At 58.4% G+C, this 57,671-nt stretch carries 50 protein-coding genes (2 of these 50 running past the window's edge); 13 read left to right on the top strand and 37 right to left on the bottom strand.

Annotation, left to right across the window (positions count from 1 at the left end):
* On the top strand, nt 1-913 hold the 3' portion of the coding sequence (locus tag H4684_RS04325) for a 4Fe-4S dicluster domain-containing protein (protein ID WP_192622941.1). 371 nt of this gene lie to the left of the window's left edge; the window shows 913 of its 1,284 coding nt (coding positions 372-1,284); its start codon lies off the left edge, out of view; the stop codon is at nt 911-913.
* A gap of 9 nt (nt 914-922) precedes the next feature.
* Here the strand turns inward: H4684_RS04325 and H4684_RS04320 are convergent, their stop codons facing one another.
* Nucleotides 923-1,294 (bottom strand): YidH family protein, encoded by a 372-nt coding sequence (locus tag H4684_RS04320; protein ID WP_192622940.1) that lies wholly within the window; start codon nt 1,292-1,294, stop codon nt 923-925.
* A 27-nt stretch (nt 1,295-1,321) separates the two neighbouring features.
* Nucleotides 1,322-2,425: a 6-phosphofructokinase gene (locus tag H4684_RS04315; protein WP_192622939.1), complete on the bottom strand. Its 1,104-nt coding sequence runs from the start codon at nt 2,423-2,425 to the stop codon at nt 1,322-1,324.
* A gap of 388 nt (nt 2,426-2,813) precedes the next feature.
* Here H4684_RS04315 and rhuM point away from each other — a divergent pair, with 388 nt between their 5' ends.
* Entirely contained in the window at nt 2,814-3,776 is a 963-nt protein-coding gene (rhuM, locus tag H4684_RS04310) for a virulence protein RhuM/Fic/DOC family protein (protein WP_192622938.1), read from the top strand.
* Nucleotides 3,777-3,885: 109 nt separating this feature from the next.
* On the opposite strand, the gene H4684_RS04305 is transcribed toward rhuM, so the two are convergent.
* Entirely contained in the window at nt 3,886-4,347 is a 462-nt protein-coding gene (locus tag H4684_RS04305; RefSeq protein WP_192622937.1) for a hypothetical protein, read from the bottom strand.
* Nucleotides 4,348-4,681: 334 nt separating this feature from the next.
* On the opposite strand from H4684_RS04305, the gene H4684_RS04300 reads away from it, so the two are divergent.
* From H4684_RS04300 to H4684_RS04275, 6 genes are all read left to right on the top strand, one after another.
* Nucleotides 4,682-5,467: a DeoR/GlpR family DNA-binding transcription regulator gene (locus H4684_RS04300; protein WP_192622936.1), complete on the top strand. Its 786-nt coding sequence runs from the start codon at nt 4,682-4,684 to the stop codon at nt 5,465-5,467.
* Between the two features lie 13 nt (nt 5,468-5,480).
* Nucleotides 5,481-6,803 (top strand): four-carbon acid sugar kinase family protein, encoded by a 1,323-nt coding sequence (locus tag H4684_RS04295; RefSeq protein WP_192622935.1) that lies wholly within the window; start codon nt 5,481-5,483, stop codon nt 6,801-6,803.
* A 10-nt stretch (nt 6,804-6,813) separates the two neighbouring features.
* Nucleotides 6,814-7,818 (top strand): 4-hydroxythreonine-4-phosphate dehydrogenase PdxA, encoded by a 1,005-nt coding sequence (gene pdxA / locus H4684_RS04290; protein ID WP_192622934.1) that lies wholly within the window; start codon nt 6,814-6,816, stop codon nt 7,816-7,818.
* Between the two features lie 84 nt (nt 7,819-7,902).
* On the top strand, nt 7,903-8,886 hold the full coding sequence (locus H4684_RS04285) for a TRAP transporter substrate-binding protein (protein ID WP_192622933.1): 984 nt from the start codon (nt 7,903-7,905) through the stop codon (nt 8,884-8,886).
* A gap of 56 nt (nt 8,887-8,942) precedes the next feature.
* A complete protein-coding gene (locus H4684_RS04280) occupies nt 8,943-9,419 on the top strand; it encodes a TRAP transporter small permease (protein WP_192622932.1) in 477 nt (158 codons plus the stop codon).
* Nucleotides 9,420-10,706, top strand: a complete 1,287-nt coding sequence (locus H4684_RS04275) for a TRAP transporter large permease (RefSeq protein WP_192622931.1) — start codon at nt 9,420-9,422, stop codon at nt 10,704-10,706.
* A gap of 94 nt (nt 10,707-10,800) precedes the next feature.
* Here H4684_RS04275 and H4684_RS04270 read toward each other — a convergent pair whose 3' ends face one another.
* From H4684_RS04270 to metX, 4 genes are all read right to left on the bottom strand, one after another.
* Nucleotides 10,801-11,076 (bottom strand): DUF4242 domain-containing protein, encoded by a 276-nt coding sequence (locus H4684_RS04270; protein WP_092188588.1) that lies wholly within the window; start codon nt 11,074-11,076, stop codon nt 10,801-10,803.
* Nucleotides 11,077-11,395: 319 nt separating this feature from the next.
* On the bottom strand, nt 11,396-12,664 hold the full coding sequence (locus H4684_RS04265; protein ID WP_092188590.1) for an O-acetylhomoserine aminocarboxypropyltransferase/cysteine synthase family protein: 1,269 nt from the start codon (nt 12,662-12,664) through the stop codon (nt 11,396-11,398).
* 37 nt (nt 12,665-12,701) lie between these two features.
* Complete coding sequence (metW, locus tag H4684_RS04260) at nt 12,702-13,331, bottom strand: methionine biosynthesis protein MetW (RefSeq protein ID WP_225940236.1); 630 nt, start codon at nt 13,329-13,331, stop codon at nt 12,702-12,704.
* The gene (metX, locus tag H4684_RS04255; RefSeq protein ID WP_192622930.1) at nt 13,321-14,454 is read right to left on the bottom strand and encodes a homoserine O-acetyltransferase MetX; all 1,134 of its coding nucleotides are present in this window, start codon (nt 14,452-14,454) and stop codon (nt 13,321-13,323) included. The genes metW and metX overlap by 11 nt, the downstream gene beginning before the upstream one ends.
* A gap of 148 nt (nt 14,455-14,602) precedes the next feature.
* On the opposite strand from metX, the gene H4684_RS04250 reads away from it, so the two are divergent.
* Nucleotides 14,603-16,162 carry a glycerol-3-phosphate dehydrogenase/oxidase gene (locus tag H4684_RS04250; protein WP_192622929.1) on the top strand — a complete coding sequence of 520 codons (1,560 nt, stop codon included), beginning with the start codon at nt 14,603-14,605 and terminating at the stop codon, nt 16,160-16,162.
* A 62-nt stretch (nt 16,163-16,224) separates the two neighbouring features.
* Here H4684_RS04250 and H4684_RS04245 read toward each other — a convergent pair whose 3' ends face one another.
* From H4684_RS04245 to H4684_RS04100, 30 genes are all read right to left on the bottom strand, one after another.
* Nucleotides 16,225-16,884, bottom strand: coding sequence for an HAD family hydrolase (locus H4684_RS04245; protein ID WP_092188596.1), 660 nt, complete (start codon nt 16,882-16,884; stop codon nt 16,225-16,227).
* Nucleotides 16,881-17,741 (bottom strand): glycerophosphodiester phosphodiesterase, encoded by an 861-nt coding sequence (locus H4684_RS04240; RefSeq protein WP_192622928.1) that lies wholly within the window; start codon nt 17,739-17,741, stop codon nt 16,881-16,883. The genes H4684_RS04245 and H4684_RS04240 overlap by 4 nt, the downstream gene beginning before the upstream one ends.
* Before the next feature lie 57 nt (nt 17,742-17,798).
* Nucleotides 17,799-19,610, bottom strand: a complete 1,812-nt coding sequence (locus tag H4684_RS04235; protein ID WP_225940235.1) for an HD domain-containing phosphohydrolase — start codon at nt 19,608-19,610, stop codon at nt 17,799-17,801.
* 439 nt (nt 19,611-20,049) lie between these two features.
* Complete coding sequence (locus tag H4684_RS04230) at nt 20,050-20,691, bottom strand: response regulator (RefSeq protein ID WP_092188600.1); 642 nt, start codon at nt 20,689-20,691, stop codon at nt 20,050-20,052.
* A gap of 33 nt (nt 20,692-20,724) precedes the next feature.
* Entirely contained in the window at nt 20,725-22,443 is a 1,719-nt protein-coding gene (locus H4684_RS04225) for a sigma-54 dependent transcriptional regulator (protein ID WP_192622927.1), read from the bottom strand.
* On the bottom strand, nt 22,443-24,215 hold the full coding sequence (locus H4684_RS04220) for a PAS domain-containing sensor histidine kinase (RefSeq protein ID WP_192622926.1): 1,773 nt from the start codon (nt 24,213-24,215) through the stop codon (nt 22,443-22,445). The genes H4684_RS04225 and H4684_RS04220 overlap by 1 nt, the downstream gene beginning before the upstream one ends.
* 301 nt (nt 24,216-24,516) lie before the next feature.
* Nucleotides 24,517-25,887, bottom strand: a complete 1,371-nt coding sequence (prsR, locus tag H4684_RS04215; RefSeq protein ID WP_092188604.1) for a PEP-CTERM-box response regulator transcription factor — start codon at nt 25,885-25,887, stop codon at nt 24,517-24,519.
* A gap of 126 nt (nt 25,888-26,013) precedes the next feature.
* Entirely contained in the window at nt 26,014-28,068 is a 2,055-nt protein-coding gene (gene prsK / locus H4684_RS04210) for an XrtA/PEP-CTERM system histidine kinase PrsK (RefSeq protein WP_192622925.1), read from the bottom strand.
* 14 nt (nt 28,069-28,082) lie between these two features.
* Nucleotides 28,083-30,182: a hypothetical protein gene (locus H4684_RS04205; RefSeq protein WP_192622924.1), complete on the bottom strand. Its 2,100-nt coding sequence runs from the start codon at nt 30,180-30,182 to the stop codon at nt 28,083-28,085.
* A gap of 17 nt (nt 30,183-30,199) precedes the next feature.
* Nucleotides 30,200-30,832 carry an exosortase C-terminal domain/associated protein EpsI gene (locus H4684_RS04200; RefSeq protein WP_192622923.1) on the bottom strand — a complete coding sequence of 211 codons (633 nt, stop codon included), beginning with the start codon at nt 30,830-30,832 and terminating at the stop codon, nt 30,200-30,202.
* A complete protein-coding gene (gene xrtA / locus H4684_RS04195; protein WP_192622922.1) occupies nt 30,829-31,662 on the bottom strand; it encodes an exosortase A in 834 nt (277 codons plus the stop codon). The genes H4684_RS04200 and xrtA overlap by 4 nt, the downstream gene beginning before the upstream one ends.
* Nucleotides 31,663-31,703: 41 nt before the next feature.
* Nucleotides 31,704-32,876: a carboxylate--amine ligase gene (locus tag H4684_RS04190; protein WP_161949004.1), complete on the bottom strand. Its 1,173-nt coding sequence runs from the start codon at nt 32,874-32,876 to the stop codon at nt 31,704-31,706.
* A gap of 44 nt (nt 32,877-32,920) precedes the next feature.
* Nucleotides 32,921-33,715 (bottom strand): hypothetical protein, encoded by a 795-nt coding sequence (locus H4684_RS04185; RefSeq protein ID WP_192622921.1) that lies wholly within the window; start codon nt 33,713-33,715, stop codon nt 32,921-32,923.
* A 41-nt stretch (nt 33,716-33,756) separates the two neighbouring features.
* Nucleotides 33,757-35,532, bottom strand: coding sequence for an asparagine synthetase B family protein (locus H4684_RS04180; RefSeq protein WP_192622920.1), 1,776 nt, complete (start codon nt 35,530-35,532; stop codon nt 33,757-33,759).
* A 113-nt stretch (nt 35,533-35,645) separates the two neighbouring features.
* Nucleotides 35,646-37,931, bottom strand: a complete 2,286-nt coding sequence (locus H4684_RS04175) for a sialidase family protein (protein ID WP_192622919.1) — start codon at nt 37,929-37,931, stop codon at nt 35,646-35,648.
* On the bottom strand, nt 37,919-39,127 hold the full coding sequence (locus H4684_RS04170) for a polysaccharide deacetylase family protein (RefSeq protein WP_161949005.1): 1,209 nt from the start codon (nt 39,125-39,127) through the stop codon (nt 37,919-37,921). Before H4684_RS04170 ends, H4684_RS04175 begins: the two co-directional genes overlap by 13 nt.
* A complete protein-coding gene (locus H4684_RS04165) occupies nt 39,127-40,446 on the bottom strand; it encodes a phenylacetate--CoA ligase family protein (RefSeq protein ID WP_192622918.1) in 1,320 nt (439 codons plus the stop codon). The genes H4684_RS04170 and H4684_RS04165 overlap by 1 nt, the downstream gene beginning before the upstream one ends.
* Complete coding sequence (locus H4684_RS04160) at nt 40,443-41,558, bottom strand: glycosyltransferase (protein WP_192622917.1); 1,116 nt, start codon at nt 41,556-41,558, stop codon at nt 40,443-40,445. Before H4684_RS04160 ends, H4684_RS04165 begins: the two co-directional genes overlap by 4 nt.
* Entirely contained in the window at nt 41,555-41,947 is a 393-nt protein-coding gene (locus H4684_RS04155; protein ID WP_225940233.1) for an acyltransferase, read from the bottom strand. The genes H4684_RS04160 and H4684_RS04155 overlap by 4 nt, the downstream gene beginning before the upstream one ends.
* Nucleotides 41,948-42,186: 239 nt before the next feature.
* Nucleotides 42,187-42,825, bottom strand: a complete 639-nt coding sequence (locus H4684_RS04150) for an acyltransferase (RefSeq protein ID WP_225940232.1) — start codon at nt 42,823-42,825, stop codon at nt 42,187-42,189.
* Between the two features lie 151 nt (nt 42,826-42,976).
* The gene (locus H4684_RS04145; protein ID WP_318779612.1) at nt 42,977-44,104 is read right to left on the bottom strand and encodes a glycosyltransferase family 4 protein; all 1,128 of its coding nucleotides are present in this window, start codon (nt 44,102-44,104) and stop codon (nt 42,977-42,979) included.
* Between the two features lie 8 nt (nt 44,105-44,112).
* Nucleotides 44,113-45,291, bottom strand: coding sequence for a glycosyltransferase (locus H4684_RS04140; protein WP_192622915.1), 1,179 nt, complete (start codon nt 45,289-45,291; stop codon nt 44,113-44,115).
* Nucleotides 45,292-45,346: 55 nt separating this feature from the next.
* The gene (locus H4684_RS04135; protein WP_192622914.1) at nt 45,347-46,834 is read right to left on the bottom strand and encodes a lipopolysaccharide biosynthesis protein; all 1,488 of its coding nucleotides are present in this window, start codon (nt 46,832-46,834) and stop codon (nt 45,347-45,349) included.
* A gap of 2 nt (nt 46,835-46,836) precedes the next feature.
* Nucleotides 46,837-47,763: an O-antigen ligase family protein gene (locus tag H4684_RS04130; RefSeq protein WP_192622913.1), complete on the bottom strand. Its 927-nt coding sequence runs from the start codon at nt 47,761-47,763 to the stop codon at nt 46,837-46,839.
* Between the two features lie 370 nt (nt 47,764-48,133).
* A complete protein-coding gene (locus H4684_RS04125) occupies nt 48,134-49,312 on the bottom strand; it encodes a DUF1624 domain-containing protein (protein WP_192622912.1) in 1,179 nt (392 codons plus the stop codon).
* Between the two features lies 1 nt (nt 49,313).
* On the bottom strand, nt 49,314-50,426 hold the full coding sequence (locus H4684_RS04120; RefSeq protein ID WP_092188638.1) for a glycosyltransferase family 2 protein: 1,113 nt from the start codon (nt 50,424-50,426) through the stop codon (nt 49,314-49,316).
* A complete protein-coding gene (locus H4684_RS04115; RefSeq protein WP_192622911.1) occupies nt 50,423-51,661 on the bottom strand; it encodes a DegT/DnrJ/EryC1/StrS family aminotransferase in 1,239 nt (412 codons plus the stop codon). The genes H4684_RS04120 and H4684_RS04115 overlap by 4 nt, the downstream gene beginning before the upstream one ends.
* Nucleotides 51,658-52,686, bottom strand: coding sequence for a FemAB family XrtA/PEP-CTERM system-associated protein (locus tag H4684_RS04110; protein ID WP_092188642.1), 1,029 nt, complete (start codon nt 52,684-52,686; stop codon nt 51,658-51,660). Before H4684_RS04110 ends, H4684_RS04115 begins: the two co-directional genes overlap by 4 nt.
* The gene (locus H4684_RS04105; RefSeq protein ID WP_092188644.1) at nt 52,683-53,579 is read right to left on the bottom strand and encodes an XrtA system polysaccharide deacetylase; all 897 of its coding nucleotides are present in this window, start codon (nt 53,577-53,579) and stop codon (nt 52,683-52,685) included. Before H4684_RS04105 ends, H4684_RS04110 begins: the two co-directional genes overlap by 4 nt.
* A gap of 77 nt (nt 53,580-53,656) precedes the next feature.
* Complete coding sequence (locus H4684_RS04100) at nt 53,657-54,793, bottom strand: TIGR03016 family PEP-CTERM system-associated outer membrane protein (RefSeq protein WP_318779611.1); 1,137 nt, start codon at nt 54,791-54,793, stop codon at nt 53,657-53,659.
* Here H4684_RS04100 and H4684_RS04095 point away from each other — a divergent pair.
* The 4 genes from H4684_RS04095 to H4684_RS04080 all read left to right on the top strand — a co-directional run.
* The gene (locus H4684_RS04095; RefSeq protein ID WP_192622972.1) at nt 54,771-55,157 is read left to right on the top strand and encodes a hypothetical protein; all 387 of its coding nucleotides are present in this window, start codon (nt 54,771-54,773) and stop codon (nt 55,155-55,157) included. The genes H4684_RS04100 and H4684_RS04095 overlap by 23 nt on opposite strands.
* 9 nt (nt 55,158-55,166) lie before the next feature.
* Nucleotides 55,167-56,249, top strand: a complete 1,083-nt coding sequence (gene sctE, locus H4684_RS04090; protein ID WP_225940231.1) for a type III secretion system translocon subunit SctE — start codon at nt 55,167-55,169, stop codon at nt 56,247-56,249.
* 66 nt (nt 56,250-56,315) lie between these two features.
* A complete protein-coding gene (sctB, locus tag H4684_RS04085) occupies nt 56,316-57,095 on the top strand; it encodes a type III secretion system translocon subunit SctB (RefSeq protein WP_092188763.1) in 780 nt (259 codons plus the stop codon).
* Between the two features lie 156 nt (nt 57,096-57,251).
* Nucleotides 57,252-57,671, top strand: the 5' portion of a protein-coding gene (locus H4684_RS04080; protein WP_092188765.1) for a CesT family type III secretion system chaperone. It continues 54 nt past the right edge of the window; the window shows 420 of its 474 coding nt (coding positions 1-420); its start codon is at nt 57,252-57,254; its stop codon lies beyond the right edge, outside the window.

The following is a 57,671-nucleotide window of genomic DNA, read 5'->3' as shown; positions in this document are numbered from 1 at the left end:
CTTCTACCAGTACCTGAACGTGGAGGAAGACTTCATCAAGGCCCTGTTCGTGGACGGCGAGACCCAGCTTGGCCGCGTCTTCGTGCAGGAACCCATGCTCTCACGCGAGAACGCCGTGCACGTGCTGGATTACGAGCGGGCCAGCGAGGTCATCCGCACGGCCAGCCACCGGGCCATCAGCACCTGCTACTGCAGGCACAAGATGGAGCATGTAGGCCGCGACTGCGAAGCCCCCAAGGACATCTGCATGACCTTCAACACCTCGGCCGCCGCCCTGGCCCGTCACGGCCACGCCCGGCCCGTGGACACTGCCGAGTGCCTGGACCTCCTGGACCAGGCCCAGGAGCACGGGCTGGTTCAGTTCGGGGAGAACGTGCGCGAGCGGGTCAACTTCATCTGCAACTGCTGCGGGTGCTGCTGCGAGGCCATGATCGCGGCCCGCAAGTTCGGCAACCTCCACCCCGTGCATACCACCAACTTCCTGCCCGTTGTGGACGAGAGCGCCTGCAACGGCTGCGGCAAGTGCGCGGCCGCCTGTCCGGTCGAAGCCATGAGCATCGTCTCGGCCAACGACCCGAAGCAGCCGAAACGCAAAAAAGCCCGCGTGGACGAAAACATCTGTCTGGGCTGCGGCGTCTGCGTACGCGCCTGTCCGGAAAATGCCCTGCTGCTCAAATCCAGGGAGAAGCGGGTCATCACCCCACTCAATTCCGTGCACCGCACCGTGGTCATGGCCCTGGAGCGCGGCAAGCTCCAGCACCTCTTCTTCGACAATCGCGTACTCTGGAACCACCGCGCCCTGGCCGCCGTGCTGGGCGTCATCCTGAAACTGCCGCCCGTGAAGCAGATCATGGCCACGGATCAGGTCAAATCGCGGTTCATGGAATACCTGGTGCGCAAATTCCCGGTTTAGGAGACCACTTCAGAGCACACCGAGCACGAGATACAGACACAGCATGACACCCATGAACCCCACCACGGCGTTGATGGCCATGGCGGCCTTGGTGTTGTAGCCAGCGGGGATGTCCATCTCGTGCAGCGTGTCCAGGAAGTGCCTGTGCTGCAGCACCGAATAGATCTCGATGAAGGCGCCCAGGAGAATGAACCCGATGCCGCCGACGAAGGACAGGTGACGCTGGGCCCCGAGCACGCCCTGCACGCCGAGGAGTTGCATGTAGAGGCCGAAGCGCTCGACCACGAAGCCGAAGGCCATGAGGGAGATGCCTGTCCGGTTCCAGGCGAAGAGGGTACGTTCCGCAGCGAAAAGGACACGGGGGTCTGTCTTGCCGGTCATGATGTCCTCCTTGTCGGCGATGGCCCGCTACATGGCCCCGCGCCCCAGGTTTACGCCCGTGGCCTCGGCCGCGCGGAGGAGCTGATGGTCCACGGGCACGGTGCGGCACAATCCGGCCAGTTCCGAGAGGGGCACCAGCACGATGTCCGGGGTTTTGAGGGCCACCATGGTGCCGAAATCCCCGCGCGCGGCCGCGTCCACCGCCGCCGCGCCCAGCCGAGTGCCCAGCACCCGGTCGAAGGCCGTGGGAGAGCCGCCGCGCTGGATATGGCCCAGCACCGTGGTGCGTACTTCCAGCGGAATGCGTTCGCGAATCTGGTTGGCCAGATGGAATCCGATGCCGCCCAGCTGCTCCACGCCCTGCAGTCTGGTCCCGGCCGTGCCCTGGGTGATGCGTTCGCCGCCCTCCTCCCTGGCGCCCTCGGCCACCATGATGATGCTGAACGGGCTCTTGCCGCGAATGCGATGCCGGATCTTGGTCACGACATTGTCCAGGTTGTAGGGAATCTCCGGAATGAGGATGATGTGCGCTCCCCCGGCAAGGCCCGCCTCCAGGGCAATCCATCCTGCATTGCGGCCCATGACTTCAAGGATCATGACCCGGTCGTGGCTGCGGCCCGTGGTGTGCAGCCGGTCCATGGCGTCGCAGGCCACCTGCACGGCGGTCTGGAAGCCGAAGGTGTAGTCCGTGCCGAAAAGGTCGTTGTCTATGGTCTTCGGTATGCCGACCACGGGCATGCCCATCTGCTGGAACTTGTATCCCAGCTCCAGGGTACCCTCGCCGCCGACCACGAAGAGACAGTCCAACTCCAGGGAGCGGAAGGTCGCCATGGCCTGGGCCGAGAGGTCACGGACCACGATCTCACCCCTGTCGTCGAACTCGCGGTAGGCGAAGGGGTTGCCCTTGTTGGTGGTCCCGAGGATCGTTCCGCCCAGGGTCAGGATGTCCTTGGTGCTTCTGGTGGTCAGTGGCATGGTCCGATTGAAGACAAGACCGTCGAAGCCGTCCTCCAGGCCCACCACCTCGGCCCCGTACTGGATGATGGCTGTCCGGGTCACGGCCCGGATCACGGCGTTGAGCCCGGAGCAGTCTCCCCCGCCGGTCAGAATTCCCACACGTTTCAAAGCCATGTTTCCCCCTGAAATGATCTGTGATTTCATTAAATAGTCCTACATGTGGCCGCGCCGCGCGTCCATCCCCGCCAGGGGGAAATGGAGATGGCGGGATGGAGGTGGGAGAAAGCGTAGCGCTGTTTGTACTCTGGTAGTGATCTGCACGTATCCACCTTGCTTACCAGGCTGTATTGAGGATCACGTTACGCCATGATACCAAGCCATTATGACACTTCAGAGGGCCTGGCACTTCAGCACGAGGAATTGGATTCCAAATTCCAGCCGGTCCACGCCATGACTCCGAAAACTTGCAGCACGCCACGGCAGCACGCGGAACTTCTCAAAACAATTCAGCGATCTAAAATTCGAACGTCACCCCATGACTACCTTACACGGAGATTGGCCCATGACAGAAATCATCATTTACGAAGACCCTGAAGCGACCACGGCGGTGCAGGTCACGCTGGACGGAGAGACCGTGTGGCTGACCCAGGCCCAGATGGCGGAACTTTTTGGCCGGGAACGGTCCGTCATCACCCGACATGTCCGCAACGTTTTCCAGGACGGAGAGCTGGACAGACAAGCAGTATGTGCACTTTTTGCACAAACTGCGGCAGATGGAAAAAAATACCAAACCGAGCATTACAATCTTGATGTCATCATTTCCGTCGGATACCGGGTCAAATCCCCTCAAGGCGTGCGCTTCCGGCAATGGGCCTCGTCCGTGCTCAAGGACCATCTGCTCAAAGGGTATTCCCTGAACCGCCAGCGGCTTGGCGAACGCGGGCTGGAAGAGGCGCAGGCCGCCCTCGACCTCATGTCGCGGACCCTTGCGGCCAACGCGCTGGTGGACGACACCGGCCAGGCCGTGGTCGCCCTGATCGCGCGATATGCCAAGACCTGGCGGCTGCTCCTGCAATACGATGAAGACCGGGTGCCCATGCCCGAGGGATGCAGCCCTGCCCGGGGCGTTCTGGAGTGCGACAGGGCCAGGGCCGCCATCGCGGGGCTGAAGGCCGATCTGTTCGCGAGGGGTGAGGCCACCCAGCTTTTCGGGCAGGAGCGTGACGGTGCCCTGCCCGGCATCCTCGGCAACATCGAGCAGACCATGTTCGGAGAGGCCTTGTACGCCAGCCGGGAGGAAAAGGCCGCCCACCTCCTGTATTTCGTCATCAAAGACCACCCCTTCGCAGACGGCAACAAGCGCATCGGCTCCTTCCTGTTCCTGCTCTACCTGCAGCAGGAGGAAATGGCCCTGCGCATGGGCGACACGGCCCTGACCGCCCTGGCCCTGCTCGTGGCCGAAAGCCTCCCGAGGAACAAGGACCTGCTCATTCGGCTCATCGTCAATCTGCTGGCGGAATCGTGAATCGCGCCCGGGAAAGGCTGTACGCTGATGGCCTTGCGGCTGTCATGGGCGGGGCGACTGATTTTCGCGCAGAATAATCTTCATGGCCGGAAATCCGTAGACGCCAGGGTCAGGTCAGACTGCCGGCAAAGCCTTCCGCCTTGGAGCCGAGAGCGGACAGCAGCGTTCCGCCGGCCGTCCCGTTTTCCTCCTGCAAGGCCTGGGCGTATTCGAGTTGGGTCTGGACCAAGGCAGTGCGCAGTGAGCTCAATTTACTATCCTTCTCCTCTTCAGACAGTTCCGACGCCTCGATCTCCTCGATCTCCTTTTCCAGTTGCTCGATGAGCTTTTTCAGCGTCTCCAGCGTGGACGAACTGGAGGAACCGTCTTCCGATTCCCCGGAATCCGCAGTTTCCGACGTATAGGCTTGACCTGAGGCGGTCATGGCCGCCGCCAGGGCCTGGCCCTCCTCCGAAATCGTGACCGCATCGCCTCCGGAAGAGACGGCTACGGCCGATGCCTTCGATGACGATTCAACGCCCGTCCCGGCCGTGGCCTGCGTGGCCTGGGAAAGAATGAATGTGATGTCCATGTTACCTCCTGCTTGAGATGGAATCGGCGGATGGGACGCAAACTTGAGGCGGCTGAGTGAAATTTTACCGTAATTTACATTCGAACCCGGGCGTTGCCGGGCCGCCTTTCCCGGTTTTGAGCCAGGAAAGCGCCCATCCCCGGTGTCATGACGCTTCGCGGTGACTGTCATGTCGCGAAAATCCCGATGAAAACGGCGGGCAGTCCTTTGATTCCAGACAGATGTTATTTTTTGTTAGAATTATGTTATTTTTTGTTATATTCGTATTGACAGAAACATTTTCGTATGAAAATTGAACAAAAAATAACAAGGCACACTCACGGAGAATACCGCCATGTTGCCAGCCGACCGCCGCAAACACATCCTGGAACACATCCTGACCCAGGGCAGCGCCAACACCGAAGCCCTGGCCCGCCAGTACGGCGTCTCGGCCATGACCATCCGCCGGGACCTGCGCCTCCTGGAGGAGCAACGCCGAATCCAGGTAACCCACGGCGGGGCGGTGCCCCCGAGCTTCCTGCACGAGGACCTGCCCTACGAGAGCAAGAAGGTGTCCTGCCTGGGGGCCAAGCGCGCCATCGCCCGGATTGCCGAGAAAATGGTCGAGGACAACAGCTGCATCATCCTCGACGCCGGGACCACGACCCTCGAACTCGCCCTCCTCCTGCGCAACCGCCATCTCACCGTCGTCACCACCGACCTGCAGATCGCCCTCATCCTGTCCCAGTCCCCCACCGTCACCGTGCACACCACAGGCGGCTTCGTCGAACGCATCACCGGTGCCCACGTCGGCGAGGCGGCCATGTCCTTTCTGGCCTCGGTCAACGCGGCCCAGGCCTTCATCGGAACCAACGTCTGGGACGCCGCTCACGGCGTGGCCACGACCACGGCCGTCAAGCAGCACCTCAAGCGGCGCATGATGCAAAGCGCCGAACAGAGGATCCTGCTAGCCGACTCAAGCAAATACGGCGTGTACAGCACCTGGCGCGTGGCCGGGCTGGCAGATTTTTCCTGTATTGTCACGGACGCGGAGCTGGCTGGAGAACACCGTGAAGCCGTCAGTGCCGCCGGAGCAAAACTGCGACTGGCCGACGGAGTGAATTTCGGGTCCGGAAACTGAAGGCGGAGGAAATATGTGCGAAGTGGCCATCATCGCCGACGATCTGACCGGCGCCAATGCGGCGGGCGCCCTACTCGCCGGCAAGGGACTGAAAGTCCTGACCAGCCTGGGGCTGGAAGGTTTCATGTCCATTCGTTCCACAGAATTCGACGCGATCTGCGTCAGCACGGACAGCCGCCTGATTCCGGCCTCCGCAGCCCGCGAGGCCGTACACGCCGCCGTTTCCGCGTTCATGCCCCTACGGCCCAAGGTAGTCACAAAGCGCATCGACAGCACCCTGCGCGGCAACGTCGGCGCCGAGATCGAGGCGGCCCTCGAAGCCATGGGCGACGAAGCCCTGGCCGTGGTGGTCCCGGTCTTTCCAGCCTCTGGGCGCATTGCCGTGGGCGGCTATCTCATCGTCAACGGCGTGCCGCTGGAAAAGACGGCCATCGCCAACGATCCTGCCACGCCCGTGCACTCCTCCAGGCCGGCAAGCATCATCGCGGAGCAGACCGCCCTGCCCATCAACCGCCTGGATCTGTCCACGGTCATGGCCGGACCAGACGCCATCGCTCACGCCGTCATTACCAGGCGCAGCGAAGGCGCACGCATCCTCGTGGCCGATGCCGTGACCGACGCTGACATCGCGACCATCGCCGCAGGCTTGGCACAACTCGACTTTCCCATCCTCTCCGCAGACCCCGGACCCTTCACCTCGGCCCTGGCCGAAGCGCGCGGGGTCGGCACCCGGCGCACCCTGGAGGACGCCGTGCTGCTGACCATCGGCAGCGCCTCGGACCTGACCTGCCGCCAGATCGAGGCCCTGCGCCTGGCCGAGCCCTGCGCTCTGACGCGAATCGACTGCCGCAGGCTCATCCTCGAAGAGACCCGTGCCGAAGAAATTTCACGCGCCGTACGCTTCCTTCTCGACCACGCCGACACGGCGCAGGTCCTGGGCGTGTACACGGTGGAGCGCCGCGAAGACGTTTATGTGCTGAATGAACTCGCCAAACAAAGCCGTCTGACCCTGCACGAAGTGTCCAGCCGCATTAACTCCGGCCTGGCCGAAATCAGCGCCACTCTGCTGGGCGACTCGAACTCGCGTATCGGTGGTCTGTACACCTCCGGCGGCGAGGTGACATTGTCCGTCGCCCGCCATCTGGGCGCAGTAGGCTTCAGCGTACGCGACGAGGTATTGCCGCTGGCCGTATACGGCCGCTTGGTTCAAGGCTCCTGCCACGATCTGCCCATCGTCACCAAAGGCGGATTTGTTGGGGATACCCAGAGCCTTGTGCAATGCGTGCGATACCTCAAAACCAAAATTTCCACCCGAACCAAACTCACAACCACATAGAGGTCATATAATGTCGAAACCAGTCATTTGCGTTCCAATGGGCGATCCGGCCGGCATCGGCCCTGAAATCATCGCCACGGCAGCCGTTTCTCCGGGCATCCTCGAAAACGCCCGGCTTGTCGTCATAGGCCACGAACCAACACTGCGCCAAGCCGCCAGGCTCATGGGCGTCGAACCGCCCCTGCACCGCATCGACGAGTCCTGCTCCGATGTCCGTGAGGGCGTCGTCAACCTGATCCATCTGGACAACGTGGACCTCGGCGCCCTGCGCTACGGCCAGGTCCAGGCCATGTGCGGGCAGGCCGCCTTCGACTGCATCGCCCTGTCCGTGAAGCTGGCCATGGACGGCCGCGTGGACGCCCTGGCCACCACGCCCATCAACAAGGAAGCCCTCAAGGCCGCACATATCGACTACATCGGCCACACCGAGATCCTGGCCGACCTGAGCGGCAGCACCGACCCCCTGACCATGTTCCAGGTGCACGACCTGCGCGTCTTCTTTCTGACCCGCCACCTATCCCTGGCCGACGCCTGCAAGGCCGTAACCCGGGAGCGCCTTTACAACTACATCAAACGCTGCACTGACGCCCTGAAGCTCCTGGGCGTGGACGACCCGTCCCTGGCCGTGGCCGGCCTGAACCCGCACTGCGGCGAACACGGCCTCTTCGGCGACGAAGAGGTGCGCGAGATGGAGCCGGCCATCGCCCAGGCCCAGGCCGAGGGCTACCGCGTGGACGGCCCCCGGCCCGCCGACTCGGTCTTCCATTTCGCCCTCAAGGGTGCGTGGGACGCGGTCCTGTCGCTCTACCACGACCAGGGGCACATTGCGACCAAGATGGTCGATTTTGAGCGGACCATTTCCCTGACCCTGGGCATGCCCTTCCTGCGCACGTCCGTGGACCACGGCACGGCCTTCGACATCGCGGGCAAGGGACAGGCCAGCAGCGTGAGCATGGTGGAGGCCATCCGGCTGGCCACCCTCTACGCGCCGCGTTTCCGGAAGAACCTGGGCTAATCGCCCCGCAAGCGAGCCTTGTCCGCCCCATGTCGGGGCGTGGCGTATATAACCCCGCGTCAAGCGATACTTCACGGAGGAGTCATGATGAAAAAGGCAATGTGTTGGGCCCTGGCGGCCATCGTCTGCGTTCTGTTCGCAGCGCCCGTCCAGGCCGAGAAAATGGTGCTGCGGGTGTCCATCACCCTTGATCCGTCTTCGCACTACTACAAGGGCTTGGAGATGCTGGACAAGCTGCTCAAGGAGCGCACCAACGGCGATTTGAGCCTGGAAATCTATCACTCCGCGCAGCTCGGCTCCGAGCGCGACGCCGTGGAAGGAGTGTCCCTGGGAACCCTGGAAATGACGCTCAGTTCCACCGGCCCCCTGGGCAACTTCACCAAGGATTTCATGATCTTCGACTTGCCCTTCATCATCCAGGACCGTGAAAAGGCCTATGCCTGGATGGACGGCCCCGAAGGCAAGCGTATCCTCGACTCCCTGTTGGGCCAGAACATCGTCGGCCTGTCCATCTGGGAAAACGGATTCCGCCACCTGACCAACTCCCAGCGCCCCGTGGTCAACCCAGAGGACGCCAAGGGCCTCAAGATCCGCCTGATGGAAAACCCGGTGCACCTGGCCACGTTCCGTGCGCTTGGCGCCTACCCCACGCCCATGCCCTTCGGCGAACTGTTCACCGCAATGCAGCAGAAAACCGTGGACGGTCAGGAGAACCCCCTGGTCATCATCGAGACCTCCAAGTTCTATGAAGTCCAGAACCAGCTGGCCCTTTCCGGCCACTTCTATTCCCCAGCCATTCTGCTGATCAACAAGACCGTGTGGGAAGAAAAGCTGACCGAAGCGCAGCGCGCAATCTTCATGGAAGCCGCCGCCGAAGCCCGCGACTGGGAGCGCAACTACAGCCGCGAGATGGACACGAAGCTGGCCGAGACCCTCAAGTCCCGCGGCATGAACGTGACCGAGCCCGACAAGAAGGTCTGGAAGGAAGCCGTCGCCTCCGTCTACAAGGAGTTCGAGGGAACCATCGGCAAGGACGCCATCCAGAGCCTCATCGACGCTCAGAAGTAACATGCGGGGGAGCGGTCTTCGGCCGCTCCCCATTTTTCCACAACAAGGAGGTCCGCGTGCGCAACATCCTGGACAACATCGAGGAATACGCCATGCTGGTGCTGCTGCCGGCCATGGTCGTGGTGGTCCTGCTGGCCACCCTGGCCCGCTACACCGGGCTTTTCCCCATGTTCTGGGGCGAGGAACTGGCCCGGTACATCATGGTTTACCTAGCCTACATCGGCATGTCCCTGGCCATGAAACGCGGCGCGCACATCGGCGTGACCTTCATCACCGATCAGTTCACCCACCCGGCTGTCGTAGCCTTTTTCAAGATCCTGCGCCTGCTTATCGTTTTGACCTTCTGCGGCGTCATTACCTGGTTTCTGTCCCGGATCATCGCCAATCAGATGTCCTCGGGACAGACTTCGCCTTCATTGTGGATTCCCATCTGGATCCCTTATGCGGCCGTGCCCCTGGGCATGGTGCTCATGGCGTGGCGGGCCATCGAAGCCTTCGTCATCGACTGGAAACAGTCCGGGAAGGAGGCGTAAATGGGCGTCGCAATGTTTTTGACCCTCTTCGTGCTGCTCTGCCTGGGCGTGCCCATCGCCGTGTGCATCGGCTTCGCCTCCATCGCAGGCATGCTGGTCACCAGCCTGCCGACCAATCCCATAGTCATCGGGCAGCGCATGTTCACGGCAGTGGATTCCTTCCCCTTCATGGCCATCCCCTTTTTCATGCTGGCCGGCGGCGTCATGGAGCACGGCGGCATCTCGCGGCGCCTGGTGCGCCTGGCCTCGACCCTGGTCGGCTCCCTGCGCGGCGGATTGGGGCTCATCACCGTCGTCGCCTCGGCCTTCTTCGGGGCCATCAGCGGCTCCAACCCGGCCACCGTGGCGGCCATCGGCGGCATCATGGCACCGTCCATGATCAAGAAGAAGTACCCCCCGGATTTCGCCGCCGCCGTCTGTGCGGCCAGCGGCACGCTGGGAGTCATCATTCCGCCGTCCATACCCATGATCACCTACGGCGTCGTAGCCGGAGTTTCCATCGGAGATCTCTTCCTGGCCGGCATCATACCCGGCCTGTTCCTGGCCTTGGTTCTATGTGCCTGCGTGTGGGGCGTAGCGGCAAAGCTGAACATCCCTTTGGAAAACCCCGTGTCCGGCCGCGAAATCGTGACCGCCTTTGCCGACGCAAGCCTGGCCCTGATCATGCCCGCCATCATCCTCGGCGGCATTTACGGCGGAGTATTCACACCCACGGAAGCCGGCGCCGTGGCCACGGCCTACAGCCTGCTGGTCAGCGTCCTGGTATACCGGGAAATGGACTTGGGCACCCTGCGCACGGTCATCGTCAAGGCCGGCATCAGCTCGGCCATGGTCTTCTTCGTCATCGCCACCTCGCAGTCCTTTTCCTGGCTCATCAACGTGGGACGCATCTCGCAACTCATCGCCACGACGATGCTAGGACTGACCAGCGAACCGTTCCTGATCCTGACCCTGATCAATATCCTGCTCCTCTTCCTGGGCATATTTCTGGAAACCCAGGCAATCATCCTTCTCATGGCCCCAATCCTGCTGCCCATCGCCAAGACCATCGGCCTGGACCCGCTGCATCTGGGCATCATCATCGTGGTCAACACCTCCATCGGCATGATCACTCCACCCATGGCGGTGAACCTGTTCGTGGCCCAGGGCATAGTGCGAGAGTACGGCACCTCCCTGGAACGCATCAGCCGCAGGATCATCCCCTTCTTCCTGGCCGAACTGGCGGCGCTGCTCCTTGTCAGCAACTTCCCGTCCATATCCCTGGGGCTGCTCCAGCTCATCCGCTGAGGCAGCGACCGACAGCGAACTAAAAATGGCCTGACGGTGCATCACACCGTCAGGCCATTTTTTTGCAATCTCAAACTCTCGTCCGGTCTCGCGCCTATCCCTCGGACGTGGTCGGGTCGATGATGGTCTTGACTTCGCTCACGCTGTTGGCCGGGAAGCCGCCCTTGGTGGCGTGCTCGCGCACGGCCTCCTCACTGGGGGCGATGTACACGCAGTAGATCTTGTCCGGCGTCACGAAGCTCTCGACCCACTGGATGGACGGCCCCATCTCCTGCAGCACTCCGCAGGAATGCTTGGAAATGCCTTGCAGGGTTTCGGCGGACATGCTGCCCGCGCCGGGGATCTCGCGCTCGATGATGTACTTCGGCATACAGTCTCCTCTGGGTTGAAAGTCCATGTTCGGTGGATGGAACATACGTGCAAAAGTCCTTAGCCCATCATACAAGAATGCGGCCAAAATCGCGCCCTTTTCCAAACATGGCCCAGCGCCTGACTTTCCGGCGCATTTCGGACGCCTCGCGCGCCAGCGAAGTCCATGCATGCGGACACGCCTGTTTCCAAATCGAACAGATCAAATCCCGCTATTGTATCAAAAAGAAACACGCACGCGCCGGAAACAAGCACCCTTGCCCTGTCCGGGATTCTCTCGCGCTTGACCTCGCTTCGTCTGCCTCAATGGCGCCTTCCGATCATTCCAGCGCCTGATCCAGGTCGGCCAGGATGTCGTCGATGTGCTCGATCCCGACGGAAAAGCGGACCAGATCCGGGGTGATGCCCCCTGCGGCCTGCTCCTCTTCCGAGAGCTGGGAGTGGGTGGTGCTGGCCGGATGGATGGCCAGGCTCTTGGCATCGCCGACGTTGGCCAGATGCGAAACCATGCCCAGGCGGCCGATGAAATCCCGCCCCGCCTCGAGCCCGCCCTTGACCCCGAACACGACCATGCCGCCGAACCCGCGCGGGAACATGGTCCGGGCCAGATCGTAGGAAGGGTCGCCCGGCAGGCCGGGATAGCGCACCCAGGACACCTTCGGGTGCCCGGCCAGAAATTCGGCCACCTGCAACGCGTTCTCGCTGTGCCTCTCCATGCGCAGGGCCAGGGTTTCGAGGCCCTGCAGGAAGATCCAGCAGTTGTCGGGCGAGAGGCACGCGCCAAGATTTCTGAGCGGCACCAGGCGCATGCGCAGAATGAAGGCCAGATGATTCATCTCGCCGAGATCATGGGCGTAGCGCATGCCGTGGTAGGAAGAGTCCGGCTCGTTGTAGAGGGCGAACTTCGGGTCGGTCCAATCGAAGCCGCCCCCGTCGATGACCGCGCCTCCGATGGCCGTGCCGTGCCCGCCGATCCATTTGGTGAGCGAATGCACGACAATGTCCGCCCCGTACTCCAGGGGCCGGAACAGGTAGGGAGTAGTAAAAGTCGCGTCCACCACCAGCGGCAACCCGTGCTCGTGGGCAATGGCGGACAGGGCCTCTATGTTGGCCACGTCCAGGGCCGGATTGCCGATGACTTCGGTGAAGATGAGCCGGGTGCGTTCGTTTATGGCCGCGCGCACGGCATCCGGATTGTGGATGTCGACGAACCGGGTAGTGATCCCGGCGTCGGGCAGGATGGCGGCGAACATGGTGTGCGTGCCGCCGTAGAGGGTCGAGGACGAAACGAGTTCGTCGCCCTGGCGGCAGATGTTGATGACCGTGTAATGGATGGCCGCCGTGCCCGAGGCCAGGGCCAGGGCGGCCTTGCCGCCTTCGAGCTGAGCCAGGCGGGTCTCCAGGACCTCCTGGGTCGGCCCCCCGAGACGGGTGTAGATGTTGCCCGCCTGACGCAGGGCGAACAGGTCGGCCGCATGCCCGGCATCCTTGAACAGATAGGCCGAAGTGCGGTGCACCGGGACGGCGCGCGAACCCGTGGCGTCGGGAGTGTAGCCACCGTGCAGGGCCTTGGTTTCAAATCGTTGCATGGTTCCTCCTGTCCGGACCCGAGCCGGAAAAAGCTGTTTATGCGGCGGTTATCATGAAAATTCCGTACGAAGCCAGCAAATTGGGCCAGAAACGGACCTCGCGCATGCCTCCATCCCCGGACGGGTTCACGGCCAGGGAGCGCGTGATGGCGAAGGGCACGGCCCGCGAATAGGCCCTGAAATCCTCAAGGCTCAGCACCCGGATGTTCGGCGTGTTGTACCACTGATAGGGCAGCTCGGGCGTGACCGGAACATGCCCCGAAAAGGCCATCTGCAACCGGATCGGCAGGCAGCAGAAATTGGGAAAACTGACGATGCCCCGGCGGCCGACCCGAAGTAGCTGCTGCAGGAGGGCCGTCGGTTCATAGGCCTGCTGCAGGGTCTGGGAAACCACGACATAGTCGAAGGCGTTGTCGGGAAACCCGGCCAGCTCCCTGTTGATGTCCCCGTGGATCACGGACAGGCCCTGCGCGATGCACGACACCACCTCGTCCTCGTCGTGCTCGATACCCAGACCGACGACATCCTTGGTGTCCCGCAGCACGCGCAGCAGTTTTCCGTCGGCGCAGCCAAGATCGAGCACCCGGCTGCCCGGCTCGATCCAGGAGGCCACTATGCGCAGGTCGAAACGCAGTTCCGGCAGATCCCGGCATTGCTCAGCATCCATGCAAACCTCCCAGAAAACCCCTGACAACTGTTTCAAGCCGCTCGTCCGGCAACAGGAACGCGTCGTGCCCCCAAGGCGCGGTGATCTCGCAAAAACTCACATCCTTGCCCAGGGCCTTGAGCACATCGACGATCTGCCGGCTCTGGTAGGTCGGATACAGCCAGTCGGAGGTGAAGGACACCAGCTGAAAACGCGCCTGTGTCGCGGCCAGGGCGCGGCGGGCCGGGCTGTCCGGGTTTGCAAGGTCAAGATCGAAATAGTCCGCGGCCTTGGTCACGTAGAGAAAGGCGTTGGCGTCGAAGCGCTCCACGAATTTTTTGCCCTGGTGATGCAGGTAGCTTTCGACCTGAAAATCGCCCTCGAAGTTGAAGGCAAAAGAGCCTTTGCGCAGCTCGCGGCCAAACTTCACGTGCATGGACTCGTCCGAAAGATAGGTGATGTGCCCGATCATGCGCGCCACGGCCAGACCCAGGTCCGGGCGCACGCCGTCGTAGTAGTCGCCGTTCTTCCAGTTGGGATCGCTCATGATGGACTGCCGGGCCACCTCGTTGAAGGCGATGGCCTGGGGAGAATGGCGGCTGGTGGTGGCCAGGGCCAGGATGCCGTCCATCATCTCCGGATAGGCCGCCGCCCACTGCAGAGTCTGCATGCCCCCGAGGGAGCCCCCGGTCACGGCCAGAAGGTGGTCGATGCCGAGGTGCCGAAGCAGCTCGCGCTGGGCGCGGACCATGTCGGGGATGGTCACCAGCGGAAAATCGAGACCCCAGTAGCGCCCCGTGGCCGGATTGATGGAGGACGGCCCGCAGGAACCCATGCAGCTGCCGATGACGTTGGAGCAGACCACGAAATACCGGTCCGTGTCGATGGGTTTGCCCGGGCCCACGTAATGCTCCCACCAGCCGGGCTTGTCGTCTCCGGCGTGATAACCGGCCACGTGGGCGTCGCCGGTCAGGGCGTGACAGACGAGCACGGCGTTGGACCGCTCCGCGTTCAGGGTCCCGTACGTTTCGTAGGCCAGGGATACTGGCCCGAGCTCCACCCCGCTGTCCAGGACCATGGGCGTCGGGGGATGGGCGAAAGTGAACGATTTGGACTGTACAGTGCCGACAGATGGCTGGGTCATTGAAATCTCCGTGATTAAGGCAAGAGCCTAGCATCTATGAAGCCCCGGCGCGAAGGTCAAGGCCCATGCAACCCTCCCGACGTTCTGGCCCTCCCGGCGACGACGTGATATGCAACCCCGCACAAGCGACAACATCCTGGAGGCAGCCATGCTCAGATCCGATATTCTTGACCGACTCGATACCGACACCACCTGGGACATGATCATCATCGGCGGCGGCGCCACGGGCCTTGGCTGCGGCGTGGACGCGGCCAGCAGGGGCTACAGGACGCTGCTCCTTGAAGCGCACGATTTCTCGCAAGGCACTTCCAGCCGCTCCACCAAGCTGGTGCACGGCGGCGTGCGCTACCTGCAGCAGGGCAACGTGGCCCTGGTCATGGACGCCCTGCACGAACGCGGCGTGCTGCTCCGAAACGCCCCCCATCTGGTCTACAACCAGGCCTTTGTCGTGCCGGACTACAAATGGTGGGAGCGCCCCTTCTACGGCGTGGGCCTGAAACTCTACGACATGCTGGCCGGAAAGCTCGGTTTCGGCCGTTCGCGCATCCTGTCGCGCTCGAAAACCCTGAACATGATCCCCAACCTCGAACCCACGGACCTGCGCGGCGGAGTCATCTACTATGACGGCCAGTTCGACGACTCCCGCCTGGCCATCACCCTGGCCAAGACCATGCAGGATCTCGGCGGACTGCCGGTCAACCACATGGCCGTGACCGCGCTCCTCAAGGACGATGAAGGCCAGATCGGCGGCGTGGAGGCCCGGGACTCCCTGACAGGCAAAACCCGGCGGTTGCGGGCAAAGGTCGTCATCAACGCGACAGGCGTGTTCGTCGACGACATCCTGCGCATGGACGACGCGGCCGCGCCCAAACTGATCGCCCCGTCCCAGGGCATCCATCTGGTGCTCGACAAATCATTCTCCCCCGGAGACACGGCCATCATGGTCCCGCACACGGACGACGGCCGAGTCATCTTTCTGGTGCCCTGGCACGGACGCGTGCTGGTCGGGACCACCGACGTGGCCCTGGACGGCCCGAACCACGAACCCCGGCCCATGGAGGAGGAAATCACCTTCCTGCTCGAACACGCCGGGCGCTACCTGACCCGCGACCCGAAGCGCAGCGACATCCTGAGCGTCTTCGCGGGCATCCGGCCGCTGATCAGGGCCGAGGGCGAAGGTCGGACCTCGTCCCTGTCCCGCGATCATCATCTGACCATCTCCCAGGGCGGCCTGGTGACCATCGCCGGCGGCAAGTGGACCACGTACCGCAAGATGGGCGAAGACACGGTGAACCAGGCCGCGCGCTTCGCGGGCCTCCCCGCCCACTCCTGCAAGACCGAGAACCTGCCCCTGCACGGCTGGATGAACGGACTTGATCCCCGGGATCACCTCTCGGTCTACGGCAGCGACATCGAGGAAATCCGCGAGATGATCCGCCGCGACCCGGATCTGGGCAAGCCCCTGCACTACAAACTTCCCTACCTGCGCGCCGAGGTGGTCTGGGCCGTGCGCCGCGAATGGGCCCGAACCCTGTCCGACGTGCTGCGTCACCGCACGCGCGCGCTGATCCTGGACGCGGCCGTGAGCATGGTCATCGCCAGGGACGTGGCTGAAATCATGGCCCGGGAACTGGACCTGGGCAAGGATTGGATCGAGGAGCAGGTCAGCTCCTTTCGGGAGCTGGCGAGGACGTATCTGGCAGGCTGAAAACGGTCGCGGCGGGCATGAGGCCCGCCGCGATCCGACACGTTCAATCTAGAATCAGCGGGTCAATTTTCAAAAAGGGTCCAGGGAAAATCGGAATCCTCCAGCACCACGAGGGTCGCTCCGGGCATGTCGGCCTGAACTCCCGGGACCGCTTCCGGCCAGGCGAGGGTGATCAAACCGCCACCGGCGGCCGAGGTCACGCCCACTATCGAATCCTCCACGGCCATGCAGTCGTCCGGGGCGCACCCGGCGCGTCTGGCGGCCTCAAGATAGGGGTCCGGCGCGGGCTTGCCGCTGGGCACATCGTTGCCGCAGACCGTGAACGCCATCAAATCCCAGAGTCCCAGAGCGCGCAGATTGGCCTCGATGACGGGGGCCTCGCCGTTGGACACGGCCGCCTGCGTGACGCCCAGCTCATGCAGGCGCCTTACCGCCGCCACGGGACCGGGGCGCATCATCTCGGCCCGCAGTCCCGCCATGTAGGCGCGGGCGCAGTCCGCCCTGAAATCCTCCTCGGTCAGTCCGGCGGGCAGGCGGCTCTCAAGAATGGCCCACTTCTCCGGCATGGTCTTGCCGAGCAGTTCGTCGTTGGCGGCCTCGGTCAAGATGTACCCTCGGGCCGCGCACCAGTCGCGGATGACTTCGTAGTGCAGGCCCTCGGTGGTGATAAGCGTGCCGTCGATATCCCAGAAGACGGCCTTGGGCCGCTTGGTCAGATTCATTTTTCCTCCTGCTTGAATGCTTCCAGCGCGGCCAGGGCCCGGGCCGGAAAATCGGTGATTATTCCGGTCGCGCCCTCGCGAGCCAGCCGGAGCATGTCTTCTTCACGGTTCACGGTGTAGACGTTGACCTCGAATCCGGCCTCGCGAAAAGCCGCGATGCGGCCCGGAAAAAGGCCCTTGATGGACGGATGCAACGCCACGGCCCCCAGGCCTTGCAGCCTCGCGACTATATCCTGCGTGGACGCGGCCATGGCCTTTTCGTCCAGGAGCAGACCCACGGGCACTTCCGGACACAGCTTGCGGAACAACTCCAGGGAGTTCTGCCGAAAGGACGAGACCAGCACCCGCCGCGCAATCCCGGATGCGCGGATCAGCCCCACAACCTCACGCACCAGGCCGTCATCATCACCGCCGAGCATGTCCTTGATCTCGACGTTCACGGCAAGGCCGCTCTCGCTGGTCCAGTCCAGGGCCTCGGCCAGGGTGGGGATCTTCTCGCCCGCGTAGGACGCCAGCCGCTCCGGGCCGACCTCGCCGGACGCCACGGTGCCAAAGGGATCGCGCCGGGCGAACCAGCTCCCGGCATCGAGCTCACGGATCTGGGCCAGGGTCAGCCGGTCCACCACATGCGACGCCCGCACGGGCATGTCCGGCCGAAGGGCAATGTCCGTCACGCGGCGCAGGCCGTGATCGTGGGTGACAATGACTACACCATCGAGGGTGACGTGCACGTCCAGCTCCCAGCCGAAGGCGCCCTGCTCCAGGGCGGCACGGGCCGCGGCCATGGTGTTCTCGGGGGCCGCGCTGCGCGCGCCCCGATGCGCCCAGACCTTGGGCGCGGAGGAAAGATTGGTCATGTGTGTGCTCCGTTGGGGGGACGGCGGGAGGCAAGAATTGCGGACCGGACGATTGCCCTAGTCCTGCCCCGGACACTCCACCTTGGCCGAGATGTCCATTTCCCTTGGCCGGGCCGCCGCGTCCGAAAGGCGGTACCTGATGGCTTCGATCTCGTCCAGATTCTCGAAGAAGAGATCAACGATCCTGGGGTCGAACATGCCGCCTCGTTCGCGCCGAATAAATTCCAGCACCTTTTCCCTGGGCCAGGCCTCCTTGTAGACGCGGTCCAGGGACAGGGCGTCGTAAACGTCGGCCAGGGCGCAGATGCGGGCCGGCAGGCTGATCTCCTCGCCTTTGAGGCCGCATGGATAGCCCGTGCCGTCCCAGCGCTCGTGATGCTGCAGGGCGATGTTTCGGGCCTCGGCCATGAGCCTGCGGTCCGAGGTGTGCAGGATGCGCTGGCCAATGACGGTGTGGTGCTTGATGCTTTCGAATTCCTCGTCATCGAGCTTGCCGGGCTTGTTGAGGATGGCGTCAGGGATGCCGATCTTGCCTATGTCGTGCATGGGCGCAGCCGCTTCCAGCAGCAGGATGTCCTCCTCGGAGAGGCCGTACTTTTCGCCCAGCAGGGCCGAATAGGCGGCCACCCTGCGCACGTGGTAGGCCGTCTCCTGGGACCTGGTCTCGATGACCTCGCCCAGGGTGGAGAGCAGTTCGCGCTGGGTCTCGATCATCTCCCGATTGAGATTCATGATCTCCCGGTTGCCGTGGTTGATCCTGCGCTGCTTGAGCACGTTCATGACCAGCAGCGCGATGATCACGCCGAGGATGGCGATGACCGCCAGGGCCGAGAGGATGACCGAGCGGTGCTGTTCAAAGTACGACAGGGGACGGTTCAGCACCAGCGCATCCCCGGGCAGCAGGGATGACTGGATGCCGAAGCGCTCCAGGGCGGCGTAGTCGTAGGTGTGCCGGTTGACGCCCGCGAGCCCGCTGTACGCGGCCGGAGGGTTCTTTCCGGCCAGGCGGTCCAGCAGGGTGCGGGCGGCCTTCTGCCCATGCCCGAAGGCGCTGGTCACGCAGCCCCCGACAACACCAAAGCCCAGCTGAAAATCCCAGGCCGCATACACCGGCACGGGAGAGGCGGCGGCCACGACGCGCGGGATCTCCTCGGCCGTGAAGACCTGCCCCGCCGCGTCCTGGAAATAGACCAGCAGGTAGAGAAGCTCCCCCTGCCCGCGCTCCGCCGCGAAGCGGACGAGCCCGTCCCGGGTCATGGGCGGCACGACCTCGATCTCCACACGCCCGGCCAGCTCGCGGGTCTGCTCCAGGAATTCCCGCAGGATGGATTTGCCCGTGAGGGTGCCGTCGATCATGACGAAGACCTTGCGCGTGCCCGGATTCTGCCGCAGGGCCGCCTCCAGGGTTTCGAGATGCGCCAGGCTCTCGATGATGATGTTCATGTCCCGGGCCCCCGGCGGGACGGACTTGAGGTCGTTGATGCCGCAGGCCACCATGGGCGTGCCGGGGAACAGTTCGCCCCGGTGCATGGCCACGAAGTCCAGGGCGTGGTCGTCGGTCAGGATGACCCCGTCGAAGCGGTCCCGGCCGTACTTCTCCCGAAAGAGTTCCAGGAGCCGGGCCTGGTACGCGGGCGAGTCGTGGTGCTTGGCATCCATGTACTCCACGCGCCAGCGCGCCCGCACATCAGGAGCATCGAGGACCGAGACGATCCCGGCGTGCATGTCCCTGGTCCAGGAATAGTCGGCAGCGTAGGAATGGATCACCAGCACCACGGGCCTGTCCGACTCGGAGGCGCGGACTTCCGGCGACGGATGGAAGAATGCCAGGACGGCGAAGATGGGAATCAGGGCTAGAAGAAGCTTCATGATTCCCTGAATAGCATCTCTTGCGCGCAGGGGGAAGAAGCGGGATGAAACTGAAGAGCCTAGCGCCCTGTTTTTCGATACCGGCAAAGAAAGGCAGGTCTCGCGTCGAACAAAAAGTGTAAAAAAATGAAGATACCACTGTAAAAATTTATGAATTCCCTTGAAGAAAAGGATTCATAATTTTTAACCACCTGAAAAAAATGGATTTCGCGCCATTGCCCGACATGCCCCGCCTACCCATGCTGGCACACGTTCGCGGGAATGATCCGCCTGCAAAAAGTCGTCATCCCCTTGAAGAAGGGGATCTACGCCTTTCTAACTATCTGAAAAGAATGGTTTCCCGCCTTCGCGGGAATGACAATCAGGTTCATCCACGACTCTTTGCAAGCGCGTCAGGAATGACACTCAGATTCTTTTGCGACTTATTGCAGTGTCGTAATTAAGCACAAATCTCATTATTTTTAATATTCTTTTTACGCAAAGATATTTTTTTCTGTATTATGTTGCTTACGGAAGAAATAAGTTCACTCTGTCGTATCGGCTTTATAATATAATCTGCAGCATGCATTTTGAAGCTCATATCAATTGTTTCAAGTGTTGGATAAGCCGTCATTATTATCACCTGAGTTTCAACTTCATTTCGATCAATTTTTTTCAAAACATCTAATCCACATCCATCGCTTAAAATAATATCAACAATTATAAGATCATAAACTGTCTCATTCATTTTAGACAGTGATTCCAATAAATTTTTTGACGTGCAGACATGGTTTCCTTTATCGGCAAGAAATTTATAGAATGTGAATCGAATTGATTCTTCGTCATCAATGACAAGTATGTTTGCATTCATGGCTATTTCAAACGAAAATTCATGAAGATATTCTTGTAAAAAATATTGTCGCAACACAAAGCCCGGGTCCGCATTCGAGCCCGCACTGCCTGGAAACCACCAAGCAAAGTCAATACAATATTCATACCAACAGAACGATGCCGCCAGAATATTTTCATTACTATAGAATAATTGAACTTTTTGATAAAAAATGGATGCGGGGAGAAAAATGGCAAAAAAAGCGTGTTGCATGCAACAAAATCGTTGCAGGCAAAAAAGGTGTCACTAACGCAACAGTTTTGCACCCGAAGCTTCTCGGACAAGACCATATCTCTTGATTTTGCGGTACAGGGTCACCCGGTCTATCCCAAGCAGCCGGGCAGCTTTCGCCTTGTTCCAGTCGGTGTTGTTCAGAGCCGCAAGAACCGCGCCCGCATCGTCACTCTGAGCCTCGGGGCGGGAGCGTCGCACTCCTGCCAACTTCATAAAATCCGTGGGCAAATCGTCATACGTGATGACGCTCTTGTTACAAAGGACAAAGGCATGCTCCATGGTATGCTCAAGCTCGCGCACGTTGCCTGGCCATGAATATTTGAGGAAAGCCTGAAAAACATCGGATGACACGGATTTGATGTTCTTTTTGAACTTCACGTTGAACCGTTCGCAAAAATGATCGACAAGGAGGGGGATGTCCTCAGTCCGGGTGCGCAAAGGAGGCAGCTTGATCTCGACCACTTTGAGCCGGTAATAGAGGTCCTCCCGTAGAATTCCCTGGCTGACCTGCTCCAGGAGGTTCTTGTTTGTCGCCGCGATGACGCGCACGTTGGCCTTCACGGTCGCGGAGCTGCCAACCCGTTCAAACTCGCGCTCTTCCAGGACGCGCAAAAGTTTGAGCTGCACCATCGGCGAGAGGTCCCCAATCTCGTCAAAAAAGATTGTTCCGCCATTTGCTTTTTGAAAGCGCCCTTCGCTGTCCTTGATCGCGCCCGTGAACGCCCCCTTGACGTGACCGAAGAGTTCGCTTTCAAGCAGGCTCTCGGGCAAAGCCGAGCAGTTCACCTTGACCAGGGGCTTATCGCTGAGATCTCCGGCCATGTGCAGGGCTTCGGCGACAAGCTCCTTGCCCGTACCGCTTTCGCCGGTGATCAGGACCGTGGTCTGAACTCCGGCCAGCGTCTTTATCGGGGCGTAGACCTTCTGCATCGGCTCGCTCTTGCCGATGATGCGGTGAAACTGCCCGTACTCCCTCAGCTTCATTTCCAGATTGGACACATGCGTGTCGTCACGCAGCATCATCACCACTCCGGTGGATTGCCCCTGGGTGTTGAGCAGCGGATAGATCCTCGCGCTGACCACTTTGCGGACTCCACTCGCCGCACTGCACTCGACGCGATCCTCTTCGCGGGGCTGGCCGCTCGTCAGCGCTTCCGCCAGAATCGTCTCGAACCTGTTGTCGGTCGTTCGCGGCAACAAGCTGACTGGGTTCCCGATGTCGGCCTGGGAAAACCCGCACATTTCGCTGGCCGCCTCGTTGAATTCGATCAGCACGGACTCGTTGTTCACAGAGAGGATAGCCTCTCTGACGCTCCTGAAGATCGCTTCAAGGTTTGAGCGGTATCTCTCCTTCTCATCGTTGGCGGCTTTATAAGACAAGGCCAGGCGGGTGGCGTTCAAGAGCGCTTCCTGCTTGACGGGCTTTGGAATGTAATCGAAGGCCCCCAGATGAATGGCTTCGGTCACGGTCTCGATACCCGGATCTCCGGTGATCATGATCACCGGACAGCCCAGCCCCCTGGCCTTGATCTCACGCAGGATGTCGATTCCCGTACCGTCTTCGAGGATTATGTCCGCGAACACGACATCAAAGCCGTCTCCTGAAATTTTGGCCAAGGCGTCACCGCAACTTGAAACGGTCACCACAGCATGACCCGCCGCACGCAAAAATCGTGAAAGCGTGAACCTGATCGACTCTTCGTCATCGAGAATCAGAATTTTTCCGGTCACTAACATATTCCTTCATCTTTTTGATGAACCGGCAAATCTATTATAACGCGGGTAAACTCCCCCTCTTCACTCTCAAACCGCAGATGCCCCCCGTGATCATCGATGATCTTCTGCGTAATGCTGAGCCCAAGCCCGGTCCCCTTGCCAAAAGGCTTGGTGGAAAAAAACGGTTTGGTCAGAAACGAGAGCTTTTCGGCCGATATTCCTCCACCCTGATCCAGAAACGCCACCCGTACAAAAGGGCAGCCTTCGACCATGACGAATTCGCCGGAGATCGCGAGACATTTGTTCTTATGCCACCCCGGATACTTTTCGTTCAATGCATAGCGCGCATTGCTGATGATGTTGATGAACCCCTGCTGAACCTGCTGCAGATTTGCCATGACCTTGGGAAGGCTTTCAGGGAAGTCGAGAACAAGCTGGATGCCGTCCTTGCGAATCTGGGCCTGGGTCAGGGCCAGGGTTTCCTCGAGAATGTCCACAACCTGCGTCGCCCTTTTTTCCTTTCGTCTTTCGTGCGCATAGGACAGGAGGGATTTGACGAGGCGGCCGATGCGTTCCCCCTCTTTGAGGATGCGCGCCCCAAGATCATGCTCCATGCTTTCAGCGTCGCATTCGTTGACCAATATTTGGCCGTAATTGATTATTCCGTTGACCGGATTGTTTATTTCATGTGCGACACTTGCAGCTAGCTCCCCCAGCGACAAAAGATGACATGCATACTGCGCGTCCGCCTGGATCGCCATTTTTCCCGTGACATCGCACACCAGCAGAAGAACACTGATTACATCTTTGTTTTCCTTGACAGGAAACGCCCGTATATCCAGTACAGATTCACCATGCGTAACAATGCAAGACTTTTTTTCTCCGGTGTTAAAACAATCGATGACAACTGATTTTTCATAAAGCACCGAACAATTACCAACAAAATCATTGCAATATCTCAAAACATTGTCTGATATATTTGAATTTATTCCAAACTCATTAATTATATTTGACCACAAAACTTTCATTTCTGGAGAAACAACAATTACAGTCCCACTAATACCACTCAATACAGCGTGAAACTGCTGCAATAATATTTGAAATTTATTTTTGAAATCTTCAGTAAAATCTGAACTTAGATGAATTTTTTCATCAGCTTCACAATAAGAAACATTACTTGAAATTTTTTGACTGGCTATGTCGGCAATATCTGTAAAAGGAGACATGTAAAAATCTATATGACCACTATTTGAAGACTTGACGCTGTCTATTTTAACCCGGAAATCCTGCATGTTCTTCCGCTTGAGCATCAACTCGCAACTCTGTCGCTCTCCTGTTTTGAAAACGAGATCAAGATACACCCTGAATTTTTCCATATCCTGTGAGGCAACACGCTGCCCAAAAAACGAATTGACCAGCGCGTCTCTCTCCACACCCAATTGACTGATCGCCCAGGGGTTTACCTCCCGGACGCGGCCCTGCTCGTCCAGGCTGATAAAGCCTTGGGGCGAATAATTATAAAAATCTGAATAGACCGCCAATTTATTTTCAAGGTTGTCCAGAGCCCTTCGAAGTTCTTCGTTTTGCATCATCAACGCGCTCTGCTGCGCTTTGAGCTCATTCAGCACCCTCGCATCATTTGAACTGTCAGCCTCATGAATCCGGCGGGAGAAACACTCATCCCTGCCCACCGTTTCCCTGCTGTTCAACTCAAAGAGGTGATCTTGCTTCGCATACCGTTTTGTCATGCCAACACTCTCATTATATTTCTTCTTTACATCAAACATGAAACCACCAGAAATCGTAACTGATCAGCATACGTCGGCAAAGCAACGATCACGCCAAGACGATCCCGGGAATATTATTTCACAACATCCTGATTATAAAAAAGAAATAAAAAAACCAACAGAGCTGTAGAAAAATGAGTTACAACCTGATCCGTCACACACAGCATAACCGGGATATATGACGGGCCATTTTTAAAAAGCCTGTATCACTCCTTTGAATACTTGTTCCATAAAAAAAATTTCTACGACTCATCCCGACTGCACAAAAATAATCCTTTTGTTACGAGGTATTAAAAATATTCTAATTGCTAATCTCGTGCTTCTTCAAAAGGTCGTACATGGTTGGACGGCTGATCCCGAGCGCTTCGGAAGCCCTGACGATGTTGCCCTCGTACTTGGCAAGGGCCGCCAGAACCATCTTCTTTTCAAGCATGGCGCGGGCTTCCTTCAGGGTTTTGTCCGTCAGGCCGAGACCGTTCAGGGCGTAGTCACTCTCCCCGAAGCCCAGTTCCTCGGCCGTGAGCAGGGTCGAGTCCGCGAGCAGCACTGCGCGACGCAGCTTGTTTTCAAGCTCACGGATGTTGCCGGGCCAGCTGTAGGTGTTGAGACAGGCCAGGGCATCAGGCGTGAACCCGGCCAGGGTCTTACCCAGGTCGCGGGCGATGCGATCCAGAAAATATTCGGCCAGGATGCGCACGTCATCTTCACGCTCGCGCAGCGGTGGAAGATGGATATTGACCACGCCGATGCGGTAATACAGATCTTCCCGAAAACGGCCCTGGGCTATGGCCGCGGCGATATCGATATTCGTGGCCGCGATGATGCGCACATTGACGGGGATGTCTTTCCTGCCCCCGACTCGCTGAATGACCATCTCCTGCAGGAATCTGAGCAGCTTGACCTGCAGGTTGACGGGCAGTTCCCCTATCTCGTCCAGAAAGAGTGTTCCGTCGCTGGCGTACTCGACCTTGCCCCGCACCATTGAAGCCGCGCCGGTGAAGGCTCCTTTCTCATGGCCGAACAACTCGGATTCGATCAGGTTCTCGGGGATGGCTCCGCAGTTGATGCAGACCATGGGACCGTGCCTGCGCAGACTCTTTGAATGAATGGCCCTGGCCACCAGCTCCTTACCCGTCCCGCTCTCACCGGAAATGAGGATCGGCACGTCCGAAGTGGCAACCTTGTCGATGAGGCCAAGCACTCCGCGCATGGCCGCGCATGCGCCCACAATTCCGCAGTTGTCTTTGAGCTCGCTGGCGGCTTCATCCTGCTGGACCACGCTTTCCCGCTCAATGGCATGCAAATGAAATGCGCGGCGGATGATGACTCGCAGTTCGTCCAGATCAATGGGCTTGCGGAAAAAATCAAAGGCCCCAAGCTTGATTGCCTGCAAGGCATTCTCGCGCTCATCGTTGCCGGTGACGACAATGATCTTGGCTGAAGGCTCAAGCTTGAGCATCTCCACCAGCCCCCTGAACCCCTCTTCCGAAGACTCGACATGCGGAGGCAGGCCCAGGTCCAGGGTCACGACACCGGGGTGAAGTTTACGAAAGGTAGCCAGCGCCTCGTCGACATTGGCGGCCAGGTGAAGTGTGTAAGATTCCGAGGTAAGGCCCCACTTGAGCTGGGTCAGGACGTCCTCGTTATCATCAACGATAAGCAAATGTTCCAATTATTGACCCCACTCGCTGAAATTTTCGGCCGCAAAATATCTCAGGCTACGGCAGAAAAAAAGAAGTTTACGGAAAACATAACACACACCGACAACGCAAGTCCATACTTACTAAGCAAAAATTGCTCACAAAACCTGCCTGTCACCAATACATACAATAAATTCAGAGCCCTCATTCGGCGCACTGCGCACTTCGATGCGCCCGCCGTGGGCCTCGACGATCTGCTTGCATTGATACAGCCCGATGCCCATGCCCTTGGCCTTGGTGGACTTGAAAGGTTCGAAGAGCCCGCCCGCCATGAACTCCTTGGCAATGCCCACACCATGGTCCGTCACCCTTACAAACGGTTCGGGCTCATCCCCTACCGTGACGGATACGGATTGACCCGCCGTGGACGCCTCCAGTGCGTTGAGGCAAAGATTCAGGATCACCTTGCCCATCTCCGCGCTGTCGATCATCACCCGCACGTCCGGACCCTGGAAATCAAGGCGTTCCTGCGGCAGAGGTCGGGTGGATTCCCTTGCCAGGGACAAAAGACCCACGGGCTCGCGCTTCAGGGTGTGACGGTCGGGGAGACCTTTAAGTTGCGAGATGAGGATCTTCATCTTGCCTACCGTGCTCCCCAGGGAATCGACCATGTCCTTCTGAAATTCGGGATTGCCGATATGTTTTTGCGCGTTGTCGGCCATGAGCGAGAGCGTATAGACATGATTCTTCAGATCATGAAGCACAAAGGCCGAGACCTTGCCCATGATCTCCATCTCCCTCGACCTGGCCAACTGGTCCAGCAGACGCATGTTCAAAAGGGCCGAAGAGATGTGCCGGGCCATGGTGTCCATCAGCTCGAAGTCTTCCTCGTCGTACTCCTCCCGTGGATTGATGGGCCGACCCAGAAGCACAAACCCGTCCAGCGCGTCTTCGCGGAAAATGGGAATGGCAAAGCCGGCCCGCGCGAGCCAGGGCGAAGAGTCGTCCACATCCACCGCGCGCAGCACGGAACGCCGGGTTTCAAGCTCCGTCACAAGAGCCGAGTCTTCCCCGAAACCACCTTCGTGAGAATCCATCTCCACCAGGCTGGCGGGCAGGTAAAGCTTGCGGTCATGATCGAAGAGAAAGAGCCCCGCACCCACGATACCGAAGGTTTCGCAGCAGGCCGACAATGCCGCCTGCTGCAGCTCGTTTTGGGTGCGGGCCGAGGCCAGGTGCTGGGTGAACTGCACCCACTGGATGCGGTAATCATACTTTTCGCCGTAAAAGTGCATCTGCAGAAAAAGGCGGATCTTGCGGCGCACCGTGTCCGAGAGAAAAACGACCAGAAGACCGAGCCCGGCCAGAAAACTGACCACCAACAGTACGGCCCGGCCCAGATCGTCTCCGAAAAGGCGTGCACCCTCGCCGAGCAAGCCCAGCCCGACCAGATACAGACCGGCCGCGACCAGGACCACGGACTTGAAAGCCAACCGCCTCGAAAAGCTGATCCGTACTTCGGGGCCACGCCGCAGGTCCGAAAACCACATCATGGCCGTACCTAGAAGCAAGGCCAGGGAGCGCAGGCCCGCCAGACTCATGTCGATGGAACGATGCAAAAGGCTCTGACTGTAATAGAGGATCAAGGCGGCCAGAATGCTCACGGCCCCCAGAAGAATGAATTTGATCTTCCAGCGACGGTGATGCACGGCCGCCGCCAGCGTGGCCTCGATGTTGAGCAGGGCCGCGACGCAGCACACGGCAAAACCGATATAGAAATAAAAGCTTCCCGGAAGGAGAAAAAGTAGACCCTCGGTCGCGAAATCCGGGGCAAAATAGGCACCCTGCGCAGCCAGATACCCGGCCCAGGGCATCATGAGGCAGGACAGGAGGATCAGCGCGCGCTGCGTTCCGGGCAACCTGCCTTCTTCGTAGTTGCGGGCAAAAAGGGCCGTGAACCAGATCCAGGCCGGCCCCAGGGCTCCTTCCACCAGCAGTCCGGCCATACGCCAGGCCTGTACCGATTCGGGGTACAGGAGCGTCAAGAGATCCAGCGCTTCCAGTCCGGCAGACAGCACCAGCGCCACGGCCAGGGCTCCCGAGGCCCGCGACCGATCGGCGCGCATGACGCCAAGCAGCATGCGCGCGGCAAATCCCACGGCCAGGATGACGGCACACAGGGTTGTCAGAAAGGAAACGAAGGAAGGGGTCATTAAAGCTACTCCAGCTACTCCAGATTGCCCGCAAGCGTTGCCGTATTGCCGAAAGGATCCATCAATTCCAGCCGCCACGGTTCCCCCTTGCGCACTTCCCGATTGGGGACGAACACGCAGGGCCTGGAGGCAAAGCGTTCGAAGACATGCTTTGCCCCGTTTTCCTCGGCTGCAACGCGGCCAAGGCGCATCTGGGCCAGGCGGGGTTCATGGGCGCTCGCCCCCAAATCCGCCATGACCAGATATCCCTTGCCGCGCTCCGCATCGCGCGCCTGCGCCACGCGCACGTTTTTGTCCCAGGTCAGACCGACCAGGCCGCCCGGCTTTTGCGGTTCAGGCGGCAATCGGTACAGAGGATCGCCCACAAAACTGGTGATCCAGCCCATATGGACCTGATTGCTGAGCAGAATCTCGCCCACAGGGCGGCCTTCACGCAGGGCCGGATAAAAAACCGCTTCGTCCCAAAAACTGTGGCTGTGAATATGGGGCGTCTTGCGCGGGTCGACGCGAGCCGAACCGGCCGTCATCGTCACCCCTTGCCTCAAGAATTCGTGGAATCGCGAATCCTTCATGTTCCAGCCCTGATTCGACTGGACAAAGGCCGCAATCCCTCCGGGAAGGAAGACAGGGCTTGAGTTGAAGAATCCGCTCCCCGGGGCCAGTTTGAAAAGGTCAAGCCGGACCCTGCCTTTGGGGTGCTGGAACAGATGCCTGTATCCCAGGTCCCAAAACGGCTTGGCCGGAGTCCGGTCACCGATCTCTCCGACGCGTTCCGGGGCTTTTACGAGAGGCACATCCGCGAGCATGCCCATCTCCGGACCCGCATGCCTGGATGCATAGACGGCCCGGTCCACCAGCTCCATGGCTTCAAGGGGTGTCTGTCCATCTATGCGCATGGCGAAAAAGAGGTGACGATCCGGGCGCAGGGCTCGCTGCGCGGATGTGAACCGAGGCGAACCCAGCCCGGCCTTGTTCCCGCCTTTGCGGTAGGCCGCCGGGTGCACGAAAGGATTTAGATCCGCCCCCTGAAGCGGCATGGACATTCGCGTGCGGAATATAATATTCGTGAAAGCGCTTTTCTTTGGAGCCGGAGCAAAGCGCATCGGCTGAACCTTACGTTGGTGCAGGCTCTCGAAATCGTAGTACATGAGCTGGAGTCGCTGACACAAATCAATCGCAGATCCATAATCGCGCAACTGCGGGCCGACGCCGGTGGCAATGCCGTACGGAGCCGCAACGGTGAGGGGCAGCCCATGACAAACAACTATGTACAGGACATGATCCTTCAGCAGGGTTCCGTCGGGCCTGGCATTGGCGGGATCTTCCAGAAACGCCTTGATCGGAGCCTCCACCAGATCCAGGTAATTTTGGTCGTCACGAATACCGTCAAGACCCGTGGCGTTCCATGACGCCTGTAGAATGTCTTTGTACTCGGCGCTCCACTCGTGAACGTCTCCCTGAGCGTCCGCGCACCGGGCCGTGGCCGTAAACGCCCCCTCCATGAGGAGCCCGCCCAGGGCCCTGATTCGCCAGTCCCCGTCTTGCTGGACCCGCACCTTGTCGGGATGAAGGCTTGCGCCGTTCTCGACCAGCTTGAAACGCGCGCGACTTGATCTCTCGTCGGACTCGATTTCAAGTCCGAGGGTGCTGAGGTTCCACGGGACTTCGGTCTTGGGCAAGACCACCTCCACCATGCGACTGTCGCGCATCTCGCAGCCGCTTTCGACACGTTTGGAATCGCGGGACCGATACAGGACACCGCAAGCGTTGTCCGCGCTGCGCTCCTCAAGATGATCGCCGGAGAGTACGTTTCCTGACGACCGGCCACCCGTCAGCCCCAGCAGGTAGGGCCTCTCCCCGGTGACCGGATCGGTATGCATCCGCGCATAGTGCTCGGCGACCGCCAGCGAATCCTGCGCAGCGGAGATAAGGGGATGCCGCTCTCGCCAATCCGCATTGTAAAGGACGAGGACCTGCGAGGGCGATACGCCGACCAGGGGCTCTGCACATGCCAAACCATTGCAGAATGTGAGCGCGCACAGGATGAAAAGGAGCGCGGCGAACAGGCGATATGTGATTCCGGGCACGGCAGGCCTCGACATGTCCATGTTCATGAGTCCCCCACAAATTTCTAGTTAGGCAAAAAATCGCGAATGACCGGATAGAAATCCCGCAGAAAACCTTCGATCCGTCGCTCCGCCTCCTCCTGGGCGCCATCTCCCTGCACGGAAATCCTCATAAAGCTCTGATCCCGGCGACGGTGAAACATGGAGCCTGTAATCTCCGCAAGTTTCAGGGAAAGCTCGTCCGACATGGTCTTTCCGCGCATGGAGAACCAGTAGTAGATGACCTCCCGGTTATTGCCCATGGCGTACACGGCCTGGACCAGATTTACCGCTTCCCTGCCCAAATCCAACGTCACGTGCCTGGAGGACAGTTCCGTCCAGCCGCCGCCCGGCAGGCAATGCTTGGGCGAGTGTATCCTGCCCGAATCGGGTCCGCCGTCGAAAAAACTCAGGTACATGTCGACGGTCGAGCCATCCTCCCTGGCATAACGCCGGGAGAGATAATCCGTCGGCATCAGCACCTTCACGATGTTTTTGCTCAGGTTTGCCTGCCCGATCATGCGCCAGCCCGCATGGCTGGCCGGAAATTCCTCGAAGGGCCGCCCCGGGGGCACTTCGAGATCGCGATGAAACGCCATGTACGTTCCGGCCCCGGCCAAAAGCAGCATGATGAAAATAAAACGGAAGCGAATATTCATGACCACCTCTTGAGTGCTGCGCCCAGGGCCACGAACATGACCACCGCTGCGAAAAAGACGAAGAATCCCGCGAATTCATGGAAAAAGCCCTCGGCTGCCGCCGCCCCGAAATATTGGGCCAGAACCCCCGTGGCGATGACCCGCAGGCAGTTGGTGAAAACCGCGATGGGCAGGGTCGAGGCGATGAGCACCACCCGGTCCCGGACCGAGGAGTGCAGCACGAATGCGTACGCCGTGCCCAGGGCCAAAAGGGACATGATGGAGCGCAGTCCGCTGCAGGCATCCGCCACCTCAAGGGTAATGCTTGGGAACATGAGGATGTTGCCTTCCTGCCAGATGACGATGCCCATGGCCTTGAGGGCCAGGACCGAAACCTTGGTCACAAAGAGTTTCAGGGGAAAGGCGGCGGCGTCATAGATGATGTAGGGAATCGGGATCATGAGCAGCAGATAGGCCAAAGGGGCAAGGAGAATCCCAAAAATCTTCCATCCCAGGATATAGAGCACCGATCCCGCGATGATGACCACCAGGGAGGCGCGCATGGTGAAGTATTCCGTGCCCAGCCAGCCGAAAAGAAGCATGGCCAGCCCAAAGAGGATGAGACCCATGCCGGACTCGGCCGGCTTGACCTCCGCCTTCAGGAGATCGTCCCGGCGCATGTAGACCAGATACCCGGCGATGAAAGGCACAAGAAAGCCGTGCGAGTAGTTGTCGTCGGCAGCCCACTGTCTGACCATGGGTACGACGATCGGCCAATAGACGACCCCGGCGGCAACGGCTAGGAAAACAACCCAGATGATCAGATTCTTTTGATTCTTCAAGAGTTCCATTCAGCTCCCCTCATCCGATGTTCACGTTCCAAAGGTCTGTCTTACTCCCAAACCCCGTCCAAAGCCTCCCGGTGCGCACCCCGTCCGACCAGGCTGCACACCTTGCGAGCGGCCTGGCAGGCGGCCCAGCCTGCCAGAGGAAAAGGATCGAGCAACTCAAAATCATCCATGGCCGCGAATCCGGATAACACCGCGTCCGGCCGCGCGGCGCTGGATCCGGATAAAAATGCATGGGCTTTTCGCATCATGTCTCCGCCCAGCCACCGCGTGGCGACCACCGGCGGGTTCAGGGGCGCACTGAAGTCATTCTCGCCCATGGCGCATTTGTAATAGTAGTAGGGAAAATCTATGCCCCGGGCGATGCTCTGCCCGACCGAACCCCAAAAACGCGGATTGACGTCGATGAGAAAACTCTTGTTCCGGACCTCGTCATGAAGAAAGTCCGCCTGACACGGCCCGGTCCATTGCAAATCATCAAGGAGGGTCTTCATCGCCGCCGTGGCATCGGGAAAATCCCGGCTGACCCGGACCGTCGGTTGGCCGTACGGGTGGGGATAGGTCTGCACGGTCCAATATGAGTCCGCAGCGACCAGGGCCCCGTCGCGGTAGAGCATGGCCACTCCCGCAATAGGACCTTCGATTTTTTCCTGAACGAGATAGCGTTCCGGGAGCACGTCAGTCCGCCCGGCCATCATGCGCAAGGCGGACTGGCTGGATACTTCCATCACCGACCACCCTCCCCCCCCCTGCTTGGGCTTGAGGACGGCAGGAAAATGAAAATCGGGCGGCAAGCCTGAAGTGACTGCGTCTTTGAGTTCCACGGTCAGGGGCATGCTCACCCCGAGACGCTCCGCAATGTTTTTGAGAGAGCGCTTGTCGTGCAGGCTGATGAGATCCTTGTACTGCGCCATGAAGATGCGCACATGAGGAGCAAGGACGGCGCGATGACGCGCCACGAAATAGGTTTCTTCCAGCACAGGGATAAGAACGTCGATTTTCTCCTTGTCGATGATCCGAAGAATGTCTTCGACAAAGCGGGCCTCATCCACAAAGGGCGAAGCGTACACATGTCTGCCGGCGGCATGGCGCGACCAGAATGACATGGCGAGCGGATCGGAATCCGCCATGACCGCCTGGATGCCATGGCGACTTAAATTCTTGCAGATGCAGTAGGCAACACGAGTGCTGGCCGAAGTGATGAGTGCGCGTCCCACAGTATCTCCATTCTACACATTGAGATTAATTTTAAGAGCACTATTCATGAAGCTATCTTCCTTGCCAAAGAATTCTTCATGGACTTGAGAAAAGAGAACGTGCGCGAATTCTTGTCAAAATAATTTTTAGGATTTGAATAATAATTCAAAAAATACATACATCTTCCATACGGGCCGAGCCTGTCTTGAAGACCCTTCACATACGTATTCTTACATGGATTACATGTTCCGCACGGCTTGGAAAAAAATGTTGGGCGGTGACAAAACCATGAAAAATCCAGTATGTCCGCAAAATCGTGTTCTGTCGCTATTCTTCGCATGTCCACTTTATAAATGTCCGTTATCGCGAAAACAAAATAATGGAAAAGATCATAGACAGGCGTTCCTTTAAATTTTGAATCGATAACGCGATATCCATTTTCATCTTTCGATAAATAATTTGCAATGACGGAACGGCAGCCGACAACAGAATCAGAACGTTCAATAACCAGCTCAATTTCCGACAGGCCGAATTGATCGGCCCAGATGGACAACCACTCGTATTGTCCACCCAGTCTCTCTTTAAGTCCTGCATAACATGCGGATAAATGCATATTTTCACCCACATCTGTTTTGTCAAAATAGAGTGTCGGCAACAGAAGATCACTCAATTCAGGATATTTTTGCTTCAAGGTACGCTTGATGTTGCTCATCGCCTTGAACTCGTGGACAAGAGACCAGCGGAACGGATCAATTATATAGTATGTCTGTACAGGACATTTTTCCACCACGACAAGGTAAAGCACTCTGAATGTCGAGTCCCACCCGCCAGTCCATAATACTTTCTTGACTTCACTCATTGATCCCTCTTCACCAGTATAGAACTGATAATTTCAGCATGTTACCAAAATTTAACCCATCTATTCTTCACAAGCCGCAGCACTATCTCCACAGTAAACATTTTCGTAAACATATGACCACTTTTGTCTCCACTGAGCAATTCCATCAAATTTTTCCTGGAAACATATTTTGATATTTCAAGATCATGACCGTGAAAAAACGCATCAATCCATGATCCACAATCCTTATTCAGCCATGTCTCCCAATCTTCGAGCGGGACCTGATTTATTTCTTTATTCAATGTATTGCGAATCTTATGGTTAACCCTGTACAGGAAGTGAAATAAATCTCCCCCCAGGACAAAATCGGGACGCGCGCTGACAATGGGTATTTTTGCAAGGTGCGGAGCTTTTTTCGCCAGCAGATAGGACTGCATGACCATTTCGCAGCGCGAGCCGCGACTATGCTCGGGCAAAAACTGGGAATAGCTCAGCATGCTGAGTTCCGAAGCGAAACCGTACTCTATGATTTTCGTATCGTATGCAGGAACTCGCCACGTGGTGAAGTTGTCTGCGATTTTCATTTCCCCGCCAAAATATCTCGCACCAATCATGTACAGGCTATATGAAAAATGATGGGCACTGGACGTAAAACTCCCAAATCTATCAGCAAGTAAACAATTAGTTTCTATAATATGATCAGAAAAATCACCAATGTCATCTTCAAATATATCTCCCCATGAACCATTTTGAAATTCTGATGTCTTGCCTTCAAAGAGGTCGTACACGTCTGGAGAAGTCAATGGATGCCATCCAGCATGTCCACGCAGCGCACCCAAGGCAACACCACTCAGGGTAAGCGGATAATTCGTCCCATTTTGCGTTATCGAGCGATACACGTGCAGCAATGTGGCCCGTTTCACCCCTTGTGTTCCGGAAGATACATAAACAGTGTCCAGCATAAGTTCAGGCAAACCGGCCACGAATTCCTGATCAAACAAAACCTCCTTGTGCAACGTTCCGGCGCTGCGGGCCACTCTTGCCGCACGGATCAGATCCGACGTACCGGGAATCCCGTAGGTGTAAGTTGTCATGTCCGCACCGGTCGGCTTGAAACCCAGCACTGTCCGTGCATCCCAACCGGCTGTGATGGGGCATGCCATCTGTGTATTTTCAAAATAAAGAGGGAATCTTTCCGAAAAAACTTCCAAGGCTGCTTCAAGTGCCTTTTTTTTCTTGAGAAGCGGCGTATGCACCTTGAATTCCGATGCATAGGTGAATATTTTGTACACAATTGAATCTTGCAGCGAAAACTTCATCACCGTGCCTGCAGAAGCTCTGTTTACACCTTCTAGAAAACTTACGTTTGAGACTGAAAAATTGTAATATAAAAATTCCCATATCCATTTCTTGCTGACATTAAACACATCCAGCTTGCAAAAAGACGAGACCTCAGACCCTATATATAAATTTCCGGAATCAATCCCCCAGTAAATGGGATACTGGCTTCTTCTGTCGGTCAATACAAACACTTCATTTTCAATATTATTTACTGCGATTATCCCATACATGCCCTCGAATTTGGATAATTCATAAAATGATTCCCGGCTGAGAGCATCGGATATGATCTCAATATGATTCGAAGGAATATCAACCACATCCCCTACTATGAATATCTTCCATTTCAAATTCTCATAAAAAATTGAATATTTCATTTCCGGTGAAGGAGTTTTTCCAATTCTGATGCGAAAATTCTTTCCTATGAAGCTTGAGAGTGTACGTGTACGGCAAGGATTCAATGTTTCATCGACATCATGAAAAAGAGAATCCTGATTCAAGCATTCTTCATTGCATCCGAAGCAACTAAAAAATGAGGACATATACACCTCGATCTATACATACATGAATTTTCAATCCAGCTCTTTCATGTAAAGTCATGTCCTGCCTACTCTCATTGCGGAAGATAGGGACCTTCAAACACACCCTGTCCAAAGGTCGTTACAATGATTCGTGTCATGTCCGAAGGATCAAAATTAATGCTTTGCACCGATGCAGCAGGAAATTCCGAATAATGCCGCCAAGTCGCCCCGCCATCCTGGCTGTAGAGCAAACCGTTCCTGGAAGTACCGGCATAAACCAACCGGGAATTTTGAGGATGAAGGGCCACAGCCATGGTTTGCTCGTAGTTCTCCCCCCGGGCCGCTTTTTGAATCATCTCGTCGGTCAGGACATGCGCCCAGGAGTCTCCGCCGTCCGTCGTCTTGTATATGCCGCCCTGCATCCAGTGCCCTTCCGAAGAGCCGGCCGAGACGTACATCACGTCTTCGTTTTCAGGGTCCCAGGCGAAATTCGTGGTCCACCAGACAAGGTTGACGCCACTACTGATTGACTTCCATGTTTCGCCGCCATCCATCGACTTCCAGACGCCGCCCGGAACCGTGAAAAAATTATTCTTGGAGCGCAGCCCTGTGATGAGGCAGTACAAATTTCCGCTCTTCGGATGCACGCGTAACCGGTAGATATGCAGATTTGGCGCAACGCCCGGGCCCGGCGAAATTTTTGCCCACGACGTTCCTCCATCAACGGACTTGTACACACCCGCTTCGTCATCATCGCCTTCCCCGTACACACCGGCATAGAGGGTTCGCCGATCAGGAGGCGACGCGGGATCGAGAGTCACGGTGGTGCAGACCTGTTTGGGCAGTCCGGATGAACTGCCCGGCTTATAGGGAACCTGCCAGCTCAGGCCGCCGTCCGTGGATCTGACCACCCCACCCTGATGCCCCCGATATCCCGATTTGGTAACCGAAAGATTGGAATGGTGCGGAATGTCGTGACGGGCGCTCACCGCCGCATACAGCACGTCCGGCACATCCGGATCGTTGACCAGATCATAGAACGTGTTCCTCCAGGGCGAACCCTGCGCCGTCCATTGCCAGCTTTTTCCGCTGTCCGGCGACCTGGTGAATCCGATGTCCGTGTAGGTGATGTAATGTCTGGCCGGGTTATGGGGGTCGAAATGATAGCCCCAGGCGCTGGTCACCTCCAGCCCGATGCTCCGGTAATGCGCCGACTTCTCCGGCCCAACGACGACCTCTGTGGCCATGCGCGGATGCCATGTCTCTCCTCCGTCCCGGGTGCGATACAGTTCGCCCTGCGTAACGAGAAAGGCTTCCTCGGGCTTTCGCGGATTGACCGCAAAACCCTTGGGCGAGATCAGATAACTCCATTTCAGGGAGTCCTGAATCCAGGTCGGTTCCACATTCGCCTTCCAGCCGTATTTGCGGGCGAAATCGGCCATCCTGAAACTCGGGTTCCAGCTTTGGCCGCCGTCAATGGAACGAAGCAGGTTGATGTTGACGTTTGATCCGGTCTGGGCGGCATAGACGACATCAGTCTGCCCGGGGGCCATGACAAGATGATTTTCGCCCCCATAGGGTGAATGCGCGAGGGCCCAGCTCGATCCTTGATCCGTGGAGCGGATGATGCCGAACTTGTGCAGACTGGCCACCATGAGCGAACCTTTGTCCGACACCGCGCCAGCAAGCCCCATGGCAGGGTGCCCCTTGATTGCCCGCCCGTCGACGACCACGGGAGACGTCGTCCACGTCTGGCCCCGGTCACGGCTGCACGCGACAGCATCCGGGTCCGCCATGGCGCAGAGGACCTCGCCAAGGATGACGGTCTCGGATGTCTGCCTGTCCAGCACCTTTTTCCAGGTCGCGCAGTCGTCATCAGTGCGCCACAGCCCGCCCTTCGTGCCGACGAGAAGAACATCCGGCGAGCCGGGAATCGCGGTCAGATGCAGAATCGCGTCCTTCCCCCAGGGCATGCCGTCCACTTTGGGCCACGAGCGACCCTGGTCCGTGCTGACCCGCAGCGCGCTCTTCCCCGACCGCCAATAGATGCGATCCTTGAAGAACACCGGGGGCGTGGAGAACTGCATGAAACGAAAGCCCTGGGTGTAATGGATCAGCTCCCACCGCTCGCCACCGTCTTCCGAGCGGTAGGCGCCGCCCATGTCGGTGACCAGAAACATGAGTCCCTCGTCGTATGGAGAGATGGAGATGACGTACATTCCGCCCCCGCCGCCAATGCCTCGCGGGGAAAACACTCCCGTATTCACCGTTGCAAACGATGACGGCGCGGACATGCCCATGATGACGAACACGGCCCAGAACATCAGGCCATACACCACGCAGCCGCCATGCTTTCTCCCTTCCATTATTCGTGACACGATTCGTCCCTCACCCGCCCAAGCATGGCTATCTTCATTTTTTCCCAGTTTTCGACCGTGAGCTTCCCGCCTCCCCGAAAGAGACGCGCCAGGCGGCTTCCGCCCCGCACCTCCTCCAGAAACAGCGGCAGCAGCCACGGCCCGAGATAACGAAACCCAATGCGTCCCTCGACTCCCGGAGGCCCCACACGGGAAAAACGAAAACACCCGTTCTCATCCAGGGCCGCCGGCCGGAGCCGTTCCCGAGACCCCACCGTGGTGCCGACATAATACCCGGATGCCGCGTCAAACACTTCCTCGGTGTACCCGCCGCCGGGCCAGCAGAAGAAATCGATCTTCTTGTGCAGGTTGTCTTCAAGAACGGCCTTTGAATCCGCAAGTTCCCCATGCACCCGGAGCATGAACTCATCATGCGTCTCGACGCTGGTTTGCTTCCAGGCTTTCATCATTTCGTCGGCCATGCCGTGCAGATCACGCCTCCAGTCCGGCCCGTCGAAAAATGATCTCCCCATCGAGGCCACGACTTCGCGCAGCGCCCGGCCAACGCGCTCGTCGGGACGAAAAACGGGACCATCCATGGACTTGGCGTGTTCATAAACCGGCTCGCCCCAGACGCCCGGATCGGATTTGAGCTTCAGATAGCCCCACTTGTCCTCGGGACAGGCGTTCCAGTCCATCCAGTAATATGTATCGCCCGGATGCCGGAAATCCACGATCTTCGGCCCTGAGGGATACCAGGTGTGCGTAATCCCGTGGGACTGGATCTCCATGACTCCGCTCTGCTCCAGGGCGCGCATCTCGCTCCAGGACAAAAAACCGGCGCTTGGCAACCGGGCGCTTTCCGGACGCGTCGGATCGAATTGGGGGCGGGGCTTGACGGCGGGGTCGACAAAATCGGTTGAGACGAAAATCGTGCCGCAAAAACCGTGCTTTTTCAGCAGAGGCGCGGCAAAGACCCAGTTGTCCAGATAGCCGTCGTCAAAGGTCAGGGACACGACCCGCTCCTGCTCAAGGCGACCGGCCAGTGCGATGTCCATGTACTCGCGCAGAAAAACGGCGCGATACCCGAAACGCCTGAGCGCACCGAGTTGGGCGTCGAAGAGCTGCCAGGGGACCGTGAGAAAATTCCAGGCCCAGCGTCTGTCGGGCACTCCCACGGTGTGAAACATGACGGAACTTGTTCCGGGTCGCGACATCACTGCACCTCGCATACGATATACCTGTGTTTTCCACCAATTGTGCGTGGGATTTCATCCACAAAGCGGACCCGCAGCCGGATCTCGCCCTCGTGATCATGTGCGACGCATTGCGGCAGGGCATTGAGCTGCCTCGTGGACGCTTCACTCACGCCCTCCTTGCATTTGACCAGCAGTTCCACTTCCCCAGGCACGGATTGCCTGAACTGGAATGAAAGAACGCCCTCTATCTCTTTGATGATCTTGACAAAATATGCGCCGTGAATCTTACCGCCGCCTGCGGCGAGCATGTAGTCATAGATGCGGCCGATATCCATGCGAATGAGGGGAAAACCCCGGCCGCAGGAACAGCCATGGGAGAGCGGGGTCGCGTAATCGCCGATCTCGTAGCGCAGTAGCGGCATGGTCCGATTGGTGAGGCCGGTCACGACCAGGCGCTTCAGTTCCGAACCCGGCTCGGGCAGGAACTCGGCATAGGCCGAATGCGTCAAAAGGTGCATGCCGCCGTGCTCGCACTCCACCGCGATGCACGGCACCTCCCTGCTCCCGTACTGGTCATGGACCCGGCACCCGAACGCCTGCGCGATGAGGGCGCGCTGATGGTCATGGAGCTTCTCAGCCGAGGTCATGACCGCGCACACGCTCGAAGGCTTGCGTCCGCAGGCCAGGATGTGTTCGGCCAAATCGCTCAAAACGGAGACATAGCCGTACACGAAGACCCTGCGAAAACGCGCCAGAACCTCCAGCCAATCATCCATCTCCTTGCGCCCGTAGCGGTAGGCGCTCACGGTCATGGACCCTGAAAGCCATTGCTTCAAATCCACCGACGGCCGCGCAGTCCCCTTATCCCTCGGATTGCCCCAAATGTTGACGATCATGTCGGAGGGCTTCCATCCCGCGAACGTGAGCCCGAGCATGAAGCTGCCCTGCATGGCATCGAACACGTCCATGTCCTGATAAAATCTGACAGGCTCCCCGGTGGACCCCCCGGTGGCGTTGTCCACGCGGCGGGAAGCATCGGATGCGGACGAAAGCATGCGCGGCAGGCTTTCGCGCAGATCCTGCTTGGTAAGAGTCGGCAGACCGGCAAAATCCTCGAATGTCCTGATGTCGCTCGCCTTGAGGCCGAGTTCGTCAAAAAGATCGCGATAGAACGGCACCGTGCGGACGGCATGATCGACCACCTGGACAAGCCGGGCCAGTTGCCGCCGCCGCAATTCCTCCACGGACAGCCGTTGCAGGGCGACGCCTTCACGCATGAGCGCATAGCGCCTGCTTCCGCGCAAGGAGTGCATCGCCTGGCGCATTAGACCTATCATGGCCGCCTCCCCGCATCCGCATACAGCTCTGCATAACGCTCCACCATCCGCTCATGCCCGTATTGCCCATGAATCAGGGCCTTGCCCCGCGCCGCCATGTCGGCGCGCGCAGCGGCGTTCTCGACCATCCATGCCAGCCCGCCGGCCAGGGCCGTGACCTCCCGAGGTGCGACAACCCTGGCCGTCACGCCATCCTGCACGACCTCGCCGATCCCCCCGACATCGGTGGTGAGCACAGGCAAGCCCGCAGCCATGGCCTCCAGGACCGAGATCGGCATGCCCTCGCGCATGGAGGACAAAACAAAGACGTCCATGAGGCCAAGCAGGGCCGGCACGTCCCGACGCATGCCCGCCAATTGGACGAATTCGCCAAGGCCAAGCTCGCTGATCAGGGATTCGACGCCCGGCCGGGTCTCGCCGTCGCCCACCAGCAGGAGACGGACGCCGGGATGTCTGCGCCGGACCTCGTCAAAGGCCCGCAGCAGGCCGGGGTGATCCTTGGCTTCGCTGAACCGGGCCACATTTCCGAACACCGTGATGTCCGGCCCTCCCCAGCTCTCGGGCAAAAGCCCGCGCGTTTCAGGGCTTGGCGCCGCTTGCGTGAAACGTCCCAGGTCCACCCCGTTGGGGATGACCTGAATCCTGCGCGTATCGATGCCGACGCGTTCGACCATGAAGGATTTCAAATTCTCCGAAACGCAGGTGACCGCGTGCACAAACGGCGCGCAAAGGCGCACCATGCGCCGCAGCATGGGTTGCTGTTCGAGGGAATGCTTGGCGTGCTCGGTGTACACCACGCGCACACCAGCCAGCAGCGCCGCCGGGAGTACGAAGGAGAGAAGATAGCCGGCCTGGACGTGCGCCACATCGACCCGCTCGCGGCGCAGCACGCCCGCAAGAGCCTTCCAGACCGGGAAACGGCGGGGGGAACTTGACGAGAGCACATGCCAGGGCAACCCCTGGGCCTCGATGGCCGGGATCAGCGCGCCGGTGCCGCGCACCAGCCCGCACACCGAGCCCCACACGTCCGCCTTCTCCAGAATGGTCAAGGCCAGGCTCTCGGCCCCTCCGGGGGCCAGGGAGACGACGCACTGTATCACATGGAGCTTCACGGGCGCTCTCCGATGACTTTGGCGGGAACGCCGGCAGCGATGCTGTACGGCGGGATCGGCTTGGTCACCACGCTGCCGGCCGCGATGACGCAGCCCTCGCCCAGATCGGCCATGATGATGGCGCCGTTGCCGACCCAGCAGTCCCGCCCAATGGTAATGGGCTGGAACTCCCCGCCCTGCAACCGGATCGGGATGTCCCGGGAGTCAAAACGGTGCTGGTTCTTTCCGCCGGTTACCATGACGTAGGTGCCGATCATGCAGTCAGCCCCGATATGGCATCGGCCGATATTGGCGCCCGTGCTGAAGGCCGTATTGTGGCCGATGCGGATATCCGGAGATGAAAACGTGGTCAGAAATCCAACAGCACAGCTTTGCGGACACTCGTTCATCGCAATACGGTAAAACCCCCCACGAATATACGAACCCAAAAATCCTGGAAAAAGAGATAAAAATTGCGACATGCTTATAAATGCGCCGTTTTTTCCGACAAAATAAGATCCAATCCGATATATGACGTACGGAATTATTGCGATAACGAGAAAAGTTGCATGGAATAATTTCTTTATCATATATAATCAGCCCCTAGCTATGTGTGCATTAAACCTGAAAGCCTGTTGAAAAATTCATGTTAAATGACAACAGCCGCCTGCTGCTCCTTCCACATCCGGTATCGATCCTCCCCAAAATGCTCCTTGAGTTCTTCGGGAATGGGAAGTTTGCCCACAATGCGGCCCGGATTGCCCTCGACAAGACAGAAAGGAGGAATTTCACCCGCCACGTGAGTCCCGGTCTTGGCCACGACCCCGTCACCGACTCGCGCTCCGGGATACAGACAGGTTCCGGCGCCAAGCAGGCACAGATCACCCACACTCACCGGCCTGACGCTTTTCCGAGACGGACTTCCGCCTCCGGAAGTCATCCTTCCGGCCGCGTTGGCGATGGGATGTCCGGAGTTGTCCATGACGATGCGGCATGCGATGAGCCCCCAACTGCCGATGACGACGCTCTTGGCGATCAGAAACCTTGATCTCGGAGCAATGTAGGTGTTGTCACCGATCCTGAGCTCAGGCTCGTCAAATATCTTGAGGCCAGCCAAGCTGACGTTGTCGAACATCGTGACATTTGAACCTATGTATATATTCAATTTCCCTGCGATACGGGCGACTCCATCTCCACCATAATACATCTTGAATCCCGGTCCGACTTCCCTGCACATCGACTTGAACATGGGCTCGTAGTAAACGACACGCCAGAAATCATGCCACATTGCAGTTCTCAATGCCCATTCATGATACAAAAACCTGTGCAACCCAGGAATAACAGGGACAGATAGCCCTATAAATTTCTTTGCGACGTCATGGAGCTTTGAATGAAATGGAGTTTCACGGCGCCGGATCGCCAGTTTGAATTCAGAAAAATTACGCATTTTTGTTTCCTTCAAGAGTTTGCGCCACGAGGAGTTCTTTATAGAGTTCCAGCACACGATCCACTCTGGCCGTTGGTGAAAAATTATCGAGCGCGCGGCGTCGCCCCGCTTCGCCCATGGCCTGCATGCGACTCGGCGATTCCAGCATGCGAATGAGCGCCACAGCCAAAGACTCGGAATCACCCGCCGTGACCATGAAGCCCGTCTCGCCTTCAACCACCACCTCGGGCACTCCGCCCACCCGGCTCGCGACCACCGGCTTTCCGAAGATCATGGCTTCCAGCGCCACATTGGGCATGCCCTCGCTCAAGGAAGGCATGGCCACGAGATCCATGGCCCGGTAATAATCGCCCAAACCTGAAACATGCCCTGTAAAATAAACCGCCCCCGCGAGCCCGCATCGGGCAGCCTCAGCCTCCAGCATGGCCCGGTCCTGGCCGTCACCCAAAAGAATCCCCACCGCATTGGGCACACGCTGGCGAGTCCGAGCCAGGGCCTTGAGAAAAAAAATCTGCCCTTTCTCCGGACTCAATCTTCCAACCACCCCAACAACCAGCGCTTCGCCGGAAATACCCAATTCGTGCCGCACATCACGTCCGCTGGAATCATTGAGTTCAGCCGGGTCCACGGCATTGGGAATCACCGTCATCTTGCGCTGCGCGATCCCCGGCAGTCTTTTCCCCAGCGCTTCGGAAACAGCGACAACTCGTGTTGCCAGCGTCACCAGACCCATTTCAACGATCCTGTAGCAATGCATTTTCATGTTTTCGGAAGTCCAGCCGTGAACAAAAGCAACCCAGGGAAGTCGTACGCGTCGTTTCAAAAGAGCGCACAGTACATGGCTTTTATATCCATGCGACTGCAATATCTGACAGCCTTCCCTTTTAACGATGCTCTCCGCCTGATCCACCAAGTTCATGTCAAATTTTTTATTCTGGCGAAGCTCGGCGACATTGGCTCCCGACAAACGCATGACTCGTGCAAACTCCGATTCACAGCCTGATTCCGTGACAAAATCCACGAGCACGGGATCACAAAGCTCAAAACCGCCCGATCGCAGAAACTGAAGCAGTCCCTTCCCTGGCCCGCCCAATTTGGAGGTGGCCAAACTGATGAACACGCGCGGCCTCATTTGACACCCGCAGCGGCTTGAGTTTTTGCCGAAAGAGTCTCTTCAATCCAATCGGAGACCATCTGCGCCTTGTCCGTCCACGCATCACCTTTCAAACACTCCCGCCTGGTCTCAAGGTCCACGACATCAGACAACGCCTTGTCCACCTCACTCGCAAAATCTTCCGGCTTGGCCGCAATGCGCAGATGCTCCTTGAAACGAAAAACTTCCGCCATTGCCGTGGTCACGATCGGTTTGCCTGTCGCCAGATACTCTCTGAGCTTGAGAGGATTTGCAGTATTGGTGTGCTGATTCACCACGTAGGGAATTATGGCCACATCAAAAACCGACGAATAGCGCGGCAATTGCTCATAGGGCACGGCCGGCAACCAGCGAAAGTTCGGCCTTGATTCCAGAGTGCCAAGATCGATGCGTTTTGTGCCGATGAGCACAACAGTCCAATCAACGCGCCAATCGAGCAGCATGCGAATAATTTCCACATCTAGATGAGAGTCGATAAGTCCGTAAAAACCGATTATTGGACCTTGAATATCCGCCAAAGAGAGTAAACGGTTCTGCGTAACGGTTGCCGTGGAAAAATGATCGACATCGACTCCATGCGTTAACAGAAAGGTGCTCTTATTAACACTTTTCTTCGCCGAATAAAGCTCATCGGAAACCGCCATGACAATATCAGCTTTTTCCAAAAGTTTCTTTTCAAATTCCATAACCAAACCTGGCAAATTCATACCAGGCCATATTGTAAAATCATCAACACAATAATACGACACAATACATTCATCAAAATATCCAATATATTCTGAAGCATTCGGTACTGTTGCAAGAAATATTGGATTGCGAATATCCCATTCATCCATGTATTTTCTGACTGTACGAACGACATTCCACCTATTGAAATTTCGAACAGAAGAAACGTTGTTGAAAGGAATCATGACGGGTGAAATAATCCGTAGATTATCCGGCAGGGCTTCTTGCGGCGGATTTGAAGTCCACGAAGCAATTTTTCCGGCGGCCCTTTTCACATCGTACAGACTGAGTCGGGGCAGGCGCAGGCCGATGGTGTTGACCCACAGCACCCGGTTATGCGGCAGGAAATGCTGCATGATGTGCTGACAACTGAACGGATGCCGCCCCCAGTCGTCGGAAAAAACCAGAAAATTCCTACCCTTGATCATACGCATCTCCATGCGCTCTCAAATGATGAAGGCGGGATCGCCACGGGGATGCACGTCATGTCCGCACCGCGTCCGCGAACCCGACCAACCTGCGATCCAGACGGAAGAGCCCGTATTGCACCAAAATGATTACCAGTCCCTGCATGACCGACATCGCAAACAAGGAAAGATATCCCGGCCCCATGTAATTCTTGACCGAAATCCAGAAAATCCATTGAGGCAAGACATGCGTCAGCGCGACGCATCCGAGCAACTGTATATAACTCGACAGAGGCGCATCTGCCTGCCGAAACGCATAATACGGAAGAAGGCATGCTCTAAAAATAAAAGAACAGAAAAAAAATGACCACCCAACCCCAACAATTCCAAAGTACATCATTGAGATCATTGAAGCGAAAACTACGCAAATACCCTCTCCGATATTGCAAATCGCAGTTATTCTATGTTGAGAAATACCCATGAGAAATTCTTGCGCAGGTATTATACTTGTAGAGAATATTGTCCCGATCGCCATGGGCACAAGAACAAGCTGCACGTCCCGAAACTCGGGACCAAGCCACAGCTCGACAAACTCTCCGCCGTAGAAAACAAGACAAAGCCCGACATAGGCCGAAACCCGATAACTGAGCCATAACGCGCTCAGCATGGATTGCCGAATCCCATCGTGATCGTGTTGAGCCTGAAGGCGGCTGAAATGGGGAATGAATATACCGAACGCGCTACGAATCAGATTGGTAAAATAGGAAATCAGTTGGGTTGCGATGGAAAAAACCGCAACTCCTTCCGCGCCGATGGCCTTGACGATGATGTATGGCTGCGACCTGAAGCGCATGGCCTGGCCCACCTGAGCCACCAGGGAGGTCAACCCGAACCGGAAAAGCTCTCCCCCCAGCCGCCAATCGACATATTTGAAGCGGATGCTGACCGAAAAGCCGCGCCGGGCAAAAAGCCAATAGGCTACGCCTTCCAGAAGAAAACCCGCCCCATTGACCACGGACAGAAACATCAGGCCGTTGTCCCCGGATATCCAGATCAGGACCGACAGACTCACGATCACGTTCTTGACCATGGAAATGAAGGCCAGCAGGGTCCAGCGCATCTCGCCCGCCAGCACCCCATTCCATGTTCGAAAAAGGAAAAGCAGGGAAAATGTACCAGCATAGATGGCAAAATATGTCTGCGCTTGGGCAAAATCAGCGCTCTGCGGGATATGGTCCTTGCCTAAATAAAGCAGTATAATTGTAATAATGCATGACAAAAGGCACGATATGACGTTCAGCGCGATCCCAGTGGAACAAATGCGATTTATTTCCTTCTGATCTTCACGGGCAATGGCCGCTGCCACGAATTTGGAAACCGCCTGGGAAAGTCCGAAATCAAGCAGGAGATAGTTGGCCACCGTGGCGCTGATCAGCGCCCAGACACCGTAGGCGGCCTGGCCTATGGCATTTATTATGACCGGCGTCACAAACAGGGCAAAGACTATCCCCACCCCAAAGGACACCAGGCGCAACGTCGAGTTGCGTATGAGATAACGCATCATTCTCACAGGCGCACCTTTTGCTGCCGCACCTGCAGCGCGCTCAGCGGAGGATATCCGAGCGGAGCGCTGGAGCGGATTTTTTGCGGAACAGGCGCGTCGTTTGACTGGACATGATGAAAATGCATGACCGCAGCCAAACCAAGCAGATAGTACAGCGTCGAGGAATACCCCGCGGAAATGAAGAAACTCGCTGTCCCGAAGCCGACAATCCCGACCTTCAAGGCAATCCAGCGTGCTCGGGTGCCGGTGCGCTCATCCTCCTCGACATGTCGCGTGATGAGCTGCCAGGCGCTGCAAAGCATGGCGAGATACAGAATGAATCCGGGGAGCCCCAGTTCAGCGGCAAACTGAAGGTAGGTATTGTGCGCCGTGAGCCCGATCTTGCCATCAAGCAGAAAGTGCGCTGTCCCGAACATTCCGATGCCCACGCCAAGCACCGGATTGTCGGCCACGATCTCCAGACCGTTCTTCCAAATTTGTACGCGACCGGACCTGCCCTCAAGATTGTAATCGGCGGCTTCGCCCTCCGCAGTGAGACTCGCAAACCGATCCCACAACGACTGCTCGGCAGTCGCCACGACAACGAGACCGGCCGCACAGACAAGGGTCAAAGCCAGGAGTCTGAACTTTTTGGCGGTCAGGACGAAATACAGGGCCTGGACGCCAATCGCGACGATCGCCCCACGCGAGCCGGTCAGGACAAGTCCGAGCAGGACCATGGCGCCCAGCCCCAGATAAAAACCGCGCCGAACCATGTTCCCATTCATGGCCTCGGCCAGAACAACGGGCATGAACGTGACAAACAGGAGCGCGATGTCGTTCGGATCGTACGTGAAGCCGGCGGTAATCCTGCCGGCGCCCTTGCTCATGATCATTACACCGGCCAGCAAGGAGATGCCGTAAATGAGCGCTGCCCTGTATTGATTCAAATGGCCGGCGGCTGAAAGCAGTACCAGACAGCACGTAAAAAACAGGATCCGAGTGAAAGAAAGCAAACTGTTCAAAGCCCCGGTGCCCCAGACGCTGAACGGAACGCTCACCATTGCCATGATGAACAGCAAAAACAGATAGTGTGCAAACGGAACGCTGGCCCTGAGCTTCCCCAAAAGTCCTTTCGGCAAGAAAAATAATGAAATGAAGCCTGCTGCAAAAGCAATTTTCCCTAGATGCAAAGGAACAAGAAAGGTGAATAGCTCAGGCATTCGAGCCATGACCACAAAAACTATGATAAAAATTACTATTGCGTGCATACAGCCTCTTAAAAATTGTAAAAGAATAACTTAAAAAAATAACATTTAACTATAAATAACTAAAAATTTTAAATCTCTTATATTTTATTTTAATGTTTAAATAATATCTGCTTATTGGATAAATACATATTAATGCAATAAGAGCTATAAAATAACTCATTGGCAAGCTAAAATAGACATTTTTTGCTATTGGCCAATACATTTTATTTAAAATTTTTGACAATCCAACAGCAATAATTTTACATAGTGGAAGATGAACTATATATATAAAAAGAGATGTCGACCCAATGCTTATTAAAAACTGACACCGCAAGGAAAAATAATCGATCAAAAAGAAAAAAATAAAAATCGTCCCCAGTGCCACAAGTGAAAAATACACGGAAGGCGGGTATTTAGAAATATTTACAAAAGATGCCACCGTCTTCCATGTTTCAGGATATTCCTGCCACAAAGGCTGGTACCCGTAGACATTTGCACCGCGAAGCACCAGCCACACAAAAATGAGAGACAAGCCCAGAAAAAGGAAAACACTCATTCTCTTCTTGAGGGGCAAGAGAAACAAATGTCCTGTGGCATACCCCAAAAGCATCATTCCAAACCATGGTATGACAGGAAAACGATTGAATATTGATGTGCCGCCAACGAATCCAAATGTATCGGCGGTCATGAAGATCCGCCAAATCACATGGCCTTCACCCGGAAAGCCATAGAGCGCAGGCAGTCCGTGTCCGGCCAGAATCGCAACGCTCATGAGAAGAAGCATATTTCGAGGCAGCTTGGAAAAAAATGACAGCAGGATCATGGACATCCCGATGCTCCACAGCACATCGAGAGATGCCGGATACTCCGACGTGAAGAGCTGCATGACGGTCCTTACCAACTGCAGCGCGATCAACAGCAATCCCCTGGGGATCAGGAAGCCGCCCAGTGATCTCTGGACTCCGCCCTTGTGGGCCCACAGATAGGCACCGACACCGGCCAGAAACAGAAAAATGGGCGCCCCGCTGTGCGTGAACCAGCGATTGAAAAAAACAAAGACCGTGGTCACGTTGACGTTCAGCATGGCCAGCGGGAGCGGCGAGGCCTTGCCCATGACCGCGGCCGCTTCATAGGAGAGATAGTCGTAGCTGTGCCCCACGACCATGAGCATGATGGCGATGCCCCGCACCATGTCGATGGATTCTATGCGCGAGGAAACAGGCGCCTGGACCGTGACGGATTCAGCCATGTCAGTTCCCCCTCGGATTCCAGGTCACGAACCTCTCGCCCTGTGCGAGCCGGAAAAGCCCCAGCAGCGCGGCCCAATGAAGGATGAGAAACATCCACGCCGCGTGCGAAATGCCTCCCCGCCCCCGAAATCCCGCCCAGGCCGACACGGCCAGAGCTGCCAGTCCGAAGAGGACGATGGACTGAAAAACCCCGCTCCCCGCCCCCGCGATGGCGCTCGCGCCCAGCACAGCCAGCAGCGGCAGGGTCAGCCAGCGCAGCATCTTGTGCGAGACGAGCTGCCACAGAAAACCGAGGCGACCTGCCTGCACAAGAGCGCCGCTGAAACGCAGGCAAAGCAGCCAGGACTGCGCCATGATGCGCGTCTGCCGCCTGAGTTCCGCCCCGCCGCTGTTTTCCCCCACCTCGACCACCACGGCCGATGGCTCGCTTATGGCGCGCTTGCCGCGCAGGACAACCTGGATGGGATGCAGGAAGTCATTGATGTATTCAGGGCGCAGGGGTTCGAAAAGTTCCTTGCGCAAGGCGTAGATCGCCCCGTCGGCGCCGACGATGGAAAAAAGCCCGCTCTCGCCGCTCTTGATCCATTCCTCGTAGCGGCGGTACAGACCGCCCGGAGTCTCGCGCCCGTCCTTGTCCGCATACACGCTGCGCCCGCCGACCAAACCGACATCTTCGGATGCAAACGGCGCCGCCAGTTTGCGCATACTGTCCGGTCGGAACATGGAATTGGCGTCGGTGAAAACCAGAATATCCCCGGCAGCCTCCCCCGCAGCTCTGTTGATGGCCCGGGTCTTACCCCCGCGCGAAGGCTGCCGCAGCAGACGGACCTGCGGGGAGGCGCACTGCGCGACCAGGGTCTCGGTGGCGTCATCGCTGCCATCCGAGACCACCAGAAGCTCAATGCGGTCCTGCGGATAGTCGAGTTCCAGAAAATTGCGGATCTTGGCCGTAATGACGCGCTCTTCGTTGTAGACTGAGAGCAGCACGCTGATGCTTGGAAGCTCACCGGGCGGCACGAACCTGCGCTTGCGGCCAAGGATGGCGACAAGCAGCGGATACCCGGCAAAGGCGTACGCAAGAGTCAGCAGGGAGATCCAGAACAGCGCGTTCATGCCGCGACCTCCTTGACGCTTGCGCATCTCTTTACAGGCAGATCCTGGAAGACCCGCACAATGGCCCTGATGTCGTCACCGTGCACATGGCCGTGGGTGGGCAGGGTCAGAAGATTTGCGGCCAGCAGCGAGGCTCCGGGATAATCGCCGACCGACGTCAGAAACGGCGCCAGTCCCGGAATGCGGTGCAGGGCCAGGGGATAGGAACGAACTACGCCGAGCGCCTGCGCCTGAGGCGCGACGCCCCCCGGCCAGACGCCTGAAAGCGGCAGAAGCGGCAGGCGCAGATACACCGGCACTGTCCCGGCGGCCGGCTGCACGACGCGCATTCCAGGCACCCCCTGCAGCCCTGCGTGCAGGGTCGCGGCAGTCCTTCGACGGGCCGCATTCAGGTCGTCCAGCCGGTCCAGGGCGCTGCGGCCTATGCCTGCCCGCAGCTCGTCCAAAGACTCAAGGCGAAAATCCGGATCAAAAACCGAGCGTCCGATCCCCAGAAACGGCAGGGAGGCCGGCAGCCAGTAGGCCCGGGGATGGAGCATGACCATGAGCGCCAGCGCCAGCGCCAGGTTCCGGGCGGTCCGAATTCTGCCGCTCGCCGCGAAAAGCGCGGGCATCGCTCCAAAAGCTTCCGCCAGGTCCTCGCGGTCGGTCAGGACGATCCCCCCGTCCACGGCGGTGATGTTCTTGCCCCGGCTCAGGCTGAAAAGCCCCGCATCGCCCATGGTCCCGGCCAGTTCCGTCCCGGCCCGCGCGCCCATGGCCTGCGCGGCGTCGTCCAGGAGGAACGCGCCGTGAACACGGCACAGTTCGCGCAGCGGCTCAAGAACCAGCGGATATCCGAAAAGATGACAGGCCACGACGCACAACGTCTTGCTGTTCAGGGCCTTTTCCAGGCTGACCATATCCGGGGCCAGGGTCCGGGAGCTGACATCGTAAAGACCGACCTTGAGCCCGGCATTGACCACGGCCGAGGGCACGGAAAAGGAAGTGAATGCCGGCAGCAGCACCTCGTCCCGCTGCGGGCAAAGCGTGCGCATGGCCCGCAGCGAAGCCGAGAGTCCGGCCCGGCCGGAGGTCGCAAAAAACACATGCCGCACTCCGAACTTCCGTTTCACTTCACACCGCAGGGACTGCGCCCCCTGGCCGGACATCCACGCCCTGATTCCGGCCGCGATATCGGCGGGACGCAGCGGCGAGGCGCTCGGCGGCAGCATGCGCAAATACGGGCCGCTCATGGAATGTCCCGTACGATCAGGGGTCCGAGGGTGCGGGTCATGGACAGGGGCAGACGCCGCCACAGGCTGATGGCCAGAGAAAACCGGGGATTGCTGTTGCTCAGGTTCGGCAGCTTCGCGCCCGAGGACAAGAGGTAGTGCCATTGCAGTATTTCGGGCCTGGCCCCCCATTGTTCCTTGAATTTGAACGTCCCGGAGCAAAGGGAGGACCGCCCGAGGTCAAACCGGCGCAGCCCCAGGCGCAGGCCATGGCGGATGGCCTCCCAGTACATGAGATTGTTGGGGCAAAGGGAGTTGTAGTCCCGGATGGACGAGGCCCAGGGAATCTCCAGAGTCTCCCCGTGCCAATAGAGCAGCCCGGCGGCGATGGGCTCGCCCTGCCTTCTGATCAATACGATCCGGGTCACGCCGGGCAGACCGGCCAGGATGTTGGCAAAAAACGAGCGCGCATACACCGGAGTGCCCAGATCCCTCATGTTGCGCACGAACACGGTGTAAAAATCGTCCAGCAGTTCTGCCTCGCCCCAGACCGTCTCCAGGCCGGCTTTTTGCGCCTTGCGGATCTGATTGCGGACCTTGGTATTGAAACCCGTCCACATCGCCTCTTCGCTTTCGGCCAGGGCGAGCACCATGGCCACCTTGTGCCTTCTGGCGGGCAGGTCCGGATTCACGGTCTGGGTGTGCCTGAGTTCCACGTGACGCGCTTTGAGCCGGGAACGCAATTCCCCGGCGGCTTCCAGCAGGGCCTGGCTTGACGCCTGATCCCGGCAGAGCAGTCCGCCATAGGTTACAAAGGGCAGTGAAACCAAAAAATTGCCAAAGACGCCGCGCATGTGCACCAGCGGCAAAACACCACTTATGGTGCCGTTTGTCCTGGCAGCCAGAAAATGGGTTTCATGCCCGAAGCTGCGCTCCAGAATATCCCGCCATACATGATTGTAATACCCTGCCGCACAGGGCATCGATTCAACAAAGCGATCCCAGTCCGCTGCCGCGCCCTGAAAGGTTTCCGTGCGTACGCTCATGGCAGGGGAACCTCCAGGCGGGTCGCGCTCCTGCTCTCATCGCCGTTTCCCCCGTCCAGTCCCAGCACCCGGGCCATGGTGTCGAAGCGCAGCTCGCCAAGGAGGCTGCGGACCTTTTCTTCCGTCGTGTCGAGGTTGAGATAATGCCGGAAGCGGGACCTTAGACGGGCCTTGATCCGCGGCTGGTCGGGGTCCAGTTCCCAGGGATGGAAATAGAGAACCACAGGCTGCTTTTCCGCAGTGTTGACGCTGCGCATCCCCCACAGCACGACCCCTGCGGGGAGAAGGCGCAGATAGCCGCCTCCGGCTATGGGCAGGACAATCCTGCGGCCCGCGAAGTTCACCGCCAGAGTGGTCAGGGGAAATTCACGGATGGTGCCGCCGGGGCGAACGATGTCGTACGGAAATCGGTGGGAGCCCGGGATGCCGTAATTGTCATGGACAATGGGAAAGATGCTCGAATCATAGACAAAGCCTTCCTCGATGAGGATGTCCAGAGCCCACATGGAGTTATTGGTGATGGAATAGCTTGGGGCTCGGTAACCCAGGACAGGAACGCCGGTCAGGTCTTCGAGCAGGGCCTTGCACCTGCGCACATCGGCCCTAAAAACGTGAGGTTCCAGATTGTAGATGAGTTCATGGCCATAGCCGTGGCAGGCCACTTCGTGACCGCCGTTTGCAATAGCCTGCACGACGCCCGGATAGTGCTCCGCCACCCAGCCAAGGATGAAGAATGTGCCAGACAGGGAGAATTCATCGAGCAAATCCAGCACCCGCCGGGTGTTGTTCTCGACCCGGGACGGATAGACCACCCAATCCTGCCGCTTCACAACTCCTTCAAAGGCCGTGACTTGAAAATAGTCTTCCACATCTATGGTCAAGGCGTTTTTCATGTATCCCCGTTCGTCGTTACAGACCTTCGTGCCGCAGCCTCTGCCATCATCATTGCCCTGTCCTGCTCCCGCGCTGTCTAGAAAGTCATTGTGAGCTGCACGCCGACCCTGTTCACCTGATATTCCTCCTCCTCGTCATCCGATGAGGAATCCTTGAACCTGTACCAGCAGCCGAGTCCCACGCGTTCGCTCAAGGCATAGTTCAAGCCGACATTTGCGTACCAGCGCCGCGTGTCGTCATCCGAGCGGTCCTGAAAATCGTGGATCAGCCCCATGGAGGCGGTCAGGCGCTCACTCAGCTCATGAGACAGGCTCATCCCGAGCAGCGTTCTGCGCACCTCCTCCCCATCCTCGCCTTCATCGCTCCTGTCTTCGTACTCCTCCAACGTGGAGTACACGCTGGCCGTGGTCCGGGACCAGGTCTTGGTCAGCCGCAGGGTGCCGAACCTGCGCTCATAGGTCTCGCCCGTGTCCGGATCGTCCTCGAAGGAGACTCCCGTGTTCAGGTGCAGGAGCACCGTCCCGAAATCATGATCCAGCCCCGCATCCCAGAACAGGCTTGAAGAGCTGGTGTCGCGGTCCCGGTAGCGGGTATGCTGGGGGCCGGCCTTCAGGTATACGACTCCGTTTTCGGCGTAGGCATAGCGGCCGCCGAGATAAAGGATATTGCGGTCCAGGGTCTCGTCTTCCCAGAGCTCCTGGGTATAGGAGTAGCCGCTGAGCAAGACGGTTTGTCCGGAGAGCTCGTACTCCCCGTCCACGAACCCCCGGTGGATGTTCTTGGAGTCCCGGTCATCCTCGTCGTACCAGATGTTGCTGTAGGCATAGCCGACCTTGGCCTGGCCGCGTTCCCCGAAACGCGGGGTGATGTAGGGAGAAAAAGTGAAGATGTTCTGCTGCAGCTGATCGACGGTCGAGTCCTCTTCCACGGTTTCGCCGCGGGTCCGGTCCTGGTTGACCATCCGGTATGTGTCGCGCAGGTCCAGGAAGAGAAAGCCATCCCAGGCATCCAGCAGGCCATGCAGCATGGCATCGTGGTTGAATTCCTGATCCCGGCTCCCGGACGCGTAATGATTCCACGTTCCCCTGTAGGTCGTTTCCAGCAGCGTGCGCGCGCCCTCGTGCCTGTAGCTCAAGCCGGGACGGACGGAGGTCACGAAATCTTCTTCGCCGTGGCGCTCCTCCTTTACGTTGTCGTTGTATTCTTCGCTCACGCTCAAAGATGCCTTCCACTCGGGGTCTGCCCAGGCAGGGAACGCGGCGATCATCTTTCAGTCCCTGTGCCTGTACAAACATTCGGAGGTCCGCTTCTGGATGGGCCTGGCGGGCTGCCGTCAGGCCAACGGAAACCTGCAGGAAGCCGTGGACGCATACTCCATGGCCGGGGTGGCCAGCGGGCTTTCAGACCCTTCTCCCTTCCTCTATGCGGCCAACTGCTACATCAAGATGGGGGACAAGGAGAATGCCGTGGGAGCCTTGAAAGGGCTGCTCACAATGGGCGAAGAGTCGAATGCGGCCCATGCCCAATGCAGAGACAAGGCCAAAGAGCTTCTCAAGATGCTGGAAAACAAGGCGTAGGGTGCAGCCATGAGCAGCGACCTCACCATCAACCGTTTTCAGACCGGAAACATAGACGCGTCCACCGCCTTGCAGGAGTTGACCGGAACCCGGCAGGTCGGAGGAACGACCCTTCCTCCGGCTATCGGCGACATGACCCTGAACAATGCGCTGGAGCAGCTCGGCCTCCCGGTGCTGTCCATCCCGGTGGGCAGCATGTCGCTGGACTCACTGATGAACGCCATCGGCAACGAAGCCCGCAGACAGGCGTGCAAGGACGGCGTCAACAGCCTGGAACTCAAGGCCCAGCAGCAAAAAGAAGTCAACGACAAGCAGCTGGAACAACTCGCCAAACAGCTTGAGGAAATGAAGAAGAAGGCTGTGCTGAACGGCTTTCTGAAAGCCTTCAAGATCATCGGCATGATCGTCGGCGCCATTGCCTCCGCGGCGACCATCGTCGCCGGAGCCTTGACCGGCAACCCACTGCTGATCGCGGCCGGTTGCATTGGCATGGCCATGACCGTCGACACTCTCGTGTCTACGGCCACGGATGGCAAGGTCAGCTTGATGGCCGGGTTCGAGAAGCTCGGCAAGGCCATGGGCATGGACGACGAGGCCGCCAAGTGGTTCGCCTTCGGCATGCAGATGGCCATCATGGTGGTGGCCATCGGTGTGAGTCTCGGAGCGGGCCTGGCCGGCACGTCCTCCAGCGCCGCCAAGGTCGGTACCGATGCCGTCAAGGTCGGTGCCGAGGTCGCCAAGGTCGGCGCCCAGACCGCCCAGGTCAGTACCCAGGCCACCCAGAAGGCCCTCAGCGTTATCCTGGCCGCTCAGAAAATCCTGAACTTCACCTCGGCTGGCCTGGGCGTGGCCCAAGGCGCAACGACCGTCGCCAGTGCGGTCGTTGATTACAACGTGGCCCAGACCAAGATCACCACCAAGGAACTGGAAGCCATTCTCGAACGACTCAGAGAGTCCATTGAAATGGACAGGGCGTTGGTGGAAAACGAGATGGAGCGCGCCAACGATCTCATGGCCAAGGTCACGGAAATCATAAAGGGATGCGCCGAGACGCAGGCCGCAATTTTGACGACCACTCCGGCCATGGCCTAGCCGGACGGGCCCGGCCTGCCGGAGCCCCCACGCCAACCCGTTTCAAACAGGCCACGAGGTAGAAACATGACAATCACGAATGTCAATCAGATCAGCGGATTCGATGCCGCACAATACAACCAGCTCCTGGAAACGGCCAAGTCGGAATATGTTTCCAGCACCCAAATCGACCAGGCCCTGCTGGCTGCGGTCAATTCCGGAAAAACCTTTGAACAGGCCCTGAGCACGGTCAGCACGTCCCTGCCAACCCTGCCTCCCCCCATTGGCACCGGCAAGCTGTGGGACAACGGGCTGGACGGGCTGCCGTCTTTTAGCGCCAACTACCTGGCCTTGATCGGCGACGTGGCCTCCGAACAACGCCGCAAAAGCGCCGAGCAGCGAGCCTTGCAGACGGAGCTCATCATCGACACGATCAAGGATCAGGCTCAGGAGATGCGCAGCAAGGCCGTCTTCCAGCTCTGCATGGGCATCGTTTCGGGAGCGCTGAGCATCGCACAGGGAGCCATGGCCTTCAAAATGATGTCCAGCGGTGTTTCCGCGAATGCCAAAATTACGGATACAGCGGCCAAAGGGCACGCTGACATGCTGCTCAATACGCGGGTGCAGAGTTTCAACGCCGGTGCAGGTGGCGTGACCGGCATGGTGGGCAGCATCAGCCAGGCAGTTGGCAGCTTTTACGACTCCGACATCAAGCTCATGGACGCCACCATCGAACGGGCCAGGGCCCAGACCGACGCCCTCAAGAGTATGGAGGACAGCCTCAGGGAACTGATCGGAAAGATGCTCTCGACCATGGACTCCATCCAGCAGAACACCAACCAGACCAGGACCAAAATCCTCGGGTAGACGCCCGCTGGCGCGACCGGGACCCATCCCGGCGCGCCGGGGAGGACGCGGTGCCCGACAATTCCGGGCCGATTTTAGAAACACGGTGCACGGGCAAACTTGTTTGACAAAATAAGGGCCTTGGCCCAAGAGTTTCACGTTCTACAAGGAGTTCACATGACCTTGCCCCAACAGGCCGCCGACGCCATCACCTCGGCTGCAGGCTGGCAACCGGCCCGGCCGAACGACGACGGCGTGTTCCGCTTCCGCCTGGAAGGAGACCTCGAGATGGATTTTTTCTCGCCCGACGGGCGCACCGGCATCTTCCGCTCCACCCTGGCCACCCTGCCGGACACGGAAGCCGAGGCCGATGCGCTACTGAAGACCTGCGCGCAGCGCGCGGTGGCCGCCTCCCGGAAGCGAAAATCCATTCTCTCCATCGACACCGGGCGCCTGCAACTGCATCGCGCCGTCAGGCTCGACGGGCTTCCGCAGGACATGCTGGCCCGAGTAGCCTCCGACGAGGCCCGGGCTTTCCTGAACGACCTCGCGTGGTGGCAGGGCCAGACCGGAGCAAAACCCGGACAGGCCGCCGCG

It is taken from the genome of Desulfomicrobium macestii, assembly GCF_014873765.1.
GTDB classification, from domain to species: Bacteria; Desulfobacterota; Desulfovibrionia; order Desulfovibrionales; family Desulfomicrobiaceae; genus Desulfomicrobium; species Desulfomicrobium macestii.
This window is presented reverse-complemented; position numbering and strand designations above follow the sequence as displayed.

What these genes read in the sequence shown, in the direction of transcription:
- H4684_RS04320 (WP_192622940.1), bottom strand. Translation starts at nt 1,294, where the DNA reads ATGACCGGCAAGACAGACCCCCGTGTCCTTTTCGCTGCGGAACGTACC.
- H4684_RS04315 (WP_192622939.1), bottom strand. Translation starts at nt 2,425, where the DNA reads ATGGCTTTGAAACGTGTGGGAATTCTGACCGGCGGGGGAGACTGCTCC.
- rhuM (WP_192622938.1), top strand. Translation starts at nt 2,814, where the DNA reads ATGACAGAAATCATCATTTACGAAGACCCTGAAGCGACCACGGCGGTG.
- H4684_RS04305 (WP_192622937.1), bottom strand. Translation starts at nt 4,347, where the DNA reads ATGGACATCACATTCATTCTTTCCCAGGCCACGCAGGCCACGGCCGGG.
- H4684_RS04300 (WP_192622936.1), top strand. Translation starts at nt 4,682, where the DNA reads ATGTTGCCAGCCGACCGCCGCAAACACATCCTGGAACACATCCTGACC.
- H4684_RS04295 (WP_192622935.1), top strand. Translation starts at nt 5,481, where the DNA reads ATGTGCGAAGTGGCCATCATCGCCGACGATCTGACCGGCGCCAATGCG.
- pdxA (WP_192622934.1), top strand. Translation starts at nt 6,814, where the DNA reads ATGTCGAAACCAGTCATTTGCGTTCCAATGGGCGATCCGGCCGGCATC.
- H4684_RS04285 (WP_192622933.1), top strand. Translation starts at nt 7,903, where the DNA reads ATGATGAAAAAGGCAATGTGTTGGGCCCTGGCGGCCATCGTCTGCGTT.
- H4684_RS04275 (WP_192622931.1), top strand. Translation starts at nt 9,420, where the DNA reads ATGGGCGTCGCAATGTTTTTGACCCTCTTCGTGCTGCTCTGCCTGGGC.
- H4684_RS04270 (WP_092188588.1), bottom strand. Translation starts at nt 11,076, where the DNA reads ATGCCGAAGTACATCATCGAGCGCGAGATCCCCGGCGCGGGCAGCATG.
- H4684_RS04265 (WP_092188590.1), bottom strand. Translation starts at nt 12,664, where the DNA reads ATGCAACGATTTGAAACCAAGGCCCTGCACGGTGGCTACACTCCCGAC.
- metW (WP_225940236.1), bottom strand. Translation starts at nt 13,331, where the DNA reads ATGGATGCTGAGCAATGCCGGGATCTGCCGGAACTGCGTTTCGACCTG.
- metX (WP_192622930.1), bottom strand. Translation starts at nt 14,454, where the DNA reads ATGACCCAGCCATCTGTCGGCACTGTACAGTCCAAATCGTTCACTTTC.
- H4684_RS04250 (WP_192622929.1), top strand. Translation starts at nt 14,603, where the DNA reads ATGCTCAGATCCGATATTCTTGACCGACTCGATACCGACACCACCTGG.
- H4684_RS04245 (WP_092188596.1), bottom strand. Translation starts at nt 16,884, where the DNA reads ATGAATCTGACCAAGCGGCCCAAGGCCGTCTTCTGGGATATCGACGGC.
- H4684_RS04240 (WP_192622928.1), bottom strand. Translation starts at nt 17,741, where the DNA reads ATGACCAATCTTTCCTCCGCGCCCAAGGTCTGGGCGCATCGGGGCGCG.
- H4684_RS04235 (WP_225940235.1), bottom strand. Translation starts at nt 19,610, where the DNA reads ATGAAGCTTCTTCTAGCCCTGATTCCCATCTTCGCCGTCCTGGCATTC.
- H4684_RS04230 (WP_092188600.1), bottom strand. Translation starts at nt 20,691, where the DNA reads ATGCAACACGCTTTTTTTGCCATTTTTCTCCCCGCATCCATTTTTTAT.
- H4684_RS04220 (WP_192622926.1), bottom strand. Translation starts at nt 24,215, where the DNA reads ATGTTTGATGTAAAGAAGAAATATAATGAGAGTGTTGGCATGACAAAA.
- prsK (WP_192622925.1), bottom strand. Translation starts at nt 28,068, where the DNA reads ATGACCCCTTCCTTCGTTTCCTTTCTGACAACCCTGTGTGCCGTCATC.
- H4684_RS04205 (WP_192622924.1), bottom strand. Translation starts at nt 30,182, where the DNA reads ATGAACATGGACATGTCGAGGCCTGCCGTGCCCGGAATCACATATCGC.
- H4684_RS04200 (WP_192622923.1), bottom strand. Translation starts at nt 30,832, where the DNA reads ATGAATATTCGCTTCCGTTTTATTTTCATCATGCTGCTTTTGGCCGGG.
- xrtA (WP_192622922.1), bottom strand. Translation starts at nt 31,662, where the DNA reads ATGGAACTCTTGAAGAATCAAAAGAATCTGATCATCTGGGTTGTTTTC.
- H4684_RS04185 (WP_192622921.1), bottom strand. Translation starts at nt 33,715, where the DNA reads ATGAGTGAAGTCAAGAAAGTATTATGGACTGGCGGGTGGGACTCGACA.
- H4684_RS04170 (WP_161949005.1), bottom strand. Translation starts at nt 39,127, where the DNA reads ATGTCGCGACCCGGAACAAGTTCCGTCATGTTTCACACCGTGGGAGTG.
- H4684_RS04165 (WP_192622918.1), bottom strand. Translation starts at nt 40,446, where the DNA reads ATGATAGGTCTAATGCGCCAGGCGATGCACTCCTTGCGCGGAAGCAGG.
- H4684_RS04155 (WP_225940233.1), bottom strand. Translation starts at nt 41,947, where the DNA reads ATGAACGAGTGTCCGCAAAGCTGTGCTGTTGGATTTCTGACCACGTTT.
- H4684_RS04150 (WP_225940232.1), bottom strand. Translation starts at nt 42,825, where the DNA reads ATGTGGCATGATTTCTGGCGTGTCGTTTACTACGAGCCCATGTTCAAG.
- H4684_RS04140 (WP_192622915.1), bottom strand. Translation starts at nt 45,291, where the DNA reads ATGATCAAGGGTAGGAATTTTCTGGTTTTTTCCGACGACTGGGGGCGG.
- H4684_RS04135 (WP_192622914.1), bottom strand. Translation starts at nt 46,834, where the DNA reads ATGATGCGTTATCTCATACGCAACTCGACGTTGCGCCTGGTGTCCTTT.
- H4684_RS04125 (WP_192622912.1), bottom strand. Translation starts at nt 49,312, where the DNA reads ATGGCTGAATCCGTCACGGTCCAGGCGCCTGTTTCCTCGCGCATAGAA.
- H4684_RS04120 (WP_092188638.1), bottom strand. Translation starts at nt 50,426, where the DNA reads ATGAACGCGCTGTTCTGGATCTCCCTGCTGACTCTTGCGTACGCCTTT.
- H4684_RS04115 (WP_192622911.1), bottom strand. Translation starts at nt 51,661, where the DNA reads ATGAGCGGCCCGTATTTGCGCATGCTGCCGCCGAGCGCCTCGCCGCTG.
- H4684_RS04110 (WP_092188642.1), bottom strand. Translation starts at nt 52,686, where the DNA reads ATGAGCGTACGCACGGAAACCTTTCAGGGCGCGGCAGCGGACTGGGAT.
- H4684_RS04105 (WP_092188644.1), bottom strand. Translation starts at nt 53,579, where the DNA reads ATGAAAAACGCCTTGACCATAGATGTGGAAGACTATTTTCAAGTCACG.
- sctE (WP_225940231.1), top strand. Translation starts at nt 55,167, where the DNA reads ATGAGCAGCGACCTCACCATCAACCGTTTTCAGACCGGAAACATAGAC.
- sctB (WP_092188763.1), top strand. Translation starts at nt 56,316, where the DNA reads ATGACAATCACGAATGTCAATCAGATCAGCGGATTCGATGCCGCACAA.